The sequence below is a fragment of the Pseudooceanicola aestuarii genome, assembly GCF_010614805.1.
GTDB classification, from domain to species: domain Bacteria; phylum Pseudomonadota; class Alphaproteobacteria; order Rhodobacterales; family Rhodobacteraceae; genus Pseudooceanicola; species Pseudooceanicola aestuarii.
Genome location: NZ_JAAFZC010000004.1, coordinates 113,795 through 171,465, shown reverse-complemented (window position 1 = coordinate 171,465; position 57,671 = coordinate 113,795). Strand labels below are relative to the sequence as shown.

The 57,671-nt window shown below is 64.3% G+C and carries 49 protein-coding genes (2 of these 49 running past the window's edge); 19 read left to right on the top strand and 30 right to left on the bottom strand.

What is annotated here, in order from left to right; translation table 11 throughout:
* From G5A46_RS19815 to repA, 3 genes are all read right to left on the bottom strand, one after another.
* Positions 1–1,012 carry the 5' portion of a helix-turn-helix domain-containing protein gene (locus tag G5A46_RS19815; protein ID WP_163851932.1) on the bottom strand. It extends 263 nt beyond the left edge of the window, so the window shows 1,012 of its 1,275 coding nt (coding positions 1–1,012); the start codon lies at positions 1,010–1,012; its stop codon lies off the left edge, out of view.
* A gap of 233 nt (positions 1,013–1,245) precedes the next feature.
* On the bottom strand, positions 1,246–2,202 hold the full coding sequence (repB, locus tag G5A46_RS18245) for a plasmid partitioning protein RepB (RefSeq protein ID WP_163851930.1): 957 nt from the start codon (positions 2,200–2,202) through the stop codon (positions 1,246–1,248).
* A complete protein-coding gene (repA, locus tag G5A46_RS18240; protein WP_163851928.1) occupies positions 2,192–3,394 on the bottom strand; it encodes a plasmid partitioning protein RepA in 1,203 nt (400 codons plus the stop codon). The genes repB and repA overlap by 11 nt, the downstream gene beginning before the upstream one ends.
* 599 nt (positions 3,395–3,993) lie before the next feature.
* Here repA and G5A46_RS18235 point away from each other — a divergent pair.
* Positions 3,994–5,943: a TonB-dependent receptor plug domain-containing protein gene (locus G5A46_RS18235; protein ID WP_163851926.1), complete on the top strand. Its 1,950-nt coding sequence runs from the start codon at positions 3,994–3,996 to the stop codon at positions 5,941–5,943.
* A gap of 142 nt (positions 5,944–6,085) precedes the next feature.
* Here the strand turns inward: G5A46_RS18235 and G5A46_RS18230 are convergent, their stop codons facing one another.
* Together G5A46_RS18230 and G5A46_RS18225 are read right to left on the bottom strand one after the other, a co-directional pair.
* Positions 6,086–6,550: a MarR family winged helix-turn-helix transcriptional regulator gene (locus tag G5A46_RS18230; RefSeq protein ID WP_239521083.1), complete on the bottom strand. Its 465-nt coding sequence runs from the start codon at positions 6,548–6,550 to the stop codon at positions 6,086–6,088.
* A gap of 101 nt (positions 6,551–6,651) precedes the next feature.
* Entirely contained in the window at positions 6,652–7,530 is an 879-nt protein-coding gene (locus tag G5A46_RS18225) for a LysR family transcriptional regulator (RefSeq protein WP_163851925.1), read from the bottom strand.
* A 111-nt stretch (positions 7,531–7,641) separates the two neighbouring features.
* Here G5A46_RS18225 and cuyA point away from each other — a divergent pair, with 111 nt between their 5' ends.
* From cuyA to hisD, 3 genes are read left to right on the top strand one after another with little or no spacing between them, the layout of a single operon-like run.
* The gene (gene cuyA / locus G5A46_RS18220; RefSeq protein ID WP_163851967.1) at positions 7,642–8,664 is read left to right on the top strand and encodes a D-cysteate sulfo-lyase; all 1,023 of its coding nucleotides are present in this window, start codon (positions 7,642–7,644) and stop codon (positions 8,662–8,664) included.
* Between the two features lie 28 nt (positions 8,665–8,692).
* On the top strand, positions 8,693–9,415 hold the full coding sequence (gene cuyB, locus G5A46_RS18215; protein WP_163851923.1) for a cysteate racemase: 723 nt from the start codon (positions 8,693–8,695) through the stop codon (positions 9,413–9,415).
* 13 nt (positions 9,416–9,428) lie between these two features.
* Positions 9,429–10,703, top strand: coding sequence for a histidinol dehydrogenase (gene hisD / locus G5A46_RS18210; protein WP_163851922.1), 1,275 nt, complete (start codon positions 9,429–9,431; stop codon positions 10,701–10,703).
* Positions 10,704–10,891: 188 nt separating this feature from the next.
* Here hisD and G5A46_RS18205 read toward each other — a convergent pair whose 3' ends face one another.
* The 6 genes from G5A46_RS18205 to G5A46_RS18180 form a co-directional block, all read right to left on the bottom strand.
* Entirely contained in the window at positions 10,892–11,875 is a 984-nt protein-coding gene (locus tag G5A46_RS18205; protein ID WP_163851920.1) for an ABC transporter ATP-binding protein, read from the bottom strand.
* Entirely contained in the window at positions 11,872–12,864 is a 993-nt protein-coding gene (locus G5A46_RS18200; RefSeq protein WP_163851918.1) for an ABC transporter ATP-binding protein, read from the bottom strand. The genes G5A46_RS18205 and G5A46_RS18200 overlap by 4 nt, the downstream gene beginning before the upstream one ends.
* A 2-nt stretch (positions 12,865–12,866) precedes the next feature.
* On the bottom strand, positions 12,867–13,784 hold the full coding sequence (locus G5A46_RS18195) for an ABC transporter permease (protein ID WP_204318805.1): 918 nt from the start codon (positions 13,782–13,784) through the stop codon (positions 12,867–12,869).
* Entirely contained in the window at positions 13,781–14,722 is a 942-nt protein-coding gene (locus G5A46_RS18190; RefSeq protein ID WP_163851917.1) for an ABC transporter permease, read from the bottom strand. The genes G5A46_RS18195 and G5A46_RS18190 overlap by 4 nt, the downstream gene beginning before the upstream one ends.
* A 78-nt stretch (positions 14,723–14,800) precedes the next feature.
* Positions 14,801–16,378, bottom strand: a complete 1,578-nt coding sequence (locus G5A46_RS18185; RefSeq protein WP_204318804.1) for an ABC transporter substrate-binding protein — start codon at positions 16,376–16,378, stop codon at positions 14,801–14,803.
* A gap of 45 nt (positions 16,379–16,423) precedes the next feature.
* Positions 16,424–17,944: a M81 family metallopeptidase gene (locus tag G5A46_RS18180; protein WP_163851915.1), complete on the bottom strand. Its 1,521-nt coding sequence runs from the start codon at positions 17,942–17,944 to the stop codon at positions 16,424–16,426.
* Between the two features lie 452 nt (positions 17,945–18,396).
* Between G5A46_RS18180 and G5A46_RS18175 the strand changes: the two genes are divergently transcribed.
* Complete coding sequence (locus tag G5A46_RS18175; RefSeq protein WP_163851913.1) at positions 18,397–18,852, top strand: type III secretion system chaperone; 456 nt, start codon at positions 18,397–18,399, stop codon at positions 18,850–18,852.
* Between the two features lie 60 nt (positions 18,853–18,912).
* Positions 18,913–20,148, top strand: a complete 1,236-nt coding sequence (locus tag G5A46_RS18170; RefSeq protein WP_204318803.1) for a hypothetical protein — start codon at positions 18,913–18,915, stop codon at positions 20,146–20,148.
* A 168-nt stretch (positions 20,149–20,316) separates the two neighbouring features.
* Here G5A46_RS18170 and G5A46_RS18165 read toward each other — a convergent pair whose 3' ends face one another.
* Positions 20,317–21,237, bottom strand: coding sequence for a LysR substrate-binding domain-containing protein (locus G5A46_RS18165; RefSeq protein ID WP_163851911.1), 921 nt, complete (start codon positions 21,235–21,237; stop codon positions 20,317–20,319).
* A gap of 315 nt (positions 21,238–21,552) precedes the next feature.
* Between G5A46_RS18165 and G5A46_RS18160 the strand changes: the two genes are divergently transcribed.
* The 3 genes from G5A46_RS18160 (at position 21,553) to G5A46_RS18150 (ending at position 24,544) form a co-directional block, all read left to right on the top strand.
* Positions 21,553–22,509, top strand: coding sequence for a Bug family tripartite tricarboxylate transporter substrate binding protein (locus tag G5A46_RS18160; protein ID WP_163851910.1), 957 nt, complete (start codon positions 21,553–21,555; stop codon positions 22,507–22,509).
* A 97-nt stretch (positions 22,510–22,606) separates the two neighbouring features.
* Positions 22,607–23,050 (top strand): tripartite tricarboxylate transporter TctB family protein, encoded by a 444-nt coding sequence (locus G5A46_RS18155; RefSeq protein WP_163851909.1) that lies wholly within the window; start codon positions 22,607–22,609, stop codon positions 23,048–23,050.
* Between the two features lie 12 nt (positions 23,051–23,062).
* Complete coding sequence (locus G5A46_RS18150; protein WP_163851907.1) at positions 23,063–24,544, top strand: tripartite tricarboxylate transporter permease; 1,482 nt, start codon at positions 23,063–23,065, stop codon at positions 24,542–24,544.
* A 203-nt stretch (positions 24,545–24,747) separates the two neighbouring features.
* Here G5A46_RS18150 and G5A46_RS18145 read toward each other — a convergent pair whose 3' ends face one another.
* The 9 genes from G5A46_RS18145 to G5A46_RS18105 all read right to left on the bottom strand — a co-directional run bounded on the left by G5A46_RS18145 (position 24,748) and on the right by G5A46_RS18105 (position 35,998).
* Entirely contained in the window at positions 24,748–26,115 is a 1,368-nt protein-coding gene (locus tag G5A46_RS18145) for an acetyl-CoA carboxylase biotin carboxylase subunit (RefSeq protein WP_163851905.1), read from the bottom strand.
* 90 nt (positions 26,116–26,205) lie between these two features.
* Positions 26,206–26,427, bottom strand: a complete 222-nt coding sequence (locus tag G5A46_RS18140) for a biotin/lipoyl-binding carrier protein (RefSeq protein ID WP_163851903.1) — start codon at positions 26,425–26,427, stop codon at positions 26,206–26,208.
* 21 nt (positions 26,428–26,448) lie between these two features.
* Positions 26,449–28,059 carry an acyl-CoA carboxylase subunit beta gene (locus G5A46_RS18135; RefSeq protein ID WP_163851901.1) on the bottom strand — a complete coding sequence of 537 codons (1,611 nt, stop codon included), beginning with the start codon at positions 28,057–28,059 and terminating at the stop codon, positions 26,449–26,451.
* 58 nt (positions 28,060–28,117) lie between these two features.
* Positions 28,118–29,287 carry a CaiB/BaiF CoA transferase family protein gene (locus G5A46_RS18130; protein WP_163851899.1) on the bottom strand — a complete coding sequence of 390 codons (1,170 nt, stop codon included), beginning with the start codon at positions 29,285–29,287 and terminating at the stop codon, positions 28,118–28,120.
* Positions 29,288–29,307: 20 nt separating this feature from the next.
* Positions 29,308–30,873 carry an acyl-CoA carboxylase subunit beta gene (locus G5A46_RS18125; RefSeq protein WP_204318802.1) on the bottom strand — a complete coding sequence of 522 codons (1,566 nt, stop codon included), beginning with the start codon at positions 30,871–30,873 and terminating at the stop codon, positions 29,308–29,310.
* A gap of 611 nt (positions 30,874–31,484) precedes the next feature.
* Complete coding sequence (locus G5A46_RS18120; protein WP_163851898.1) at positions 31,485–32,630, bottom strand: epoxide hydrolase family protein; 1,146 nt, start codon at positions 32,628–32,630, stop codon at positions 31,485–31,487.
* A gap of 80 nt (positions 32,631–32,710) precedes the next feature.
* On the bottom strand, positions 32,711–33,862 hold the full coding sequence (locus tag G5A46_RS18115; RefSeq protein ID WP_163851896.1) for a C4-dicarboxylate TRAP transporter substrate-binding protein: 1,152 nt from the start codon (positions 33,860–33,862) through the stop codon (positions 32,711–32,713).
* Positions 33,863–33,989: 127 nt separating this feature from the next.
* Positions 33,990–35,129, bottom strand: a complete 1,140-nt coding sequence (locus tag G5A46_RS18110) for a C4-dicarboxylate TRAP transporter substrate-binding protein (protein WP_163851895.1) — start codon at positions 35,127–35,129, stop codon at positions 33,990–33,992.
* A gap of 110 nt (positions 35,130–35,239) precedes the next feature.
* Positions 35,240–35,998, bottom strand: a complete 759-nt coding sequence (locus G5A46_RS18105) for an IclR family transcriptional regulator domain-containing protein (RefSeq protein ID WP_163851893.1) — start codon at positions 35,996–35,998, stop codon at positions 35,240–35,242.
* Positions 35,999–36,111: 113 nt separating this feature from the next.
* Here G5A46_RS18105 and G5A46_RS18100 point away from each other — a divergent pair, with 113 nt between their 5' ends.
* Positions 36,112–36,831: a 3-oxoacid CoA-transferase subunit A gene (locus G5A46_RS18100; RefSeq protein ID WP_163851891.1), complete on the top strand. Its 720-nt coding sequence runs from the start codon at positions 36,112–36,114 to the stop codon at positions 36,829–36,831.
* The gene (locus G5A46_RS18095) at positions 36,828–37,514 is read left to right on the top strand and encodes a 3-oxoacid CoA-transferase subunit B (protein ID WP_163851889.1); all 687 of its coding nucleotides are present in this window, start codon (positions 36,828–36,830) and stop codon (positions 37,512–37,514) included. The genes G5A46_RS18100 and G5A46_RS18095 overlap by 4 nt, the downstream gene beginning before the upstream one ends.
* Positions 37,515–37,592: 78 nt before the next feature.
* Here G5A46_RS18095 and G5A46_RS18090 read toward each other — a convergent pair whose 3' ends face one another.
* The gene (locus tag G5A46_RS18090; protein ID WP_163851887.1) at positions 37,593–39,029 is read right to left on the bottom strand and encodes an NAD-dependent succinate-semialdehyde dehydrogenase; all 1,437 of its coding nucleotides are present in this window, start codon (positions 39,027–39,029) and stop codon (positions 37,593–37,595) included.
* A gap of 253 nt (positions 39,030–39,282) precedes the next feature.
* On the opposite strand from G5A46_RS18090, the gene G5A46_RS18085 reads away from it, so the two are divergent.
* A complete protein-coding gene (locus G5A46_RS18085) occupies positions 39,283–40,242 on the top strand; it encodes a LysR substrate-binding domain-containing protein (protein WP_163851885.1) in 960 nt (319 codons plus the stop codon).
* 14 nt (positions 40,243–40,256) lie between these two features.
* Here the strand turns inward: G5A46_RS18085 and G5A46_RS18080 are convergent, their stop codons facing one another.
* The 3 genes from G5A46_RS18080 to G5A46_RS18070 form a co-directional block, all read right to left on the bottom strand.
* Positions 40,257–40,835 (bottom strand): carboxymuconolactone decarboxylase family protein, encoded by a 579-nt coding sequence (locus tag G5A46_RS18080; protein WP_163851883.1) that lies wholly within the window; start codon positions 40,833–40,835, stop codon positions 40,257–40,259.
* 28 nt (positions 40,836–40,863) lie between these two features.
* Entirely contained in the window at positions 40,864–41,382 is a 519-nt protein-coding gene (locus G5A46_RS18075; protein WP_163851881.1) for a TRAP transporter small permease, read from the bottom strand.
* A gap of 131 nt (positions 41,383–41,513) precedes the next feature.
* A complete protein-coding gene (locus G5A46_RS18070; RefSeq protein ID WP_163851879.1) occupies positions 41,514–42,662 on the bottom strand; it encodes a C4-dicarboxylate TRAP transporter substrate-binding protein in 1,149 nt (382 codons plus the stop codon).
* Positions 42,663–43,109: 447 nt separating this feature from the next.
* Between G5A46_RS18070 and G5A46_RS18065 the strand changes: the two genes are divergently transcribed.
* The 7 genes from G5A46_RS18065 (at position 43,110) to G5A46_RS18035 (ending at position 52,239) form a co-directional block, all read left to right on the top strand.
* Positions 43,110–44,417, top strand: coding sequence for a TRAP transporter large permease (locus G5A46_RS18065; protein WP_163851878.1), 1,308 nt, complete (start codon positions 43,110–43,112; stop codon positions 44,415–44,417).
* Positions 44,418–44,489: 72 nt separating this feature from the next.
* Positions 44,490–46,082: a flavin-containing monooxygenase gene (locus G5A46_RS18060; RefSeq protein ID WP_163851876.1), complete on the top strand. Its 1,593-nt coding sequence runs from the start codon at positions 44,490–44,492 to the stop codon at positions 46,080–46,082.
* A 107-nt stretch (positions 46,083–46,189) separates the two neighbouring features.
* On the top strand, positions 46,190–47,875 hold the full coding sequence (locus tag G5A46_RS18055) for a flavin-containing monooxygenase (RefSeq protein ID WP_163851874.1): 1,686 nt from the start codon (positions 46,190–46,192) through the stop codon (positions 47,873–47,875).
* 52 nt (positions 47,876–47,927) lie between these two features.
* Positions 47,928–48,728, top strand: coding sequence for an SDR family NAD(P)-dependent oxidoreductase (locus G5A46_RS18050; RefSeq protein ID WP_163851873.1), 801 nt, complete (start codon positions 47,928–47,930; stop codon positions 48,726–48,728).
* Between the two features lie 24 nt (positions 48,729–48,752).
* The gene (locus G5A46_RS18045; protein WP_163851871.1) at positions 48,753–49,499 is read left to right on the top strand and encodes an SDR family NAD(P)-dependent oxidoreductase; all 747 of its coding nucleotides are present in this window, start codon (positions 48,753–48,755) and stop codon (positions 49,497–49,499) included.
* A gap of 61 nt (positions 49,500–49,560) precedes the next feature.
* Complete coding sequence (locus tag G5A46_RS18040; protein ID WP_163851870.1) at positions 49,561–51,180, top strand: GMC family oxidoreductase; 1,620 nt, start codon at positions 49,561–49,563, stop codon at positions 51,178–51,180.
* 84 nt (positions 51,181–51,264) lie between these two features.
* Positions 51,265–52,239, top strand: coding sequence for an alpha/beta hydrolase (locus G5A46_RS18035; RefSeq protein ID WP_163851867.1), 975 nt, complete (start codon positions 51,265–51,267; stop codon positions 52,237–52,239).
* A 95-nt stretch (positions 52,240–52,334) separates the two neighbouring features.
* Here G5A46_RS18035 and G5A46_RS18030 read toward each other — a convergent pair whose 3' ends face one another.
* The 5 genes in view from G5A46_RS18030 to G5A46_RS18010 are tightly spaced (each overlapping or abutting the next) and all read right to left on the bottom strand, a layout consistent with a single transcriptional unit that may run on beyond the window.
* Positions 52,335–52,937 carry a 2-dehydro-3-deoxy-6-phosphogalactonate aldolase gene (locus G5A46_RS18030; RefSeq protein ID WP_163851866.1) on the bottom strand — a complete coding sequence of 201 codons (603 nt, stop codon included), beginning with the start codon at positions 52,935–52,937 and terminating at the stop codon, positions 52,335–52,337.
* Positions 52,934–54,415 carry a xylulokinase gene (locus tag G5A46_RS18025; protein WP_163851863.1) on the bottom strand — a complete coding sequence of 494 codons (1,482 nt, stop codon included), beginning with the start codon at positions 54,413–54,415 and terminating at the stop codon, positions 52,934–52,936. The genes G5A46_RS18030 and G5A46_RS18025 overlap by 4 nt, the downstream gene beginning before the upstream one ends.
* Entirely contained in the window at positions 54,412–55,386 is a 975-nt protein-coding gene (locus G5A46_RS18020) for an ABC transporter permease (protein ID WP_163851862.1), read from the bottom strand. Before G5A46_RS18020 ends, G5A46_RS18025 begins: the two co-directional genes overlap by 4 nt.
* Positions 55,383–56,366: an ABC transporter permease gene (locus tag G5A46_RS18015; RefSeq protein ID WP_163851860.1), complete on the bottom strand. Its 984-nt coding sequence runs from the start codon at positions 56,364–56,366 to the stop codon at positions 55,383–55,385. The genes G5A46_RS18020 and G5A46_RS18015 overlap by 4 nt, the downstream gene beginning before the upstream one ends.
* A protein-coding gene (locus tag G5A46_RS18010; RefSeq protein WP_163851858.1) for a sugar ABC transporter ATP-binding protein crosses the window boundary here: on the bottom strand, positions 56,363–57,671 show its 3' portion. The gene runs 203 nt beyond the window's last position; the window shows 1,309 of its 1,512 coding nt (coding positions 204–1,512); the start codon falls outside the window, past its right edge; it ends in the stop codon at positions 56,363–56,365. Before G5A46_RS18010 ends, G5A46_RS18015 begins: the two co-directional genes overlap by 4 nt.

Below are 57,671 nucleotides of genomic sequence, written 5' to 3'. Positions count from 1 at the left end.
CGGCGCCAATCCGGGCGACACATTGACCAAGAAGCGTTGCCCCAATTCTGAGCATCTGACCAAAGTCGTGGATCACCCGGTGCAGGTCATGCAAATCCTTCGGAACCTCGGGAAAGAAGCTTCGCAGAATGGGAAGCGTGTCCCACAGGAAAGCAGGGCTGACTGGTTGGTCATTGCGATAAAGTTTTTTTGTATCAGGTTTTTCAGGTTCTTTGTGCCGGACGTTTTGTCCGTCTGTGGCGGTCATCTGTCCGGTTTGATTGGGAAGTTCCGGCGTATCTTTGGCCGCGGTCTCGGGGCTTTGCGGCGCGCTGTACAGGATTTCCCTGAGGCGGTTCAGGATCGCGCGGGCCTGGGGCAGGGTGGTCGTTGCGCGGCGCATGATGTTGCGGGTGTCCTCGACGAACTGGTTGACCTCTGATCCGAGGGTCAGAGCCAGACATTGTGCCCGCAGTTTCAGGATACAGGCCCGTAACCCGCGCAGTTCGTCCGCTTGGGCGCGGCGCTGAACTGCGAGAGCTTTCAACTCCTGCGCGCGGAGCAGCAAGGGCGTCAAGTCGATCCCGAAGGCGCCGACGACCTTTCCTCCACGGTACAGCGGGAAGCGTTTGCCATTCGCACTGTCGCGGCGTCGGATCAGCCCGGCGTCCTCCAACCGTTCCAGATGGCGGCGCAATTGCCGATCAGTGATGCCCTTGGCGCGGAAACACAGGGTGTCATTCGCGGCAAAGACAGTCAGCAACACCTGGGGCGTGATAGGGGCGTCACCGGAGCCGCGCGGATCCTTGCAGGGCAGGCAGCTGAGCAGCGCGTCGACCACCACGACAGAGGCCGGACGCAAACCCAGGTCGCGCGCGACTATATTGACCGCGGCCATCAGATCGCGGCGCGTGATCGGCTGGAACCACGGCTGTTGGTCAAGCGATCCCATTCCCGGAAAGCTGACGCTCGCCGAAGTCGCGCAGCTATCCTGCGCATCGGCCACAGCGGCCGTTACGTTTTCGTGTTTCATCCAATTTCAGACGGCAAAAAGGAACCGTTCACCGAAATGGTGTTGCAGGAGTTTCTCTTTGGGGGTACCAATGAAGTGCTAGTAAATCGGGACCCTCTGGAGTGCTTCACCGCCTTCGGGGGGTTTCTTTTTGTCCTGGTGTCTGCCTCCTGCTGCTCGTTTCGCCAACATGCAGGGTTGGCCATGGCCAACCCCGACATTCCGTATCTCTGCCTCTGGCCCCTGATCGCTGCTCAGGAACCTTGTTTTTTCCAATCGTGATAAAGGGTTTCCAACTTCTCGGAGATAAAACCGATGAACCCTTCCTCGTCCTTGTCCGCCACCTCGATCGTCAATCGTTTGCCACGGGCGCGAAAGATGACGGGCCGGTCGGGCGCCGGCGCCTCCACGACAGGGGAGGGCGGACCATTCCCTTGGCGCGATTCGAATTGCTGCAATGCGGCAAGGAGCGCGGCCAATTTCTCCGCCGGGTTGCCGCTCTCGGGGATCAAGGCGATCAATTCGGTTTCCGGCGGCGCGGTTTCGGCGTTGATCAGGCGTCGCAGTTCCAGCCAGGGCCGGCGACCGGCGTCATGGGCGGCGCCGATGGCGTAGATCACCGGGTCCGGAACGTCGCGGGCGACGTTGATCAGCTTGCTGAGCGTACCCTTGTCCACGGCCAGGACATCGCCGATTTCGGCCCGGGTAAAGCCCTGTTCCTCAAGCTTCACGGCGAAAATCGCCTGTTCGATGAAACTGCGTTCCAGCCGGGCGGAGTTTTCAAGCGCTTGAGAGACCAGGGCCTCCCGCTGGTCCATCTCCTTGATATAGGCGCGGACCTTGATGCCCAGGATCCGACAGGCGGCAATGCGGCGGCGGCCATAGACGACCTCGTACCGCGGTCCCGCGCCGCGCCGGTAGCGCAGCAGGGCGGGCAATTGCTGGCCCGAGCTGCGGATCGATTCCACCAGGTCATCCAGACCGACGGCCACGTCGAACCTGTCCGCGATCTCGGATTCGGCGATCTCGCTGACGTCGATCTCCTGCGCCGATTGGGCCGAGACCTGGGACAGCACGTCCGACATGCTCTTGAGAGAGCGCGGCCGGCTGTCGTCGGACGCCGGTGCCGGGGCAGGGGGCTGATCGGGCGGTGTGTCGGCCGGGCGGGATCCCATCTGCGCCAGGCTCTTGGCCAGAAGGTCACGTTTCATCATCGCCTCCCCTGTTCCACGCGGTCTGAATCATCTTCTCGATATCATTGGAAAATCCGATGACGGATTCCAGTGCCCGGTCATAGGTCTTGCGGTTTTTCGTGCTCGCCAGGTCGACTTCGAAAATGGTTTTCTGCGACAGCCCCGCCTCGCTCACCGCCGAGGATTTCACGAAGGGAGAGGGGACAACCGAATCGCCCAGCAGCTGCCTGATCCATTCCGCCAGGTCCTGCTGGGTGCTGATCGCGGTGTCGAACCGGGTCAGCAAATAGGCGAAATTGTCATAGGCGCCGATCCCGCCATTGGCGTGCAGCACCTCCAGGATGCCCGACGCCATGGTCAGGAACTGACTGGCAGAGGCCAGGTCCACCCGCTCGGGAATGATCGTCATCAGCAAGGAGGTCGAGGCACAGACCGCCGACATGGTCAAATAGCCCAGCTGTGGCGGGCAATCGACCAGGACGATGTCATAATCATCCTCGACCTGGCGCAGCGGTTCGCGGATCCGATTGAAGAACACCGGTTGCTCGCCACGGCTGAGCGCGGTCGGCGTTTCCGTCTCGAACTCCGACAGCATGATGCCACCGGGCACCAGGTCAAGGTTGGGGAAATAGGTCTTGCGCAACACATCGGTGATGGGCACGCGGGTGCTGTCGCCGTCGTTGTAGCGGATCGCATCGTAGAGCGTCCCACCCTGGCGGAAATCGATCTCGGGTTGATAGCCGAAGAACGTGGTGAGGGAGGCCTGTGGATCCGCGTCGATCAGCAGCACGCGATAGCCGCGCAGCGCCAGGCGCATCCCCAGTGTGACCGTCGTGGTCGTCTTGCTGGACCCGCCCTTGAAATTCACCGTGGACCAGATCTGCAACTTGTCCCCCGCCCGGCGGCCGGGCAGGAACTGGTAGGGATCCTTGGCGTTCTGGGCCAGAATCCGACGGACCTCCAGGATGTTTTCCCCGGTATAGAGACGCTTGTTTCCCGGCCCCTGCTCGACCTCGGGCAGACGGCCGTCGAAATGCGCCTTGCGCAGGTAGCCGTCGCTGACGCGCAGCAGTTCCGCGACCTCGGCGGTACTGAAACTGCGCAGCGATTTCTGCTCCTTGGGGGCAAGGAACAGCTTGGACATATGCTCCAACGCTTCGGAAAGCCGATCGGCATCTGCCTTGAGCTTGTCATGCAACACGGGATGCATCTGGGTCCGCCTGTGTTTGTCCGCCAGTCTCAACCGTTCCGTTCCGCGTTACCGGGGTGGCCGTGTCTGCTCTTTGCCCTCAGAAACGCGCGGTCAGGATTTATCATTGTTTTCGCGTTACAGATATGACGCCGAAATCTTTGGATCTCAAGAAAAAATGTACGCCGGCGGCTTGTATCGCGAAACGTTCGACCCACCAGATCAGGGACCAACCCCTGCAAGTAGTGTCTATGCCCAAAGGTAACGCCCTGAAATAGAGACTGAAAACAGGCTCTGAACCGGGCAGGGCGGGGGTGAGGCCCAAAATCGCCTGTACGCCCCTCTCAGTAACGCGGCGCCCCGGCGCGGTGCGGGATTTCATCCTGATAGACGGGGCGGGTGATTCTGGAAACCTGTGCGCCGTGCGGACGTCACACCGGCGCCCCGCCGCGATTTGGCGTTACCGATGCGGCAGCCCCCGGGCCTGGCTCCGGGTCGGTTCGCCCCCTGACACCGCATTCATGCACTTGCATATCAGCGACCGATACCCTACCCACTTGCGCGATAGCCAGGCCACCTGTCGCCAAGCCGAGACCATTGTCATTCACTTGGGGACAGTCATGACCACGCATCGCGGCGCCGCGCGCCATCTCCTTTCCTGCACCGCAATCGGTCTCGTATTCGGGACCGCCCCTGTGTCCGCGCAAGAGGGCGGACCCGTCTACAGCCTGGACCCGATCGAGGTGGAGCAGCGCGACATTTTCTTTGGCGCCGCCGACCGGGCGACCACCATGTATGTCGCCGATTACGAGCTGGAGCGCGCCCGCACCGGTGACATGAAGGATGTTTTCGCGGGGATCTCCTCGGTCTCCGTGGGCGGTGCGCTGCCGTTGACGCAGAAGATCTTTCTGAATGGCGTGGACATGCTGAACCTTGGCGTGACGATCGACGAGGCGCCGCAGAACAACCGGGCGTTTCACCACGTCACCGCCAATGCCATCGATCCCGGCCTGCTGAAACAGGTTCGCGCCGATGCGACCGTGGCGCCCGCCGATGCCGGGCCCTATGCGCTGGCCGGTTCAGTCGTGTTCGAAACGGTGGATGCCGAGGATATCCTGCTGGGCCGCGACTTCGGCGGTAACGTCCGGCTGAGCTACAGCGACAACGGAAGCACCGGCCAGGCGGCGGTCACGCTGGCCGGGCGCCAGGGCGATTTCACCTGGCTGGGCTATGGCAAGGTCGCGCAGGGCGACGATTACGAGAACGGCGCCGGCGCCGTGATGCCCGGCACCTCGGCCAATTTGGAAAGCTACCTGGGGAAACTGGCCTACGAGAACGCCGACGGGCACCGGATCGAGCTTTCGGCGCTGCGCCTGCGGGATGACGAATTGCGCCAGTTCCGGGCCAATTTCGGCGGGCTGGGCGGCGTGAACACCAACCTGCGCGTCTATGACACCACCCGCCAAAGCTATTCGTTGAGCTACGAGAACACGCAGGCGCAGGGCCTGTGGGATCCCAAGATCAGCCTGGGCTATTCCGAAAGCGAAGTGATCGTCCCCGACCCCTATGACAGCAACGGCCGCTCTGGCACGACGTCTTTGACGCTGGAGAACCGGTTTCACCTGAACGGCAGCGACACGGTCACCGCCGGTCTGGATCTGCAAGAGCGGTTCGGCGAATATCTCAGCCCGCTTTACGGGACGGACATGCGCGAATCCTCGGATAATATCGGCCTGTTCGCGCAGGCACGGATGACGCCGGCTGACCGCTGGCGCCTGTCCTTCGGGGCGCGCTACGATCACCAGGTGTTCACCGGAACAGACGGGACGGAGCTGACGAATTCCGGCTTCTCCGGCAATGCCTCCGCCATCTATGACGTGACCGACAGTTTTGCCCTGCGCGGCGGCGTGTCATCGGTCTTTGGCGGGATCGATATCGAGGACAATTACACCTACGAGGCGCGCGTGCCCTGGGTCTACGGCGGTTTGCAGGCCTCGCGGGCACAGAATGCCACCCTGGGCTTTGACTGGACGATGGGCGCGCTGACCCTGGGCGGCGAAGTCTTCGTCACCCGGATCGACGATGCCCGCAGCGCCGATGCCAATTTCGATTTCGAAAGCCGGGGCTACAATCTGGGCGCGACCTATGATTGGGCCAGCGGGTTCGCGCGGTTTACTCTGTCGCACAGTGACGTGACGGTGAACGGTTCAGATGCCGCCGGTTACGAGGCGCTCGACTTCGGCGCGCCGCTGGGCACCGTCATGGCACTGGAGATCGAGCAGGAGACCGGTGTGCGCGGCCTGACCGTCGGCGGCGGGTTGGACGTGGCGCTGGATTACGACATGCCGGCCAGCGCCGGAGCGACGGACCTGGACGGCTACGAGGTGGTGAACCTTTTCGTGGAATACGTGCCGCCCTCGATGCAGAACCTGACCCTGCGCGCCGAGGTAGGCAACCTGTTCGACCGCAACTATGCCGACCGCGCGACCTACGGTGGCGAATACAGCAGCGTCGACACGTTGAACGAGCCGGGGCGCACCATCACCCTGGTTGCCGTCTCCCGGTTCTGACGGGCGGCCCCTGCATCCCACCCTCCTGCACCCCCTCGGGGGCGGAAGGGGGTGGGCGCCAAGGCGCGGAGGGGGGGGCCTGTTTCGATGCCAGCCGTCAACCGCCGGCGTGGGGCCTGGCAGGGCCGCGCCGGCGGTCGGTTCACGGGTATAGGCGGATCAGGTAGCCGGCCAGCGCATAGGCTTCTTCAACGGACAGGCGGGGGCCGATTTCGGCCTGGATAGCCGCCTGGTAGATCGGCCAGATCCGGGCGTGAATCCCTTCGCCATCCGGGGTCAGCGCGAGCCTCTTGCCACGTCCCGGGCCGGGCAGGGGGGTGCTGGTGATCCAGCCGCGCCCCTCCAGCCGGGCAGCATGGCGCGACAGGGCGTATTGGGGGGTGAACAGGCGGTGCTCCAGTTCGGCCATGGGCAGGCCATGGGGCCCGGCGCGTTCCAGTTCCAACATGATTTCATACCAGATCGGGTCGCCGATATCGTGCTGACGTAGCGCGCGGGCGATACGGGGGCCCATGCTGCGGTGCAGGCGCAGCAGGTTGAACCAGACCCGGTTGGCGCCCATCGTCGGATCATCATCGCCCTGGAAGGGAGGCGGGGGTGTCTGCATCTGGTCCGCCATCCTGGCCTGCCTCGCGCTGCGTTGTTCCGCTTTACCGCGCTGGACCGACAGGCGCCAGCGCGGCAGGGGAGGGGTGCGCGAAACTTCTCCTAGCCGCCGGAGAGCAACGCCCAGATCCGAGTCTCCGCCTCTGATTTGCGGCCGATCAGCCGGGTGGCGGTGGTGGCGACCCGTGGCGTCGGCAGGATATCGGAGAAGACCGTCAGGGGCGCGCGCGCGGGCAGGGTATGCAGCACGGAGGCGGGAATCCACGCGATCCCCACCCCGGTCGTCGCGATCTGCATGGCGGCAACGGTCAGGGCTGTCTCTACCTTGATGTCGATGTCGAACCGGTCGTGGATCTCGGGCATCACCTCCGTTTCCAGCAACCGGCCCAGAAAGACATCGGTGGGATAGCCGATCAGCGGCAATTTCCCCGCTGCCAGTTGGTCCCGCAGCCCGGCGGCCCCGACAGGCACCAGGTCTTCGCGCGACATCACCAGCTCCTCCGCGTATTCCTCTGCCGGACGAGAGAGTTCGGCGAGGGATTTGTAGGTCACCACCACGTCCGCCTCCTTGGTGATCAGCATCCCCCAGCATTCCGACCGGTTGGCCGAGCGCAGGCGGATCTTGTAGCCCAGCTGCGCCAGCCGTTCGGAAATCAGCTGGGGCATTACCGCCGTGGTGATCGCGTGCTGACTGGCAATGACGATACGGCTGCTGACCTGGCGTTCCGCCTTGCGCAGATCGACGACCAGCCCCTTCAGATCGGCGGACAGGGCGCGCAGGCGGTCTTCCTGTTCGATCAGGGTTTCTGTGGGGCGGGCGGGTTTGCGGCTGCGGTCCATGAGCTCGACGCCCAGGTATTCCTCGATGCTGCGCACCCGCCGGGAAAAGGCGGGCTGTGTCAGATAGCGCCGCGCCGCGGCCTCGTTCAGAGATTCGCTTTCGAAGATCGCGACGATATCCTCCAACCATTCCAGCTTCATCCGGCCCGCTCCTATTATGCAACTCTCGCATGATAGGTCCGAAACTTGGCATTTGAGAACAGGAAATCCTTCATGCAATCTGCCATCAAACGCGACGTCGGAGGATCTACTATGCATTTCGCGCGATTTGACCGCATTCGTCTGGCCCACCTGCCAACGCCCCTGGAACCGATGGATCGCCTGTCCGAAGTCCTGGGCGGTCCGCGCCTGTGGATCAAGCGCGACGATTGCACCGGCATGTCCTCGGGCGGGAACAAGACGCGGAAGCTGGAATTCCTGATGGGCGAGGCGCTGGCGCAGAATGCCGATGTGATCATCACGCAGGGCGCCACGCAATCCAACCATGTCCGCCAGACCGCCGCATTCTGCGCCCGACTGGGGTTGGAGTGTCACGCCATCCTGGAAGACCGCACCGGCTCCAACGATCCCGACTACCGGTTGAACGGCAATGTCCTGCTGGATGCGCTTCATGGCACCACGCTGGAGCATGTTGCCGCCAATACCGACATGGTGGCCGCCTGCGAGGCCGCCGCGGACGCCCTGCGCGCCAAGGGCAAGCAGCCCTACATCATCCCCGGTGGCGGATCGAACGCGGTCGGCGCGCTCGGCTATGCCAATTGTGCGCTGGAACTGCTGGGCCAGGCCAATGACATGGGGCTGAAGATCGACCGGTTGGTCACAGCGACCGGATCGGCAGGCACACAGGCCGGGCTGATCACCGGTCTGCGGGCGTTGAACGCGGGTATTCCGCTGCTGGGCATCGGCGTGCGCGCCCCCAGGGAAAAGCAGGAGGCCAACGTTTTTGCCCTGGCGCAGGCAACGGCCGAGAAATTGGGCTGCTCCGGTGTGGTTGCGCGGGAGGATGTCGTTGCCAATACCGACTACGTGGGCGAGGGTTACGGCATCCCCAACGCGGGCACGATCGAGGCGATCGAGATGTTTGCCCGCACCGAAGGGCTGCTTCTGGATCCGGTCTATTCCGGCAAGGGCGCGGCCGGTCTGATCGATCTGGTGCGGAAAAACGCCTTCGACGGGGCAGAGAACATCGTGTTCCTTCATACCGGCGGCTCTGCGGGGCTGTTCGGCTACCGAAGCACATTCGAGGAACCGCAGCTGGAAACGCTGACGGCCTGAAACGCGACCCACAGGGGAGAGACGGCAGATGCCCGGCGTGATCGGAATTATCGGTGGCATGGGACCGGAGGCGACGATCCTGATGATGTCGCGCCTGTTGGCGGGCACACCGGCGCGGGACGATGCCGATCACATCCCCGTTCTGGTGGACAGCAACACCCGGGTGCCGTCGCGCATCGCCCATCTGATCGAGGGGACCGGCGCGGATCCGACGCCGGTTCTGGTCTCGATGGCGCAGGGGTTGGAGGCCGGGGGCGCGTCTTTCCTGGCCATGCCCTGCAACACCGCCCATAGCTATTTCGCCGCGATCGCCGGGGCCGTTGCGGTGCCGGTTCTGAACATGGTGGAGCTGACGGCCGCGGCTGTGGTGGATCTCCATCCCACTGGTCCGGTGGGGATTTTGGCCTCCCCCGCGGTGGAGCGGACGGGGATTTTTGCCACCGCCTTCGCCGCCCATGGGCGGGAGGTGATCTACCCCGCCGACCGCGACGCCATTCTGACGGCCATCCGCGCGGTCAAGGCCGGGCGCGCGGCAGAGGCCATGCCCCGTCTGACACAGGCCGCCGCAGAGCTGGCCCGGCAGGGCGCGTCCGTCGCGGTGATCGGCTGTTCGGAATTTTCCATCGTGGCGCCGCAACTCACCACTCCGCCACTTGCGCTGATCGACAGCCTGGACGTGTTGGTCGGTGCCTGCATCGCCCGCGCGACCACAGCCCCGCATCCCGCCAGTCAACAGGACCTCAACCGTTAGGCAACGTTCGCAGATGACCATTCAATATCTCAAATCCTCGGTCCCTCATGCGCCGGAACAGAAGATCGAGCTGCGCGATCGCGTGACGGAGATCCTGCTGGCCATCGAAAAGGGCGGAGAGCCCGCCGCCCTGAAGTTCGCCCGCGAGTTCGATCGTTGGGACGGCGATGTCGTGGTGACGCCGCAAGAGATCGCGGACGCAACCGCACGGCTGGAACCCTCGGTGCGGGCCGATATCGACTTTGCCCACGAGAATATCCGCCGCTTTGCCGATGCGCAGCGTGCGACCCTGACGGATATGGAGGTGGAGATGGCGCCGGGCTTCTTCGCCGGGCAGAAATCCATCCCTGTGCTGGGTGCGGGATGCTACGCGCCGGGCGGACGGTTCAGCCACGTGGCTTCGGCGCTGATGACGATCACCACCGCCAAGGCGGCCGGTGTGGATTTCGTCGCCGCCAGCTCTCCGCCGCGTGGAGAGACCGGGATTTCGGACGAGATGGCCTATGCCATGAACCTGGCCGGGGCGGACAGCATCCTGCGGATGGGCGGGGTGCAGGCGGTGGCCTCCATGGCCTTCGGCTATTTCGGCATGCCGCGCGTGGACGTTCTGGCCGGCCCCGGTAATGCCTGGGTGGCGGAGGCCAAGCGGCAGCTGTTCGGGCGTGTCGGCATCGACATGGTGGCCGGCCCGACCGACAGTCTGATCATCGCCGACGGCACCGCCAGTGCCGAGGTCGTCGCCTGGGACATGGTCGGCCAGATGGAACATGGCGCCGACAGCCCCGTCTGGCTGGTCACCGATGACAAGACCCTGGCCCAAGGCGTGCTGTCCATCGTCCCCGACCTGATCGCCACCCTGCCGGAGGCCAACGCCGGATCCGCCCGTGCCGCGTGGGACAACCTGTCGGAGATCATCCTGTGCACCACGCGTGAGGAGATGGCCGCCACCGCCGATCAATACGCGCCCGAACATCTGCATGTGCAGGCCGCCGATCTGGATTGGTGGCTGGCGCGGCTCAAGGCCTACGGGTCATTGTTTCTGGGGGCAGAGACGACGGTGGCCTTCGGGGACAAGGCATCGGGGCCGAACCATGTGCTGCCGACCTCTGGCGCGGCGCGCTATACCGGCGGGCTGTCGGTGCACAAGTTCCTGAAGACGGTGACCTGGCAACGCTCCACTGCCGAGGCCGCGCGCCGGGTGGCCGAAGTCACCGCCCGGATTTCCCGGCTGGAGGGGATGGAAGCCCATGCCCGCACCGCCGATATCCGCCTGTCCCCCCGGGACTGATCCGCAGGAACCGGCACCGCCGTCCGTTCCGCCTGGGCGCCCGCCTCCGGTCTCCGGTCTCCGGTGTTCGGGCGCCGCGATCCGCCCCCCGTGGGCCGTACCATCCCGCCCCGCGACGAAAAAACCGCAGGTGCCGATGCCCGGCGCCTGCGGTTTTCCGTGCCGCCCCCGCTGCGGGGGAGGGGGTGTCAGACCTGCTCCGCGAAATGGCAGGCGCTGAGGTGACCGGGTGCCATTTCTCGCAGGGCAGGCGTTTCGGCAGCGCAGCGATCCGTTGCCATGGGACAGCGGGTGCGGAAATAACAGCCACTGGGCGGATCTATCGGGCTGGGAACGTCGCCGGTCAACACGACGCGGTCGCGCTCGGCTTCCGGGTCGGGCAGGGGGACGGCGGACAAGAGGGCGCGGGTGTAGGGATGGCGGGGATGCGTGAACATCGCCTCCCGATCCGCGATTTCCATGATGCGGCCCAGATACATGACGGCGATGCGATCGCTCATGTGTTCCACAACCGCCAGGTCATGGGAAATGAACAGCAGCGACAGGCCCAGGTCTTTCTGAAGGTCCATCAGCAGGTTGATGATTTGTGCCTGCACAGACACGTCCAATGCCGATACCGCCTCGTCGCAGATGATGATGTCCGGCTCCGAGGCCAGGGCGCGGGCGATACAGATCCGTTGTCGCTGCCCGCCGGAAAACTGATGCGGCATCCGGGCCATCGACTCGCGCGGCAGGCCGACCTTCTCCAGCAGATCGCCGACACGCTGGCGGCGGTCTTCCCGGCTGCGGGCCATGTCATGGCTGCGCAAGGGTTCGGCGATCAGCTCTTCCACGCTCATACGGGGATTGAGACTGGAAAACGGATCCTGAAAGACGACATTCATCCGCTTGCGCACCGGTTTCAGCTGGGCGCGGCTCAGCCCGTCGATGCGCGTGCCTTCCAGCGTGATTTCGCCCTCCGTCAGGGGGATCAACTGGGCGAGACATTTGCCGACTGTGGATTTGCCGCACCCGGATTCCCCCACCAGCGACAGGGTTTCCCCCTTGGAGATGTGAAAGCTGATGTCGCTGACCGCGTGCACGGCCTTGGACGACCGGAAGAACAGGCCGCCATCGATGGGAAAGCGCTTTACCAGATTGCGGACTTCGATCAGATGCGGGGCGTCGGTCATGCGGCTGTGGCCTCTCTTGGGGCGAAATGGCAGGCGGCCAGATGGCCCGGCGCCTTGGCTTCCAATGCCGGATCGATCCGGCGGCAGACGTCCTGCGCCAGGGGGCAGCGGTCGGCAAAGGCACAGCCTTGCAGCGCCTTCGACAGATCGGGCACACGGCCGGGGATCTCTGCCAGACGGGTCGCCCCGCCGACGGCCAGCGATGATCCCAGCTTGGGCACTGCGTTCAGCAGGCCCTGCGTATAGGGATGGCGCGGATTGCGGAACAGATCACCGACGCGGGCCTCTTCGACCTTGCGACCGGCGTACATCACCAGAACGCGTTCGGCGAATTCGGCCACCACGCCCAGATCATGGGTGATCAGCATCACGGCCGATCCGACCTTTTCGCGAAGATTCTGCATCAGATCCAGGATCTGCGCCTGGATCGTCACGTCCAGCGCGGTGGTCGGTTCATCCGCGACCAGCAGCGCGGGGTTGCAGGCCAGGGCGATGGCGATCATCGCGCGCTGGCGCATGCCGCCGGACAATTGGTGCGGATATTCGTCCACCCGCCGTTCGGGCGAGGGGATGCCCACCAGGCGCAGCATCTCGATCGCGCGGTCGCGCGCCTCGGCCCGGCTGGCCCGTTCATGCAGGCGGACGGATTCGCCGATCTGCTGGCCGATGGTGAACACCGGGTTGAGCGAGGTCATCGGCTCCTGGAAGATCATCCCGATCTCGGACCCGCGCAGACGGCGCATCTGGCGTTCCGAGGTCTTCAGAAGATCCTTGCCGCGAAAGTTGATCTCCCCCGCGATCTTGCCCGGAGGGGTGGGCAACAGGCCCAGGATGGACATCGAGGTGACGGATTTCCCGCAGCCGGATTCCCCGACCACGGCCAGCGCCTCGCCGGCATTGATGTCAAAGGACAGGCCGTCCACGGCGCGGTTGACGCCGGTCGCGGTGCGGAAATGGATCTGAAGATCCTTCACGTTCAGCAGGGTCATGATTACACCTGTTTCGCCAGCCGGGGATCGACCGCGTCGCGCAGCCCGTCGCCCAGCAGATTGACGGCCAGCACCGTGACCGACAGGAAGATCGCCGGGAAGAACACGATGGAGGGTTTGACCTGCCACAGGGCGCGCCCCTCGGCCATGATGTTGCCCCAGGACGGGATGGAGGAGGGCATCCCCGCCCCGATGAAACTCAGGATCGCCTCGGTGATCATGGCGGAGGCGCAGATATAGGTGGCCTGCACTGTCAGCGGCGCCAGCGTGTTGGGCATGATATGCTTGCGGATGATCCCGAAGGTGGAGGTGCCGCAGGCGGTGCCGGCCTCCACGTAGGGCTGTTCGCGGGCCGACAGCACGACCGACCGGGTCAGCCGGGCGACGCGCGGGATCTCGGCGATGGTGATGGCCACGATGACGTTGAACACCGATCCGCCGCGCATCAGCGTCATCAGGGCGATGGCCAGCAGGATCGCGGGGATCGACATCAAGCCGTCCATCACCCGCATCACGATGTTGTCGGCCCACCGCAGGAAGCCCGACAGCAGCCCGATCGCCAGTCCCACCGCCGAAGCGCAGAGCGCCACGCCGACGCCCACGATCAGGGACACCCGTGCCCCGTAGACAGTGCGGGAGAAGATGTCGCGGCCCAGCATGTCGGTGCCGAACCAGGCCTCGGCCGAGGGCGGGCGCACCCGCATCGCGGGGTTCAGCGCGGCTGGATCGCTGGTGGCGATCAGCGGGGCGAACAATGCCATCAGGGCGACCAGCGCCAGCAGGATCAGCCCGATCCACAGGGTCGGATGTTCCATCAGCAGCGCCATCCGACGGCTGCGTTGCGGCGGCGGCGTCAGGATTTGCGGCCGCAGGGGGGCGGCGGCGAAATCCGCGTCGGTCTGGGGGGCAGGAGAGGTCAATAGCGGATCCTCGGGTCAATCAGGGTGTAGCTGAGGTCGATCAGCAGGTTGATGATCACGTAGACGAAGCTGAAGATCAGGATGATCGCCTGGATGACCGGGTAGTCGCGGCGCAGAATGGAATCGACGGTCAATCGGCCCAGACCGGGCAGGGCAAAGACCGTCTCGATCACCACGGCGCCCGAAATCATCAGCGCGATCCCCAGCCCCACGACGGTGACGATGGGCACCAGCGCGTTGCGCAGGGCGTGGATGAACAGGACCGTATGGCCCGCCGCGCCCTTGGCACGGGCGGTGCGGATGTAATCCTGTTGCAGGATTTCCAGCATCGTCGCCCGCGTGATCCGCGCAATCAGCGCGACATAGACGCCGGACAGCGTGGCGGCGGGAAGGATCAGCCCGCGCAGCCAGGGCCAGAGGCCCTCGGCGATGGGCGTATAGCCCTGTACCGGCAGCCAGCCCAGTTGCAGCGCCAGCACCCAGGCCAGCACGTAGCCGACAACGAAGACCGGTACGGAAAATCCCAGAACCGCGAACAGCATGATCGCCCGGTCCAGCAGCGACCCGCGTTTCCACGCCGCCAGAACGCCCATGGGGATGGCGATGATCAGCGCCATGGTCAGTGTCACCACCATCAGTGACACTGTCGGTTCGACGCGGTGGAGGATCATCTTGGTCACCGGTTCACGGGTGAAGATGGAGGTCCCGAAATCGCCCTGGAAGATCCCGCCCGCCCATTCGACGAAGCGGACGGGAAAGCTGCGGTCGAGGCCCAGCTGGCTGCGGATGTTCTCGATATCCTCCTGGGTGGCCTGATCTCCGGCCAGGATCGCGGCGGGATCGCCGGGGGCCAGGTAGAGCAGGCTGAAAACGAAGATCATGACGAACAGCACGACCGGTACGGTCGAGAGGATGCGTCGCAGGATATAGGCGCTCATGCGGTGGGGGTTCCCGAACGGTGGTGGTGGGCGCCCCGACGTCGGGGGCGCCCCTGGTCACGTATCAGCAGCCGGCGGTCACGCGCGGTCGACGTTCCAGAACAGGCTGACGGAAGCCTGAAGCAGACCCTTGAGGTTGGTGCGCACGGCGCCGTCCTGGAAGGTCTGGCCCAGCGGCACGGTGGGCACCTGGTCCAGGGCGCGGGCGTGGGCCTTGTCGAACAGCTGCTGCGCCTCCTCATCGGACCCGGCCGACAGCCAGTCGGCGACTGTCTGCTCCATCTCGTCATCCTGGAACCAGCCCCACCAGCCCTTTTCGCCCAAACCACGGGTGGTGGCGTTGGTGGCCGGGTTGTCGATGGAGATGGCGGGCCAGTTGGTATGCGCGATGCTCCACCCGCCGTTGTCCACCGGTTCTTTCGAGACGCGGCGCTGCACCACGGTGCCCCAGTCGGTGTCCTGCAGATCGACGTTCATGCCGATCTTCTTCAGGATATCGGCGGTGATCAGCCCGTGCGGGTGGATCGAGGCAATATCGGTCGGGTTCAGGATCACCACCCGTTCGCCATTGTATCCCGCCGCTTTCAGCGCCTCTTTCGCGCCCTCCAGGTCGAGGGAGTTGATCAGCCCTTCGCCCAACTCGTTCACCCCCGGCAACCCGCAGGGGAAGGACGCCAGGCATTCGGAGCGGTTCGCCTCGGCCGCGGTGACCGCCTGCATGTAGGGGGTCTGGTCGATGGCCTTCATCACGGCGCGGCGCACCTCGACATTGTCGAACGGGGCTTGCAGGTGGTTGAAGCGCATCACGGAGACCAGGCCAAAGGGATCCTGCCGGAACAGGTCCACGTCCGGATGGGCCTCCATGATCGGCGCCAGGTCGGGCAGCACGCCCGCGACCCAATCCACTTCGCCCGCCTGGATCGCGGCGGCAGAGGTCGCGGGATCGGGGATCACCTGCCAGATCAGCCGGTCGAAATTCACGATCTTCCCGCCGGACGTCCATGCGGCGGCTTCGTCGCGCGGCACGTAACCCTCGAATTTCTCGTAGACCATTCGGTCGCCCGAGACATATTCATCCGCCACGAACCGGAACGGGCCCGAGCCGACCATCTCGGTCACCTGTTCGGAAATGTCGGTCTTGGCCAGCCGTTCGGGCATGATCATCGCGGGCGACGAATGCGGCTTGCCGATCGCGTGCAGCAGTCGGCCGAAGGGGCGCGTCAGCTTGATCACGATGGTCTTGTCATCCTTGGCGGAGAAACTTTCGGTCGCCGCGCCAAGTGCCTGGCCGAACCCGTCGCGCTTGGACCAGCGATCCAGACTTGCGGCGCAATCCTGCGCGCGCACCGGTTCGCCATCGTGGAACATCAGCCCGTCGCGCAGGGTGATTTCCCAGGTCAGCCCGTCGTCGGAAACGGTGTGCCCTGCGGCCATCTGGGGCACCGGCTGAAGGTTCGCATCCATCCCGTAGAGCGTATCAAACACGCAGTAGCCATGCGTGATGGACACGGCGGCGGGGGTGAAGATCGGGTCCAGAACCGTCAGGTTCGAGCTTGGAACGTAGCGCAGAACCTTGGTCTTGTTCTGCGCAAGAGAGGGCAGCGACAGCAGCGGAGAAGCCGCGGCGGCACCCAGAAGCGTACGTCTGGTAATCATGATAAAGTCCTTCCTGCTGGAACGTCGGGTTTTATGGTCTTGTTGTTATTGTTCAGGGTCGTCTTGGGTGCGTCCGGGCGCGGGGGCCGGGGCGGGTGGTTCCATGTCGTCGGCGGGCCAGTACGGGCGCTGGCGGTGCGCCCAATCCACGTCTTGCAGTCGCAGCGGCGCGCCGCCCGGCCCGTGCAGGGCGATGTGACGCACACCCGGTCCCAGCAGCTTGCGATAATTCATCAGGTTCTTGAAGGATGCGATCTTGCAGGTCGTGATGTCGATCCCGGCAGCGGCGTAATGTTCGTCCATATGTTCGTAGAATGGCAGGCTGCCGACCAGAATGCGAATCCCGCCATGGCGCAACACTGCCGTCGGTCCGGTAGAGGTCGTGGCCCCTGCCGCAGGCCCGCCGGAATAGGTGAAGGCCCCGTCGCACAGCCGCTCCACCGTGGCGCGCACGGCGCATGGGCTGAACCAGCGGTCATCTTCCTTGGCACCGATCCGGAAATCGGCCTCCGCGCCTTCGCCCAGCTCCGTTGCGCGGGCGACGGTCTCGGCATCCACGATGAAAAGTGCGGCCTCGGTTTCGGATGAAATGTCCAGCAATGCGGCCAGCAGCGCGGGGCTGTCACCCTGCGCGCCCGCGCCCATGGAATCGGGCGCGTCGATGATCAGGGTCCGGTCCGGACGTGCGATGGCCGCCCGAACCGCCTCCGCCGGGGTCACTGCGGGCAATTCGAAATCGCGGCGCCGGGTCCACATGGCGTCCAGGACCGTCTGTGCGGCGGCGCTGGCCGCTGGCGCGTCGCCATCGGTGATGGCCAGCCCGGTGATGCCGACATCGGCCATGTCCAGCCAGGGCTGCACCGGGAAATAGCTGACCGACAGGGCGCGGCCCTCCGCCTCGATCCCGCGGGCCACGGCGGCGACCTGCGCCATCGGCTCGTCTCCCAGCGTGGCGCCGCCCAGCACGGGGACGATGGCGTTGTACTTGGCGATACGGGTGACCGGCGCGATCTCGCCGCGCATGGCGCGCACCAGCAGCCCGGCGGCACAGGCCCCGGTGCGATAGGCATCGACATGCGGATAGGTTTCATAGCCGACGATGATCTGTGCCATGTCGGCCATGCGCTGCGTCACATGCGCGTGCAGGTCCAGGCTGACCGCAATGGGGATCGACGCATCGCCCAGCCGGTCGCGGACGGCGGCGATCACCCCGCCTTCGGGATCCTTTTCGGTGGCGCAGATCATCGCACCGTGCAGAGACAGGTAGACCCCGTCCAGCGGCAGGGCAGCCGTGATGCCGTCGGCGATGGTTTGCACGACTTCGTCGAAATAGGCATCATCGACATGCCCGCCCGAGACACAGCGCGACATGTAGATCGGTACGACCTCGGCGCCTGCCTCCGTCAGGGTGTCGATGCCGCCGGTGATGGCCAGCTGCTTGCCCCGCGCGACCTGCGGGATTTCCGCTCCTTGGAAAATGCCGAACCGGGCGAAATCCGTCTTCCGCGCCACGCGCAGGGACAGGCTGTTCCCCTCGAATTCAAAACTGGCGATCGCGACTTTCATGGAACTTCCCCTGCCTTGGCACCCGTGGCCCAAAGATTTCAACGTGTTCGCCATGCCATATGGCGCGAACACATGCCTTCTGCATCTTAGGTAAAATTCTTGCAGCAGGGGGCACTGATTTCAAATGCGAATTGGTGTCAGCAATATGCAGGATGAGCATATTCGGGGGCTATGCCCTAATTTTCTGCGTGGCAGACAACGCGTCATGCCGGGTGTGTCGCGGGCAGGTCCGTTGATTCATCAGGAGTCAGATCCATGAACCGGCAAAGCAAGTATCATTCGTCATAAAAAAATAGTGCTTTTGCATGTAAATACATGAATATGGATGGGTCGCTGGGGGCACGTCCGAGGCGCGGGGCCAGAGCCCAATGCGCAGGTAAGGGGGCTCCTGCGGGGCACGCAGGCGCAAGATCTCACATCACTTCAACGTTTATGTGTCGAAGGAAACTGAAATGGACTTCAACGACCTCATGATGGCGTTCGGGCAACAGATCGGAATTCTGGAACTGGGCCAGACCGACGACGGGATCACGCTGGAGATTGCCGACCGGACTGTCGTGCTACGCCACGAGCCGCCCGGCGGCCGCGTCACGATTATCGCCGATGTCGCGGCCTATCCCCGTGCGCATCAGGCGGCGCTGGCGCCTGCGCTGCTGGAACTGAACTTCGCCTCTGCGTTGGTGGGAGGGCATAGTCTGGCCGCCGACCCGTCGGAGGAACGGTGCTTTTGCGTGGTCAGCTTGCTTCTGGACGGGCTGAGTGTCGATACGCTCGATGCCGAAATTGCCCGTCTTGTGACCAAGGCCGGCATTGCCGCCGATCTGATCGAACGTCGCATCGCGATACTGAGCGAAGCCCCCGGCGACGTCGCGGCTGCGGGTCTCGGCGATTTTGCCGTGCGCGTCTGATCCATCGATCCCGGGAAAGGAATGACCATGCCAAGTAACGTGACATCAGGTATCCGCGCCATGGCGGATCTGACCCAATTGGACAAGGCGATGAACAAGGGCGATTCGTCCGATTTCGTCAAACTCAAGGGGCAGGGCGACGATCAGAAGTTCAAACTGGGCTTTTCCACGCTGACCGGTGCGATCAAGTATCGCAATCTCAGTGCTGACCAGAAGGCCGCGCAAAACGCCACTGTTCGCAATACCGTGGTCGACAAGATGACAGGCGGCGCGCGGGATCTGGTGCGCTTGTCCGTGCTCGCCGCGCGTCAGGATCTGCACAACACCTACAGGAGCGCTGGTGGCGACACGGCGCTTGACGCATTTCTGGGTGGTGTCGGCGGTGACGGCGCGCTTGGCGCGCTCGAAGACAAGGTCATGGCCAAGGTCGCGCGCTATCTGGATGGCAAAGGTGACTTCGAGGCGGGCAAGCGGATCACCGTGGGTGATATTGATGTCCGCCTGAACAAGGTCGAAGCTTATATCAACCGGTCCATTGCCAAGTTCGCCGGAAATGACATGAGGCCAGCCTTCGTGCGGGGGGCCGACGACAATTGCTTTGCCAAGTTTGGCCTCCGGTTTCCGGATCTCCGGGCGACCGCAAGCACCTTGCAGATTCTGGAACCCGTTCCCCGGCTCTTGGATCTTCTGGACAAAGCAGACGACACTCAGTTTCTGAGGCCCACAAAAAAGGGTCTGGATCCGATCAAGTTTCACACCGCAGAGACAGCGAAACAGATCGCAGGCGATGGTACAAACAAGGTTCGGGATAAACTGGGATCTCCCTTGTTTGAAGTGGTGGCCGTGCTGACGGGTGCGGCTGAAAAGTTGGTGAAGACGCCGGTTAACCAGATCGTCGCGGCGGCGCAGAACTGGGACGCGTACGAAGCTTCGGCATTCCGAGACACGTTTCCGGCGGGTGAAGATGTAACCAGGTTCGCGGATCTGGCGTCAGACAGGATGAAGGATCGGGTGGACGCCCGGTGCGTCGAACTCTTCGGTTCGGCAGTGCTTGAGGATTTCTACGAGTTGCCCGACGACGCATTCAATGCATTGTCCAGCAATTTCACAGTCGGAAATTTCAAGACGTTGCTCAGCGAGATCGAGGTGATGTCACAGGAGGTCATCCAGGAGATCTACGAAACGGAGATTGAACCGTTGCTGAGGGATGTCGCCACTCCGCCGATACCCCCGCAGGCCCCCATCGGCCAGAGTGCGGTCCAGCAATTGATCCAAATGTTCGAGGCTGCGACCTAGGGCCAGACCTGCCTGGCAACAATACGCCCCGGCGCGGATCGGGGCGTGTTGGTGCCGGCCAAGCGGGCAAGCATCGGCAGACACGCGCTCAGGGCCCCGCGCCCCTAGAACCTGCCCGTCCGGGCCATCCGGCGAGGGTCTGGAGCACTACTCCGGGGGCGGGGCACATCATGCGAAAAAGTGGTCGCGCTCGGCGAAAAAACCTTCGGCATGGGTTTGCAGGGCTTCGGCGAACTCCTCGGCCAGGCGCGAGGGCGGGCGGTGGATCGGCAGCACCATGCCGAAACTGTAGGGGATCACCGGGCGAAAGGGGCGGATCACGATGGCCGATTTCTCGAACCCGGCAGCGGTGAAGGGGTCGATCACCGAGGTGCCCAACCCGCGCGAGACCATCTGACAGATGGAAGCGGCGGATTGCGTTTCGATCACCATGCCGCGCCGTTCGATCCCCAGCGTGTCAAAGGCCTTGTCGACGCGGATGCGAAGAACGGTGTCGGGCACGATGGACAGGAAATCCTCGTGCTGGAGATCGCGCGCCTCGATCACTTTTCTGTCGGACAGGGCGTGGCCCACGGGCAGGATGCACACCCCCTGCGCGCGGGCCAGCATCCGTGACCGGGAGGCGGGATATTCCACCGGCAGGGTCAGCAACGCGATATCGAACAGCTGGCTTTCCAGCCATTTGGTCATCTCACGCTTGACCACGATCCGGACGGAGATGCGGACATCGGGGTGGCTCTGGCGAAAGGACTGGATGACCTCCGGCAGGAAACTCTGCCCCATGGGCATGGAGGTCACGATCCGCAGGTGCCCGCCCCCGACCAGCCGCACATTGCGCAGCACGTTGGCCATGTGGTCGACGCCGTTATAGAATTCCTTGACCTCGTGGTAGAGATCCTCGGCCTCGGCAGTGGCGTAAAGACGCCCGTTCTCGCGGATGAACAGCAGGAAGTCGATCTGTTCCTCCAGGTTCTTGATCGACCTGCTGACCGCCGGTTGCGAGATGTTCAGGACCGACGCCGCCTCGTTGGTGGAGCCGGTCTGCATCACGGCGCGAAAGGCATCGAGCTGCTTCAGATTGATCTGCATGGTCGGTCCTCCTGACGCTCCTCCTGACGGCCCCCATGGCGGAGTCCGGGGCGGGGAGCCTATAACAGGGGCGCATTTGATGATGACATAATTGTATTTGATCGTATAGGTGGGGCGTTCCAGTATCATTGCGTGTCCCGGCGTCAGGGAGGAGGCGGGGCACGATGACAGGACCGCCATGGCGGGCCGATAGCCTTACTCCCTCCCGAACAAATGCAGCACCGGGCCATGGCGTCCGGGCGCGGCGAAGTCGGCCATGGCGGCTGCGGGATCAACCTGCATCGCCCGATTTCGCGGATCCAAGTGGAGGTTCCAATGAAACGTACTTTTCTGGCGCTGGCCGGCACGGCCCTGCTGGGCCTGTCTGCCGCAAACGTGGCCCTGGCCGCGGATTACCCGTCCCGGACGATCGAGATGATCGTGCCCTTCGGCCCAGGCGGCAGCACCGATACCTCGGCCCGGCTGTTTGCCTCGGTCCTTGGGAACTACCTGCCCAATTCGCCCGACGTGGTGGTGGTGAACAAGCCCGGCGGCGCGACGACCATCGGTATGTCGGCGGTCCAGAACGCGGACCCGGACGGATATACCATCGGCCTGACATCGAACAGCCCGGTGACCATCCAGCCGCATTTTCCCACGGCCGATTACAGCTACGACAGCTTCGAGCCGGTGATCAAGCTGGTGAACATTCCCCAAGTCCTGCTGGTGCGCAAGGATGCGCAATGGGAGGATTTCGACCAATGGCTGGCCTGGGTGAAGGACAATCCGAACGAATTCGTCTATTCCACGCCGGGCAATGGCTCCATCTCCGATCTGTCGATGGCGGTGCTGAACGAAAGCGCCGGTGTCCAGACCCGTGCCATTCCGTATGAAAGCGGCGGCAAGGCGATGGCGGCGATGCTGGGTGGCAACGTCAACGCCGTGGCGACGTTTCAGGGCAACGCGGACGAAAGCCAGACCAAGGTTCTGGTGAATTTCTCCAGCGAACGCAGCCAGAAACATCCCGACGTGCCGACCCTGCGCGACGCCGGTGTCGATGCCCACAAGAACGCCTATATCGGCATCGTCGCCCCCAAGGGCACGGATGCGGCCATCGTGCAGACGCTGCATGACGCGTTCCGGAAGGCCCTTGAAGATCCCAAGGTGGTGGAAGCCCTGGGCAAGCAGGCATTCGACATTTCCTACGGAAGTAGCGAAGATTACGCCCGGACGATCAAGGACGATTTCGACCAGAACGGCGAGTTGCTGCGCCGCGCCGGCCTGATCGAGTGATCTGAAACCGCGCGTCCGGGGCAGGGAGGCCCCGCGGCGCGCGGTTTTCCCGGAGGCCTGCGGGCACTCCGGCTGCGAGAGGAGGCGCAGGACCAAGATGAGCTACAGGACGTCAACCTATGTCACCCTGGCCCTGCTGCTGATACTGGCCGTGGCCTATGGCTGGCAGGCCCTGTCCTTCCAGGACATGCGCAACCGCAACGCCGTCGGGCCGGGCTATTTCCCGATCATCCTGTCCGTCGCCTTGGCCGTTCTGTGCGTGATCGCCGCCGTTCAGGCCCGTGCCCGCGCCGACAGGCGGATCGACATTCCCAATCGCGGGCTGATCCTGGCCACGCTGGGGGCCTCCGGGGCCTTTCTGCTGGCCTGGGCGAAACTGGGCGGGTTCTATGCCGCCACCTTCGTTTTCGCGCTGGCGCTTTTTGGGCTGTACACGCCGGATCGCAGGGCGCGCACGCTGCTGTCGCGGGTTGCGCTGGCAGGGGTGGTGACGCTGTTCGTCTATCTGCTGTTCGGGCTGCTTATTCAGGTCCGGTTCTAGGAAACGTCCCAGATGTCCATTCTTGATTTCGATTTCGCCGCGCTGTTCCAGCTGTCCAACCTCACCGGCATCCTGATCGGCACCTTTGTCGGTTTGCTGATCGGTGCCCTGCCGGGGTTGGGCGCCACGGTGGCCATCGTGATGCTGTTGCCCTTCACCTACGGGATGGAGCCGCTGGCCTCCATCCTGATGCTGGTCGCGGCCTATCAGGCGGCGGAATACGGCGGCTCCATTTCCTCTATCGTGCTGGGAATTCCGGGCACGCCGGCGGCGGCGGCGACGCTGCTGGATGGCAATGCGATGGCCAAGGCGTCCTCTCCGGGCAAGGCGCTGTCCTATTCGCTGGCCGCCTCCACCATCGGGGGGCTGTTCGGCGCGCTGCTTCTGCTGCTGCTGTCGGTCCCGCTGTCGGTGCTGGCGCTGAAGATGTCGGACCCGGAATATTTCCTGATCGGGGTGCTGGGGCTGCTGGCCGTGGCGGGCCTCAGCTCCGACGACCTGGTCAAAAGCCTGATTTCCGTGGTGCTGGGTCTGATGGCGGGCACCGTGGGGATCGACGTGATTTCCAGCGTGCAGCGCTACACCCTGGGCACGCCCGAACTGCTGGACGGGTTGAACATGGTGGCGATCCTGGTGGGGATCTTCGCGATTTCCGAGGTGCTGAAGATGGTCAGCGAGGATCTGCGCAAGGTCTATGTCACCGATACCGGCGGGCTGAGCACACGGATCACCCTGCGCGAATTGCGCAAGGTCGTCCGCGCGATGAGCATCGGTTCCGTGCTGGGCGCGATCATCGGTGTGTTTCCGGGGATGGGCGCGGGCACGTCTGCCTGGTTTTCCTACAGCCTGGCGAAACGAAGCTCCCCCCGGCCGGAAAGCTTCGGCACCGGCAACCCCGAAGGCATCGCCGCCCCCGAGGCGGCCAACAATGCCACCGTGGGAGGGGCGCTGCTGCCGCTGATCACGCTGGGCATTCCCGGTTCGGCCTCTACGGCGATCATCCTTGGCGCCTTCATCATCCACGGAATTCAGCCGGGGCCGTCGATCTTCACCAACGAGCCGCAGCTGACCTTTGGTATCTTCTACGGGCTGCTGCTGGCGACCATCGCCATGTTCATCGCCGGCAAAGTGCTGACGCCCGCCTTTGCCCGTGTGCTGACCACGCCGAATGCCATTCTGGTGCCGATCATTCTGATCCTCGCGTTGATCGGGGTCTATACGTCGCATGCGCTGATGTTCGACCTGTGGATCGCGTTGGGCTTTGGCGTGATCTTCTTCATCCTGCGGAAGCTCGACTTCTCCGCCCCGGCCTTCATCCTGGCCTTCGTCCTGTCCCCGATCATCGAGGAAAGCCTGCGCCGTGCGCTGCTGATCTCCAACGGTAGCTACACGATGTTTGTCACCCGGGGCTATTCACTGGGGCTGCTTCTGATCATCGCGGCGCTGGTGGCCTATAGCCTATACGCGATGCTGCGCCGTCGTCCCAAGGGATAGGCGCACAGACATATGGCAGGCAAATGCGGCGGCCTCTGTCCGAGGTGATGCGGGAGGCCGAGAGGTCGGGCTTATCGGTCAAATGGTGGGACTGGTCGTGCGGATGCCCGAAGATCGTTCTGACATGCGACAGCAGCCAGGACCCGACCGGGCACTTCCGAATGGCAGTGCCTCGGGGCAGGGGAGGCCCCGCCCCGAACCACTTACAGCATCTGTTGCAACGGGCGGCCCTTCCACATCACGTCGCGCACATACCGCGTGTGGATACGCGCGGCGCCAAAGACGGGGTCATCCATAAGTTCGAGCAGAAAGGGGATCGTGGTGGGCACGCCCTCGATCTCATAGGCGGCCAGCGCCTGCTTCATCGCCTCGATCGCCGCCGTGCGGGTCGGGGCTATGACGATGACCTTGGCCAGCATGGAATCGTATTGCGCGGGCAGGGTGTGCCCTTGTTCCAGATGGCTGTCGATCCGCAGGCCCGGTGCCGTGGGCGCGGCATAGCTGGTGATCGTGCCGGGGCGCGGCATGAAGCCCTTGGCCGGGTCTTCGGCGTTCACGCGGCATTCGATGGCATGGCCGGTGATGGTGATGTCTTCCTGCCGCCAGGACAGGGGCTGCCCCTCCGCCACGGCGATCTGTTCGGCGACCAGATCCAGGCCGGTCACGGCCTCCGTTACCGGGTGTTCGACCTGGATGCGGGTGTTCATCTCGATGAAGTAGAAATCCCCGGTGGTCATGTCGACGACGAATTCCACCGTGCCCGCGTTGCGATAGCCCACGGCGCGGGCCAGCCCCAAGGCGGCCTCCCGGATCTCTGCCACGAGGTCGGCGGCCAGCCCGGCGGCGGGGGCTTCCTCTACCAGTTTCTGGTGCCGCCGCTGGGTCGAGCAATCGCGCTCCCCCAGATGAACGAACCGGGTGCCGTCGCCGAAAATCTGCACCTCGATATGGCGGACCTTTTCCAGATAGCGTTCCAGATACATCGCACCGCTGCCAAAGGCGGCTTCCGCCTCGCGCGCCGCCCCTTCGTACGCGCGGGCAAAGCTGCCGGCATCGGGAACGATCCGCATGCCACGCCCACCGCCCCCGGCTGCGGCCTTGATCAGCAGCGGAAAGCCGATGCGATCCGCCAGCGCGGCGCCGTCCTCGGCGCTGACCGGACCTTCGGATCCGGGGATGACCGGCACGCCCGCCCCCTGCGCGATGCGCCGGGCGGTGGCCTTGTCGCCCATGCGGCGGATGATGTCCGCCTGCGGGCCGATGAAGGTGATGCCGGCCGCTTCGCAATCCGCTGCGAAATCGGCATTCTCCGACAGGAAGCCGTAACCGGGGTGGATCGCATCGCACCCGGCCTCCTGCGCGGCGGCGATGACCCGTGCGGCATTGCCGTAGCTGTAGGCAACCGCAGCGGCCCCCAGGAGGATGGTGTGGTCCGAAGACCGCACGGGCAGGCTGTCGGCATCGGCCTCCGAATAGGCCTGAACCCATGCCAGATTGCGGGCGCGGCAGGCGGCCTGGATGCGCAGGGCGATTTCACCCCGGTTGGCAATCAGGATACGGCGAAAACTCATTCTCTTCTCTCCCTTCAGGCAGGCACGACGCCACCGGCACACCGCATCCCGAAGAACGCGGCGCGACGATGGCGCGGGGGGTGGTTCGGATCAGGCGGTCAGGATGACGGCGACGTCGCCTTCGTTCAGGATGTCGCCTTCCTTGACCTTGATCTGCTTGATCACGCCGTCATCCGAGGACATCAGCGGGATCTCCATTTTCATGGATTCCAGGATCAGCAGCGTGTCGCCTTCGGCCACGTTGTCCCCTTCCTTTGCCACGATTTTCCAGACATTTCCGGTCAGTTCGGATTCGATGTTGATATCGGCCATGGGGCTGTGCCCTCCTTCGGTTTATCGCATGGTGCGGCGTTTCGGCCCCGTCTGCCGGGTGGTCAGGGCATGGGCATCGGCCACCCAGTCGCACAGCAGGCTGCGCGTCTCCCGCGGGGCGATGATGTCCACGATCCCGAACTTCTCGGCCGTGCGGAACGGCGAGGCGAGGCGGTGGTAATAGGCCTCCAGCTCCTCGCGGAAGGCATCGGGATCCTCGGCGGCGGTGATGTCCTTCTTGTAGGCGGCGGCAACGCCGCCCTCGATCGGGATGGAGCCCCAGCGGGCCGAGGGCCAGGCGAACCGGTAGTTCAGCGACCGGCCTTCGGGTCCATGCTTGGGACCATGCGCCCCGCCGCCCACGCCAAAAGCGCGGCGGATGATGATCGAACACCAGGGCACGCTGACCTGCTCCAGTGCGCCCAGAAGGCCGATGGCGGCGGACATGGTGCCGGCGGTCTCGGCCTCCAGCCCGGTCATCACGCCGGGCTGATCGACGAAATTGACCACCGGCAGATGAAAGCTGTCGCAGATATCTACGAAGCGGGCCATTTTCTGCGCCGCCTGAAGGGTCAGCGCCCCGCCCTTGACCACCGGATCATTGGCGATGATGCCGACCGCATGGCCGTTCAGACGGGCATAGCCGGTGATGACCGATCCGCCGAACCGCCGTGACACTTCGAAGAAGCTGCCCTGATCGACGATCCGGTTCAGGATCGCGCGGGGATCGTAGACCTTGCGCCGGTCGCGGGGAATGGCGTCGTCCAGCTCCGGATCCGCGCGTTCGGGATCGTCGTCACTCGCAATGCGGTCCGGCGTCTCCCAGATATTGGGCGGCATGAAGGACAGGAACCGTTTCACCTGCTCAAACGCGTCCTGTTCGTCGCGCGCCTCGTTCATCACGACGCCGGATCGCGTGTGGACGCGGGACCCGCCGAGCGCCTCCTTGGTGACGTCCTGACCCAGCCCCTGTTTGACCACCGGGGGACCGCCGGCAAAGACGAAGCCCTGGTCTTTTACCATGACCGAGAAATGGGAGATCCCGACCTTGATCGCGCCCAACCCGGCGCAGGCACCGAGCGCCATGCCGACCACCGGCACCTTCCCCAGCAGGGAAATGGAGGGCCAGCGGGCATAGCCGGGGAGCTTCGTCGCCTGCTGCTGTTCCAGCAGCTTGACCGACCCGCCGGCAGTATCCACCAACCGCACCAGCGGCATTTCGTATTCATGGGCGATCCGTTCCGCATAGACCCATTTATCCGACACGGTGGATTCCGACGACCCGGCGCGGATGGTAAAATCATCGCCGGAGATCACGACCTTGCGCCCGTTCACCCGGCCATAGCCGACCACGGAATTGGAGGGGGTGAAATCCTCCATCCGCCCGTGTTCGTCATAGCGGCCCTTGCCGGTCAGCTTTCCCAGTTCGCGAAAGCTGCCCGCGTCGGACAGGACGTCGATCCGTTCGCGCACTGTCAGCTTGTCCCGGCCATGCTGGAAGGCCACCGCTTCGGCGCCGCCCAGCTCCTCCGCGCGGGCGCGGCGGAATTGCAGTTCTTCCATCTCGGGCGCCCAGCCGGTTTCGGGGGAATCTGCCGTCTTCGGGCTCTGCCGGGGTGTCTTGGTCGTCATGTTCGGTCCTTCCTGCGGCGGGGTTCGGCCCCGCGGCTGTCCGTGCCGCGCGGCGGCGTCACAGGTCGTCGTTGTGCTGGCCCAGCAGCGGCGGCGGATTGGTCTTCCAGGTCCGGTAGGCAGAGAACCGAAACGGGTTGTTGATCGTGCGGATGGTGCCGGACTTTGGGTGCGTCAGCTGCAATTCCATCTCGCGGGCGCGGAAGTGATCATCGTCCAGAACATCGGCCAGCGTATTGATCGGGGCGGCAGGAACACCGATCCGGTTGAAGGCCTCCACCCAGTGGTCGGACGCCTGGCTGTCCAGCACCGGGGTCAGGATCTCGCGCAGCGCGATGCGGTTCTTGATCCGTGTCTCGTTGGAGACAAAGCGTGGATCTTCGGCCAACCCGTCGACGCCGATCACTTCGCAGAACCGGGGCCACAGCGTATCGCTGCCGCCCATGATCTGGATGTACTTGCCATCGGCGCAGACATAGCTGCCGGTCGGGCTGCGGCCCGGATTTTCCGATCCCGCACGGCCCGGAACGCGGCCAACGGCCATGTATTCGGCGGCATTGGTGGAATAGAGGCTCAGCAGCGCGTCGGACATCGACAGGTCGATGAAATTGCCCTTGCCGGTCTTTTCCCGCGCATAAAGCGACGTCAGGATCGACGAAAACGCATACATCGCCCCGGACAGATCCGCGAACATCAGGCCCGCGCGGGCAGGGGGGCCATCCGGCTCGCCGGTGATGGACATGACCCCCGCCACCGCCTGGATGATGGAATCGTAGGCCCGCCGATCGCGATAGGGGCCGGTCTGGCCGTAGCCGGAGATGGAGCAGTAGATCAGCCCCGGATTGATCTTGCGCAGGCTGTCGTAATCCAGCCCCAGCTTCTTCATCGTGCCGGGGGTGAAGTTCTCGACCACCACGTCGGCCTCCCGGATCAGCGCCTCCAGCCGGGGCCGCTGGTCGGGGTCTTTCAGGTTTACCTCGATGCTCCGCTTGTTGCGGTTCATCGGATAGAAATAATCCTCGTCCTCCGGGGTGCGGCCGGGATAGCTGCGCATCCGCCGATTTTCGTCACCACGATCCGGGCGCTCGATCTTGACCACGTCTGCGCCCAGATCGGCGAGCAACATGGTGCAATAGGGGCCGGACAGGACATGGGTGAAATCCACCACCCTGATGCCGTCCAGCGGATAATCCTGCGGCGCGGTGCCGTCGTTCTGGTTCTGTTGCATGATACTTCCTCGCGGCCCGATCAGAAGGCAGTCGGCCAGTTGCGCAGGTGGTGCTGGCCGATACCGCCCCGCAGCCCGTCGTTGTAGATGTCCAGCATTTCGGCCAGGTGCGCCCGCGTGCCGCGCGGGTCGATCACCGCCCGCGCGCCGTTCACCGCCCCCAGATCATAGGCGGAGGTGTCGCGGCTCATCTCGGCCAGCTTGTCGGAATAGCCGTCGTCCCCCGGGGCCAGCCCGTGCACCACAGACACGCCGGAGCGCGGATCCATGAAGCTGACTTCGGCGGTCCACCAGGCGGCGACCTCGTCGGCATTGTTGCTGCCGCCCATGTTGCGCACGGCAAGACCATAGCTCTTGCGCATGATGACCGAGAACTTGGGCACCGTGACCAGCGCCAGCGCGTTCAGCCAGTTCATCACCTTGCCCGGCATCTTCTTGCGCTCTGCCTCCACCCCGATGAGAAAGCCGGGCTGATCCACCAGGAACACCAGCGGGATGTTGTAGCTGTCGCAATGCACGAGGAAGGAGATCGCCTTGTCGCAGGCTTCGGCATCGATGGCGCCGCCCTTGTGGATCGGGTTGTTGGCCATGATGCCAACGCTGCGCCCGTCGATCCGCGCCAATCCGGTGACCAGCGACTTTGCAAATCGGGCCTTCAGCTCGAACAGGCTGTCGCGATCGACGATGCGGCGGATCACCTGCTTGACGTCATAGACCTGGCCGGGCCCTTCGGGGATGACGTCCAGCAGATCATCGGCCTGCGTTTCTGATCCCTCCGGCACCGCGACCCTTGGCGGGGCCTCGTTCGCGTGGCTGGGCAGATAGGACAGGTAGCTGCGGATGGCGGTCAGGGCTTCGGCATCCGTGTCCACGGCCAGATCGGCCAGCCCGGTGACTTCGGTATGCAGGCGCCAGCCGCCGAGATCCTCGAATTCGACCTTCTGGCGCGTCGCCATCGAAATCAGCCGTGGGCTGGATACCGCCAGGCAGGCGCCCTTGCGCATCACCATGAAATCCGACATCGCCGAATACCAGGTGGCGGAACCAAAGCAATGGCCCAGTACAGCCGCCGCCCAGGGGTTGTCGCGCAGGCGCATGTACTGGGCGGGGTTGTTGTTCACGCCGATGATGTTCTTGGCGCCCATGATGTCGGGCATCCGTGCGCCGGTGGATTCCCCCAGGAACACGACCGGAAAGCCGTTGCGCCCGGCGACCTTCTTCACATGCTCCATCTTGTTGGTGTTGACCGGGCTGCTGGACGCGCCCTTGACGGTGAAATCGTTGGAGATCACGGCCACCCGGCGTGTGTCTATCCGGCCAAAACCCGCGACCTTGCCATCCGCTGGCGTACGGTCTGCGTCCTGCGGTTGCATGGAGGTGTTGAACAACCCGCTTTCCGTGAAGGTTCCGGTATCCAGCAGGGTGTCGATCCGCTCCCGCGCGTTCATGTGCCCTTCTGCGCGGCGCTTATCCAGCTTGGCGGGTCCGCCCATTGACAGGGCCTGTTCGGTGCGGCGGGTGTGGTCCGCGATGTGGTCGCGGAATTTCCCGGCCTTGCCCGGTTGCGGATCGGCTGTATCGGTCACGATGTCTCCTCCCTGGAAACCGACGGCGCGGGCCGGAATGTCCCGACGATGGCGTGGCGTCGGCAGGGCCCGGCGGCACTGCGCCAATGGCCCGTCTTTCCCTAGGGATAGGAACGGAGAGGCTATGCGGTCAAATAAAATGAAATGATCAAGCTATGCGCAAAGCGTATAGGAAGCCCAGTCAGATCCCCTCCGACCGACGCGCAATTCGCGGGGTGTTTTCCTTGAACACCATTTGCAGGCGGTGCAGGTTTTTCGGCGCGCGCGCCTTTCATGGCAGAGGCGAGCGTTCCCGAGCGGGCTCGACCGTTGCCGCGTATCGCGGGGCACAGGACCGGGCGGCTGCTGGTCAACCTCGTTCCGACCGGGGTGAAGGTGGCGGACAGCTCGGCTCACGGCGGCGCTGTCCCGCCTTCGGCAATGCCGGCGGAACCTGCGTTGGAACCCTGTCGATCCGCCGGTTCCCGCGCCCGGTCTGCCACCTGGATGTGCCGGAGGATCTGGTGCCTCCAGATCTGCGGTGATCAAGGGCGGATAGCCACCCCGCCGCCCCCGTGGCCGCCATCGGCTGCGGACGCCTTGGCCCGGTTGCGGTGGCGGTCACGGGGCGTTCAGCATTGCGCGCCGAAGAACGCCGTGATTTCGCGGGCAAAGATTTCCGGCTGTTCGAAGGCAGCGAAATGGCCGCCGCGTTCGCAATTGTTCCAATAGGTGATGTTGGAGAATGACTTGTCCGCCCAGTGGCGCGGGGATTGGATGATCTCCGCCGGGAACACCGACACCCCCGCCGGCAGCGTGACGGGGCCGGTGTCGTCCAGGATCGGCTTGCCGAAGCTTTCCCAATACAGCCGGGCGGAGGAGGTTGCCGAGTTGGACAGCCAGTAGATCATGATGTTGTCCAACAGCTCATCCCGCGCGATCGCATTTTCGGGCAGGCCGTCGCAATCGGACCAGCGCCAGAATTTTTCCAGGATCCAGGCCGCCTGACCGACGGGCGAATCCGCCAGCGCATAGCCCAGGGTTTGCGGCCGGGTCGCCTGTTGTTTGGCATAGCCGGAATCCCAGTCCTGATAGGCTTGCGCCTGTTGCAATGCGCGCCGGGTCGCCGGGTCGGTGGACTGGCTGTCCTCGGGGCCGGGCATCGCGCGGACCATGTTCACATGCACCGCCGTGCAGGCGCCCAGGTTCTGCGCGGCGATGCAGGTGGCGATCACCGATCCCCAATCGCCGCCCTGCACACCGTAGTGTCCGTAGCCCAGCCCGCGCATCAGCGCATCCATCTGCGCCGCGATCCGATGCGCGCCGAACCCGGGGCTGCGCGGTTTGTCGGAAAATCCGAAGCCTGGCAGCGAGGGTACGACGACGTGAAACGCATCCTCCGCCCGGCCGCCATGGGCCACGGGGTCGACCAGACGAGGGATCACGCGACGGAATTCCACGAAGGATCCGGGCCAACCATGCAGCAGCAGCAGCGGTCGCGCCTCGGGATGGGCAGAGCGCGCATGCACGAAATGCAGGCCCAGGCCCTCGACCTCCGCCCGCCAGTGCGGCAGCGCGTTCAGCGCCCTTTCGCGCGCGCGCCAGTCGTAATTCCGCGCCCAATGGGCCGTGAACTCTTGCAGGTAGGCCAGCGGCGTGCCCTGCGACCAATCCGTGACAACCTGCGGGTCGGGCCATCTGGTCCGGGTCAGCCGGTCGCGCAGATCGGCAAGGTCGGCATCGGTGGCGTGGATCTGGAAGGGCGTCGGCTGAAGCATCTGGCATCTCGAATTCAAAGGCAGCGGGATGGGCCGGCGCGGGTGAACGCGCCGGCCCGAAGGATGGCGGGGCCGGCGGATCAGTTCTGCGCCAGGCCGTATGACGCCGGGTCCATCCTGGAGAAAAGCTCCTCCCAATAGACCTGCGTCAGGGCGTCCTGATCATCGGCGATATCGGCGGTCAGGTCTTTCCATTTCTCCACCAGGGCGCTGACTTCCGCGATCTTGGCGGTGGCATTCTCGACGCCGTAGAACTCGGTGAACTGCTGTTCGATCACCGCGCGATCCGCCTGCACAAAGGCATCCGTCGCAGCCAACAGATCTTCTGTCGGCTCCACCAGCGTGACGCCGATATCGTCCGCGCCAGTGACATTGACCGCCGAGACCCGATGCAGTCCGAGGGTCATTTCCGCCTGCATCCGCGCCGCGCCGCGCAGCATGACGGCGCGCTGTTCGGTGGTCAGGCCCTGCCAGACGCCGGTGTTGAAATTGCTGGTGCCGGTGCCGGAAAAGACCCCGCCCGGCACGTTCAGGGTGGTGTATTCCGCAACTTCCGCCAGGGCCTGGTTGGTCAGGTCGCTGGCCGGTGCCATGGTGCAGTCGATGACGCCCTGGCTCAGCCCTTCGTACTGATCCTGTGCGGGAAGGGTCACGGAGATCGCGCCGAAATGTTCCGCCCAGCGGGTGTAGTTTCCACCCGAGGACCGCACCTTGGCGCCCTTGAGGTCCGCGACATCTGCGATGGGCCGGGTGCACAGCAAGTTGTAGGGCGCGCTGGAAACGCTGCCCAGATAGACCTGCCCCTGGTCCTGGAACTCGGCCAGGCAGTCGGGGCAGCCCAGCACGTATTCCGTCATCGCGCCGGCCATGGCGGCGCCGGGAACGTCCACGCGCCGCCCGGTGGTGGAGAACATCGACAGGTTGGCGGCCAGGTTCGTCTCGGAATATTCCGCCGGGAAATAGCCGGTGGTGACAAAGCCCAGATCGGCGAGCCCGTCACGGATGCCGGCCGGCGTTTCCTTGAGGCTCAGCAGTGACATGGAGTAGACCTTGACCTTCAGGTCGCTGTTTTCGGCGATGAAGTCCGCAAAGGATTGGTAGGCGAGGTAGGTCGAATGCTTGGTCCCCACCCCAAGCGAGGCCTTGAGCGTTTCAGCCTGTGCGGTCTGCCCGACGAAGGCCAGTTGCAGCGCGCAAAGCGTCAGCGCGGTCTTTCCGAATGTGAGTTTCATGCAAATCTCTTCCCGTGTTGAATGATCCGGGGTGCGGCGTGGCATGGGCGCATCCCCTTGCGGCCTGCCGCCGCGCCTCCTCCGGGCGGCGACAGGCCGGGTTGTCTGCCGAGGGCGGTCGGGCCGCTCAGTCCAGCCCGTAGGCTTCCGGGTCGATCTTTGCGAAGATCTCGTCCCAGTAGACCTGTTCCAGTGCCGCGGGATCCATGGCGTGATCGGCGGTCAGGCCCTTCCATTTTTCCACCAGCGCGCTGAGCGTGGCGATCTTCGTCTCCACCTCGGCGACCCCGTAATCGCGGCTGAACTGGGCGCCGATCACGGCCAGGTCGTCTGCCACGAACGCATCGGTAGAGGCGACCAGCGCCGCGTCCGGGGACAGGATCTCGACTTCGGCAGCCGGGGCGGCTGCGAGGTCTTTCTGCGCCAGGTTGAAATAGCCAAGCGTCATTTCCGCCTGCATCCGCGCCGCGCCGCGCAGGACCACGCGACGTTGCTCGGCGGTGAGATCGCGCCAGACATCGGTGTTGAAATTGCTGGTCGCCACCCCGGCAAAGGCCCCACCGGGAACGCCCGGCGTGACATGGGTGACGACATCGAACAGCGAATGGTCGGACAGGTCGCTGACCGAGGCCATGTGACAATCGATGACCCCCTGGCTGAGCGCCTCGTAAGTGTCGCTGGCAGGCATGGAGACGGCGATCGCGCCGTGATGTTCTGCCCAGCGGGAGTAGTTTCCGCCGGGGGACCGCAGCTTCAGCCCCTTCAGATCGTCAAGGGTGGTGACGGGCTGCGTGCACAGCAGGTCGTAGCCATGGCTGGACACGCTGCCCAGGTAAACCTGGTTTTGGGTCTTGTACTCGGCCAGGCAATCGGGACAGTTGAAAATGAACTCCGTCATTGCGCCGGCCATGGCCGCTCCCGGGCTTTGTACCTTGGTGCCGGAGGTCGACAGCATCGACAGGTTCGCCGCCAGGACCGTTTCGGCATATTCGGCCGGGTAGTAGACCGGCACGACAAAACCCAGATCGGCCAGCCCGTCGCGGATGCCCGGCGCGGTTTCCTTCATGCTGAGAAGCGACATCGAGAAGACCTTGATCTTCAGGTCGGAATTCTGTGCGATATAGTCGGCGAACCCCTCGTAGGCGATGTAGGAGGAGCTTTTCGGCCCCATGCCGACCGCCGCGTTCAGCGTCTGCGCCTGCACGGGGCCGGCGCCCGCCACGGGCAGCGACAGTGCCATCGTCGCAAGTAAAGAAGTCAGTTTCATACGATTCCTCCCAATCGAGTGTTCCAGCTGCGCGGGATGATCGACGGGATTAATTGTTATGCATAATGAAAATACGTGCCCGAATGCGTCCTGAAAGTTATATGACAGCTTCAGGCCAGGATGCGGCGCAATCCGGTCTGCACCCGGCGCAGCGCGGGCAGGCATATGTCGATCCGGGGCTGCGGATCCTGCCCGGTGGCGAGAAACCCGGTGTTGATCGCGGCAACGACGCGATCCTGCTTGTTCAGGACGGGCACCGACAATGACCAGAGACCGATCGCCGCCTCCTGGTTGACAAAGGCGTACCCGTCGCGCCGCACGGTGGCGATCCGGTCCAGGATCTCCTCCGGGTCCGTCAGGCTGTAGGTCGTCTGCGGCGACAGGTCGGCGGCGAGCACGGTGGCGCGGGCCTCCTCCTCCGGGAGGCCGGCCAGCAGGACGCGCCCCATCGCGGTACAATGCGCAGGCAGACGCGATCCGACCATCAGACCCGTGGACATGATCCGCTGTTGCGCCGCGCGGGCGACAAACACGATCTCGCCCTCGTCCAGGATGGCCGAGGAACAGGATTGTCCCAGCAGATCCGACATCTGGTCCAGCCAGGGCTGCACGATCCGGGGCAGGGGCAGGCTGGCCAGCGCCCCGCTGCCCAGCCGCAGCACCCGCGGCGTCAGGGTAAAGAACTTGCCGTCGAATTCGGCGTATCCCTGTTCGGTCAGCGTCAGCAGGCAGCGCCGCGCCGTGCTGCGATCCAGACCGGTGGCCAGGGCCACGTCCTTGATCGCCAGTCGCGGGGCATCGGCGGTGAAACATTCGAGAACGGCAAGCCCCTTGGCAAAGGAAGCGATGGTGTCGGTCTTGTTCAACATGCGGTTACGGTTATTCGGCATCCGAACAAATATCAATTGGCGAACGGAATTCCTTGCTTTCGCGGGGTCCGCGATCAATTCAGACAGGAATCCGGTTCTGAATGGGGGGAGATATGGACAAGACAATCGACGATATCCGCGACTGCGTTGCGCAGATCGGGGACGGGGCCACCGTGATGATCGGCGGTTTCGGCGGCGCCGGCTCGCCGGTGGAGCTGATCCACGCGCTGATCGACCACGGCCCACGCGGGTTGACCGTGATCAACAACAACGCCGGCACCGGGCGGGTCGGCATCGCGGCGCTGATCGCGGAGGGCATCGTGGACAAGATGATCTGCACCTTTCCCCGGTCCTCCGATCCCAAGGCGTTCACAGACCGGTACCTGGCCGGCAAGATCGAACTGGAACTGGTGCCGCAGGGCACCCTGGCCGAGCGGATCCGCGCCGGCGGGTCGGGCATCCCGGCCTTTTACACGCCCACCGCATTCGGGACCGAGTTGGCAGAGGGCAAACCCACCGCCGAATTCGAAGGCCGCACCTATGTGCAGGAACGCTGGCTGAAGGCCGATTTCGCCCTGATCAAGGCCGAGACCGCCGATACGATGGGCAACCTGACCTATCGCATGACCGCGCGCAACTTCGGCCCGCTGATGGCCATGGCCGCGACCCGCACCATCGCGCAGGTCCGGCAGATCGTCCCGGCCGGCGGGATCGACCCGGAACATGTCATCACGCCGGGCATCTTCGTGAACGAGATCGTCCAGGTGCCCGACCCCCAGCAGGAAGAAGACCTGATCCGTCAGGGCGCGATCTACCCGGAGGTATCCGCATGACCTTGCAACTGGACCGGATCAAGCTGACCAACGACCAGATCGCCTGGCGTGCCGCGCAGGACATCGCGGATGGCGCCTATGTCAATCTCGGGATCGGCTTCCCGGAGAAGATCGCCCGCTTTCAACCCGAAGGGCGGGACGTGATCTTTCACACCGAGAACGGGGTCACCGGTTTCGGTGCCGCCCCGGCGGAAGGGCAGGAAGACTGGGATCTGGTGAACGCCGGCAAGAAAGCCATCACCACCAAGCCCGGCGCCGCCTTCTTCCATCATGCCGACAGTTTCGCCATGGTGCGGGGCGGCCACCTGGACCTGGCGGTTCTGGGTGCGTTCCAGGTGGCCGAAAACGGCGACCTGGCGAATTGGTCCACAGGCAAGGGCGCCGTGCCCGCGGTGGGCGGGGCCATGGACCTGGTGCAAAGCGCCAAACGGGTGGCGGTGGTGACCGATCACGTGACCAAGACCGGCGCGCCGAAACTGGTGGATCGCTGCACCATGCCCCTGACCGGGGTGGGCTGCATCACGCGGGTCTATACCTCGCTGGCCGTGATCGATGTCGTGGATGGCCGGTTCGTGCTGCGCGAGAAGCTGCCAGCTTTGTCATTCGACGACCTTCAGTCTGTGACCGGGGCGACGCTGAACGTTACCGATCCGGTGGCGGATCTGGCGGTGCCCGCGCTGTAATCCCGAACGGCACGGACGAAAAAAGGCGGCGACCCCCATGGGCCGCCGCCTTTCGCCTTCCGGGGGGAGCGGCCCGCCTCAGCCGATTTCAGACCGGTGGGAGACATTCTTGACCACCGTGTAATGGCTCAGCCCCTCGGCGCCGCCCTCCCGGCCCAGCCCGCTGGATTTCACGCCGCCGAACGGGGTTTCGGGCAACGAGGTGTCGAAGGTGTTCAGCGACAATTGCCCGACCTCGATTCCGTCGACCATGCGGTCAAGATTGGTGGCCTTGTGGCTGAACCCATAGGCGGCCAGCCCGAAATCCACGCTGTTGGCCTTGGCGATGCCGTCGTCCAGGCTGGACATGGTGTTCAGGATCGCAATCGGACCAAAGGGTTCCTCCTGCATGATCCGGGCGGTGTCGGGGACGTTGGCCAGCACCGTGGGTTCGAAGAAATAGCCTTTGTTGCCATGGCGCTTGCCGCCCAGCTTCAGCTCCGCCCCCTGTTGCACGGCGTCCTCCACCAGGGCCGACATTGCCTCCAGCCGCCGGTCGTGGACCAAAGGCCCCATTTCCGTCGCCGCATCGAAGCCGCTGCCGACGCGGGTGGCGCGGGCGCGGTCCAGGAAACTGTCGCAGAACTGGTCATACAGCGGTTCGGCCACGTAGAACCGGGTCGGCGAGGTACAGACCTGCCCGGAATTGCGATACTTCCGCGCCGCGCCCATCTGGCCCATCTGTGCCGGGTCCACATCGTCGCAGACCAGAACCGGCGCATGTCCGCCCAGCTCCATGATCACCGGTGTCATGTGTTGCGCGGCCAATGTGCCCAAATGGCCGCCCACGGCGGTGGAGCCGGTAAAGGTGACCAGCCGGATCGCGGTCTGCGGGATAAGGTAGCCCGAGATTTCCGGCGCGTCGCCATAGAGCAGGGACAGCACCCCGTCCGGCAGGCCCGCGTCCTGGAACACGCGCGCGACGTGATAGGCGCCGGAGGGCGTGTCCTCTGGCGCCTTGAGAATGATCGAACATCCCGCCGCCAGCCCGGAAGCCACCTTGCGCACCGCGGTGCTGATCGGAAAATTCCAGGTGGAGAAGGCGGCGACCGGGCCGATGGGCTGGCGCAGGACGGTGTTGCGGTAGCCAGCCGTGCCCTCGATCACCCGGCCGTATTGGCGCAGGCTTTCGGCGGCGTCCCATTCCATGATCATGGCGCCGCGCAGCGCCTCCTGCTTGCTGGCTGCCAGCGGCTTGCCCATGTCCAGCGTGTTGGCATGGGCGATCTCGTCGGCCCGGTCGCGCATCAGCGCGGCGGCGCGCATCAGAACCGCCGCGCGCTCCTTGGCCGGGGTGCGGCTCCAGATCCTGAAGCCGGTCTCGGCGGCCTCCAGCGCGTCGTCCAGATCGGTGCGGCGGGCCATGGGCGTGGTGCCGATGACGGTTTCGTCTTCGGGGTTGAGCACGGGGATCGTGTCGGCGGTCTGGCGCCACTGTCCGTTGATGAATAGCGAAAGTTGCGGATAATCCGGCATGGGTCAACCTCTTGGAACGGGATGAATTTGCCCGGACTATCTAGGCGCGGCCCGTCGCCAGCAATTGATATGGTGTAGCGCGAAAATAACCCTGGGTTATGGAAGCCGGTGAAGGAGCCAGATTTCCCGTTCAAACAGTGGGGGTCGGTACAAGTGTTCCTTCGGTCTTGTCGGGGCGCTTGACAGGGCGGTGACGGGATGTCTTGTTATGCATGCTATCTGTTTTCATGATTTTCGGTCGGAAAAGTAATATATGGTCGCGCAACGCATAAAAATTCGTCACCTGCGCTGCTTCATGGCCGTGTTTCGGGCCGGCGGGATCGGGGCGGCGGCAGATGCGCTGGCGCTGAGCCAGCCCGCCGTCACCAAGACGGTGAAGGAGCTGGAAAGCATCATCGGTACCCGGCTGATCGAACGCGGGCGGGGCGGGGCCAAGTTGACCATCCAGGGGGAATTGTTCATGCCCCGCGCCGCCGCCTGCCTGCTGGAACTGGAACGCGCGGTGGAAAGTGTCACGGCGGCGCATTCGCGGATGGAATGGCATGTGCATGTCGGCTCCATGCCGTCCTGCGAGGCGGGGATGCTGCCCGCCGCCGTCCGCCATGTTCAGCGCGAAGTTCCGGCCGCCGTGGTCAAGATATCCACCGGGTCGGTGAAATACCTGATGCAGCAGCTTCTGGCGGATGAGGTCGATCTGGTGGTCGGTCACATGCCCGCGTTGGAAGAGATGTTCGGGCTGACCTTCGAACATCTCTACGTGGAACCGTTCATCTTCGTCGTCCGCTCGGGCCATCCTTTGGCGCGGGCGCGGCCTTGCGACGTGTCGCTGATCAGCAAGTTCGAGATGATCCTTCCCGAGAACAGCCCCAGCGACAATGCCCATGTTGCCCGGCTGATCGCGTCGATCGGGATGGATGACAACATCACCGACCGGATTGTCGCGCTGGCGCCGACCTTCATCCGGTCCTTTCTTCTGGGGTCCAACGCGATATCCGTGGTCCCCGAAAGCGTCTTCGCCCGCGAGCTGGCGTCCGGAGAGCTGACGCAGCTGGCCATCGACACCTCCCACAGCGTCAGCCCGGTCGGCATCCTGCGCAAGGAAAACGCCGAGTACAAACCCGGAATCGAGGTGATGATCAGCGCCATCCAGACCGCCGCGCGTCACCGCCAGGACCCGGACCGTTGGGCCACGCCGGAGGAGCGGGGAGACTAGATGCGGCGGGGCGGTCAGACGCCGGTGCCGGCTGATCCGGTGTCTTCGTCAAAGGGAATGTCGCGGCCTTCTGGGACAGGCATGTCAAAGGCGTTCAGCGTCACCGCCACCAGCCCATAGTACCCGATCAACGCCACCAGATCGACAACCCCGTCCTGGCCCAGCAGCCGCACGGCGCGCGCATGCAGCGCATCGGTGATCCGGTTGGTGCGCAACAGTTGATCGGTGTAATCATGCACCAGCACGGCAGCCGGATCATCCAGTTGCGGATCCGCGCCGGCGCGGATTGCCCGGATCGCGTCGTCTGGCAGGCCGGCTCGGGCGGCGATGGGGGCGTGAATGGCCCATTCCGCCTGGGCCCGCCAATGCCGGGCGACCACCAGGATCGCCAGTTCCGACAACAGCTGCGACAGAGAGCTGTCATAGCGGCAATAGGCCCCCAGGGCCTGCGCCCGATGCGCCAGTTCGGGATTGCGCAGCCAGGCCGGGAATGGCCCGCCGGCCCCGCCCCGCCGGGCGACGATATCGGCGTGAATATCCCGTTGCCGGGGGGTGAACCCGGCAGGATCCAGGGGGGGCAGGCGGTCTGTCACGGGGATGGCCTTTCTTCGGGGCACGGGGTTAGACGGTGGGGACTTCGCCCAGGCCGCTGCGCGCGCCGGTCGCGTAGAGACCCCAGCGGTACACCACGACCAGCGTCATCAGTCCGCAGCCCACGGGCAGCAGGAAATAGGACGGCCATGTGATCACCTTGATCTGCTGTTCGACCATGAAGGTGCCCGCCGCGTAGGAGGTCATCGCCTCTTTGCCGGTCTGATAGGCCAGCAGCCCGAACACCACGGCGGAAAGAAGATAGGTCCAGGAATAAAGGTGCCTCTGGACATGCCGGGGCAGGAATTCGGTTACGACTTCCACGGTGATATGGCCATTGCGCGTCTCGACAAAGGCCAACGGGATGAAGGCCACGAAAACCATGTAATAGTTCGAAACCAACGCGATGGTGCCGGGCAGAGGCTGGTTGAACAGCAACTTGCCGGCGACATCGGCGGTGATCTGCGTCATCATCAGGATGATCGCGACCATGCCGGTCCAGGTGATGACCTTGACCACGACAGCCAGAATGCGACCGATTAGATACATAAGAGAGGTCTCCACCCCGTGAGGGCCGGTGCAGGGGGCGCCCCGCTGCCCGGCCTGTTTCGGTTCGGGCCGCAGTCCGCCCCGATATCGGAAGGGGCGGGCTGCGGCGGGCCATCCGGTCGGGATGGCGCTCAGTTCATGCCGAAGCTGGCTCTGTCCAGCTTGGAATATGTCTCGTCCCAATAGACCTGGGCCAGGGCATCGACATCGCCATCGGCAGCGTCGACCAGCCCTTTCCATTTCTCCACCAGTTCCGTGATCCGGGCGATTTTGGCACCCGTGTTCTGAACGCCGTAGTCATCGGTGAATTGCTGTTCGATGACCGCCATGTCGTCCTGGACAAAGGCGTTCGTCGCCGCGACAAGATCCTCGGACGGATCCAGAAGGGTCACGCCGCGTTCTGCGGCCGTACCCGCATCGGCGTCGGACAGATCCTGGTAGCCCAGCGTCATGTCGGCCTGCATCCGGGCCATCCCCTTGAGGATGACTTCGCGCTGTTCTGCTGTCAGTCCGCGCCAGACATCTGCGTTGAAATTGGCCGTCGCCGCACCGGAGAAGACCCCGCCGGGCACCTGGGTGGTGACGTATTTGGCGACATCGGCCAGCGAATTGTTGGTCAACTCGCTCATCGCGGCCATGGTGCAGTCGATCACCCCCTGGCTGAGCGCCTCGTATTGCTCGTTCCCGGACAGAGAAACGGAGATGGCGCCGAACCGCTCCGCCCAGCGGGAAAAGTTGGGAGAGCCGGAGCGGAGCTTCTTGCCTTTCAGGTCATCGACGGATTGCACCGGCGTGTTGCACAGCATGACGTAGGACGCACTGGCCATGCTGCCCAGGAAAACCTGCCCCTGCGCGGAATATTCCGCGATGCAGTCGGGGCATTCCAGGATGTATTCCGTCATCGCCCCGGTCATGACCGCGCCCGGCGCGCCGACCTGGCGTCCGGCGGTGGACAACATCGACAGATTGGCGACCAGGTTGCTTTCGGAAAATTCGGCCGGGTAGTAGACCGGCAGGACAAAGCCCAGATCGGCCATGCCGTCGCGCAGCCCGGGCGAAGTTTCCTTCATGCTCAGCAGTGACATCGAGAAGACCTTGATCTTCAGATCCGAATGTTCGGCGACGTAATCGGCAAAGCGTTCATAGCTGAGCACGGTGGAATTCTTCGGCGGCAGCCCGACGGCGGCGTTCAGGGTTTCGGCGGCCAGCCGGGGGGCATCAAACGTGGCCGTCAGGGCGACGGCGACCGCGGATGCGTGCAGCAGGGGGTGTAGTCTCATGCGATTCCTCCTCAATCGATGAACGACATTCCGGTGATGGTCTCTTGAATGTTTCGTTATGCATAATGAATACTCATCCAATTTTCATTACAAAAAGTGATGCAAGGCCAACTTCGCCCGCCTGACCCGGCCCCATCTGCGGTAGGCCAAGGAAAACGCGAAGCCCCAGGTGCCGTGCCCGCAGCATGCCACGCAGGGGGGTGGCGCCTTTGCTGCCCGGACATATTACTTATTGTGTATGAAAATTGGCATATTTTCATTATTCATTACAAAACATCTAGGTAATCTACACAGCAAGACCGCTGAACGCTCTGGGAGGAGTCAGGATGAAGACGCGCACATCGTCAATGGAAACAACACCTTGTTGGACAAGGTTGGCCCATGCCGCCCTGTGCCGGGCCGAACTGACGGCCCTTTCTCTTTGATCCCCTGGGCGGAGTAGCTTTGATGACGGATATCCAAATCGGCTTTGCCGGGATCGGCCTGCTGTTGACCCTCATCGCCATGCGCGTGCCGATCGGCGTTGCGTTGATCGGCGTGTCCTTCGGCGGGATCTGGATCCTGGTGGGAGAGCGCGCGGCGTTCGGTTCATTGGGGATCATCCCCTATTCGATGACCGCGACCTGGCAGCTGAGTTCTGTTCCGATGTTCCTGTTGATGGGGTTCTTCTGTTTCCACGCGGGACTGACAAAGGGATTGTTCGATGCGGCGCGGGTCTGGCTGTCGGCCTTGCCCGGCGGACTGGCCATCGCGTCGATCTTCGGCGCAGCGGGCTTTGCGGCGGTCACCGGATCCTCGGTCGCCTGTGCGGCGGCCATGGGGCGGATCGCGGTCCCGGAAATGCTGCGCCAGAAATATGACGTCAGCCTGGCCACGGGCACCGTGGCGGCGGCGGGCACCATCGGCGCGCTGATACCGCCCAGCATCCTGATGATCATGTACGGCATCATCGCCGAAGTCCCGATCAACCAGCTGTTCCTGGGCGGCATCGGCGCCGGGCTGCTGACAGCCTTTGGTTATGTCACGGTGGTGATGGTGCGCGCCACGCTGAACCCGGCGCTGGCCCCCCGACTGGAAGAACGGGCATCCATGGCGGACCGGCTGCGTGCGCTGCGCGAGATCTGGCCCGTGCTGCTGCTGGTGTTCGGCGTGTTTGGCGGTCTGTTCGGCGGCTTCTTCACCCCGACGGAAGCAGGCGCAGTGGGCGCGTTCATGTCGATGGCCATTGCCGCGCTGAAGCGGACGTTGACCCTGACCAATTTCCGCGCTGCCCTGATGGAGACGCTGCTGACCTCGGGCGCGCTGTTCATCATTGCCGTGGGCGCTAGCCTGCTGACCCGGTTCCTGGCGTTCAGCGGGGCGGGCGATTACCTTTCGGAATTCGTCGTGGCGATGGGCGCCAATGAAATCATCCTGCTGATCGGGATCTCGCTGATCTACCTGGTGCTGGGCATGTTCCTGGAACCGCTGGGCGCAATGCTGCTGACCCTGCCGATCCTGCTGCCGATCATCGAATCCACGGATTATTCCCTGGTCTGGTTCGGTGTCGTTCTGACCAAGTTTCTGGAAATCGGCATGATCACACCGCCGATCGGATTGAATGTCTTCGTGATCAAGGGCGTTGTGGGCGATGTCGCCTCTACCTCGACGATCTTTCGCGGAATCTTGTGGTTCCTGTTGGCGGATCTCGTCGTGGTCACGCTGTTGATCGTTTTCCCGGATATCGCGTTGTTCCTGCCCCGGGTGCTGGGCTGACCGCTGATTGTCGGGACTTGAAAAAGGCTTGGCGGTCATTGGATCGCAAGCTCGTAAAGAGGAGAATGTGCAATGAGCAAAAAAGATTTTGATGTCATTGTCGTGGGAGCAGGATTTGCGGGAATGTATACCCTGTATCGCCTGCGCAAGATGGGCCTGACGGCCAAGGCGTTCGAAACGGGCAGTGACGTTGGTGGAACCTGGTATTGGAACCGTTATCCCGGCGCGCGCGTCGATGTAGAAAGTATGCAATACTCCTATCAATTCGATAACGCGTTGCAACAGGAATGGGAATGGTCACAACGCTATTCGCCCCAGCCCGAAATCTTGCGCTATGCCCGCCATGTTGCCGAACGCTATGATCTGCGAAGGGATATTCAGTTCAACACCCGTGTGACCTCGGCCCATTTCGAAGATGCGGCAGGCATCTGGGCGGTGACCACAGATGATGGCAAGACGACGCGCGCGGATTTCTTTGTCACGGCAGTGGGCTGTTTGTCATCTTTCAACAAACCCGACATTCCAGGCCTGGACGATTTCAAGGGCAATACCTATTTTACCGGTTCCTGGCCGCATGAGCCGGTTGATTTCACGGGCCAGGAGGTCGCGGTTATCGGAACCGGATCCACTGCGATGCAATCCAGCCCGGAAATCGCGAAGCAGGCGAAGAACGTCACCCTGTTCCAGCGCACCCCAAACTATTCGATTCCTTCGCATAATGGCCCCCAGGATCCGGAGTATGTCGCCTATGTGAAGGCGAATTATCCGCGCCTGCGAGCCGAAGCGAAACAGGTTTACGGCGGCGTTCTGGACGACTTTGGGGAACGCGAAGGGAAATCCACTCCGCCAGAGGTGATGGAGAAGGAATTGCAGCGCCGGTGGGAACGCGGGGGACTGACTTTCCTGGGGGGCTACACAGATTCCATGTATGATAAGGCCACCAACGAATTCGCCGCCGAATTCGTTCGCAAGAAGATCCGATCCATCGTGAAGGATCCCGAAACCGCCGAGCTTCTGTGCCCGACGAACGAGATCGGGGTAAAACGTATCTGCGTGGACACTGGATATTTCCAGATCTTCAATCGCGACAATGTGCATCTGAAAGATATCCGTAACACCCCGATCGACAGGATCGTGCAAAATGGCATCCAGCGGGGCGGCGTGGTTCAGGAGTTCGACAGCATCGTCTATGCAACGGGTTTCGACGCCTTTACAGGTAGCTACTTGCGGATGGATATCCGTGGTCGCGACGGCGTGGCGTTGAAGGATCATTGGGAGGCCGGGCCGCGCAATTACATCGGAATGGCCATTACCGGGTTCCCGAACATGTTCACCGTGACGGGGCCGCTTAGCCCCAGCGTATTCACCAATATGCTGCCTTCGATCGAAATGTCGGTGGAATGGATCACCGACGCTATTGGCCATGTGCGGGATCGCGATTGCGAATTGATCGAGGCAACACCCGAGGCAGAAGACGAATGGGTCCGCCATTGCGACGAAGTTGCCCGGCCCAGCCTGCGCTATCACGCCGATTGCTGGTACCTGGGATCAAATATCCCCGGAAAACCGCGCGTGTTCATGCCCTATAACGCCGGGCTGCCCGCCTATGCCCGGAAATGTGATGAGGTCGTGGCGAACGATTACAAGGGTTTCGCCATGTCCTGACCGGACACCAATTCGAAGATTGCATTCAGTGCTGGCCGTTTGCGCCGCCAGCACAATGGCCGAACTCGGCCCCTGGAAATCCACCTCCGGCTATTTGGAGAGACAGAATGAACACTCAACAAGGGCCGCACGACAACGCCCCGGCCACCGAACCCAGACCTTATGACGCCATCATCATCGGCGCGGGGATGTCGGGAATGTACCAACTTCACCGCCTAAAGGAACTCGGCCTGAATGCGCTGGTGCTTGAAGCCGGGACCGGTGTCGGGGGAACCTGGTATTGGAACAAGTATCCAGGTGCCCGGTTCGATTCCGAAAGCTGGTCCTACGGCTATTCCTTTTCCGAAGAAGTATTGAAGGAATGGAGTTGGTCGGAAAATTTTGCCGGCCAACCGGAGATCGAACGCTATTGCAATTTTGTCGCCGACAAGATGGACCTGAAACCGCATATCCGGTTCAATTCGCGGGTGGCTGCATCACATTATCAGGACGTCGACAAAACTTGGCGCACGGAACTGACCGACGGCACTGTCTTCCACAGCCGGTACCTGATCACCGGGGTGGGGCTTCTCTCCGCGCCCACGATGCCGAAATTCGAAGGGGTCGATGATTTCGAGGGAACCTGGTGCCATACCGGATTGTGGCCGAAATCCGGGATTGATTTCGCCAACAAGCGCGTCGCCGTCATCGGTACCGGCGCCAGCGGTATTCAGGCTATTCAGGAAATCGCCAAATCCGCCAGCCAGCTGACCGTGTTTCAGCGTCGCCCCAACTGGTGCACTCCCTTGCACAATGCGCCCATCGACGCGGCGGAAATGGAGGACATTCGAAGCCGCTACCCCGAGATATTCGCCCATTGCAAGCGTACGGCGGCCTGTTTCATCCATACCCATGACCCGCGCAGTACCCTGGAAGTATCGGAAGAGGAGCGAAATGAATTTTGGGAATACCTCTACAATACTCCTGGTTTCGGTATTTGGCAGGGCAACTTTCACGACATCCACACCAATCGGGAGGCCAACAGCCTGATCTCCGATTTTATTGCCGACAAGATCCGCCAGCGCGTCGACGATCCAAAGGTTGCCGAAATGCTGATCCCCAAGGATCACGGCTTTGGCACCCGTCGCGTTCCGCAGGAGACCGGATATTTCGAATGTTTCAACCAGGCGAATGTGGAGCTGGTCGGCGTGCTGGACACGCCCATCGAACGGATCACGCCCAAAGGCATCCGCACAACCGAACGGGACTACGAATTCGACGTGATCATCTATGCGACCGGGTTCGACGCGATAACCGGCAGCTTTGACCGGATCGACATCCGGGGCAGCGGTGGCCGGACACTTCGCGAGGAATGGTCGTCGGGGCCGACGACCTTCATCGGCATGATGGTCAAGGATTTCCCCAACATGTTCATGGTGATGGGGCCGCACGGCGCGCTTGGCAACCAGCCCCGTTCGATCGAACACAATGTCGACTGGATCGCCCGGACCATCGGCACGATGGAGGATCGGGGCCTGGCCACCGTACGCCCCCGACCCGAGGCGGTTGCCGAATGGCACGCCTTTGTCGCGCAAAAGGCCATCGGGTTGCTGACCAACGAGGTCGATTCCTGGATGACCGGCGTCAATCTGAACGTGAAGGGCAAGGAAAAGCGCGGGCTGGTCCGCTACAGCGGCTCCGCACCGGATTATCGTGCGCGTTGCGAGGCGGTGATTACCGGGGGTTTCCGCGAACTGGCCTTCGACCCGCCGCTGGACGACGCGCGCGATGCCGCCGCGCAGGCCGCACAATGAGGGGGGCCGCACCCACAGGCCCCGCCCCTATTCCAACATCAGGAGCAATCGCATGAGGCTAGAGGACAAGACCGCCATCGTTATCGGGGCGGGCCAATCGCCCGGGGAAACCATCGGCAACGGCCGGGCCACCTGCCTGTTGTTCGGACGCGAAGGCGCCCGCGTCATGTGTGTGGACCGTGATCTGGCCAGCGCCGAGGAAACCGCAGAACAGGTGCGCGCCGAAGGCGGCACAGCCATCGCCTACCGGGCTGATGTGCTTGTGGAAGCACAGCTGGCCGACATGGCCGCCGCCTGCATGGCTGAATGGGGCCGGATCGACGTGCTGCATTACAATGTCGGCATCGGGACCGCTGGGGGCGATTCCGAATTGCCGGGCATTACCGAAGAAGGCTTCGACCGCGTGATGGCAGTGAACCTGCGCGGCAACATCATGGCCTGCAAGCATGTCGTGCCGATCATGCGGGCGCAGAAAAGTGGCTCGATCATCAATATCGCCTCGCTTGCCGCGATCGAAAAGAATCCGATGGTCACCTACAAGACCAGCAAGGCGGCAATGGTCGCCTTTACCGAACAGCTGGCGATCACCAATGCGGCCTATGGGGTGCGGGCGAATGCGGTCTTGCCAGGGCTGATGGACACGCCCATGGCCATCGACATGCGCGCGCCGCTGCTGGGCACCACCCGCGCGGAAATGGAAACGGCGCGCAACGCCCGTGTGCCGCTGCGCAACAAGATGGGGACCGCCTGGGATGTGGCACATGCGGCGGTGTATCTGGCGTCGGACGAATCCGGCTTTGTCACCGGGATTTCCTTGCGCGTCGATGGTGGGGCGGGCGTGAATGTTGGCTGACACGATGGCAAGGGGGAGACGGGCATGAACCTGGCGGACAAGGTCGTTCTGGTGACGGGGGGCGGACAGGGGATCGGCGCCGCAGTGGTGCGCCGTTTCGTGGCCGAAGGGGCCATCGTGGGCATCGGCGATGTCGACACCCCGGCGGCACAGGCCCTGGCGGCCGAGTTGTCCGCCACTGGCGGTCGGGCCGCGGCCCACGATCTGGACGTCACCCGGACCGGCGATTGGGACCGGGTGGTGCAGGCCATGACGCGCGCCCACGGCGGGGTCGACATACTGGTGAACAATGCCGGGATCCTTGACATGTCGCCGCTGGAGGAGCTCAGCGAAGCAGCCTGGGATCTGACCATGGCGATCAACGCCAAGGGCCCATTCCTGGGCACCCGCGCGGTCATGGCCAGCATGCGCGGCCGGGGTGGTGGCGCCATCGTCAACCTGTCCTCCATGGCGGGAATCAGTGGCGGGCGCTCGGCGCAATATGCGGCGTCCAAGGGGGCGGTACGGCTGATGACGAAATCGGTCGCCCTGATCGGTGCGCCGGACAACATCCGTTGCAATTCCGTCCATCCCGGCATGGTGGAGACGGCGATGGCGCAGGCCGCCGTGGCCCGCCCCGGATCGCGGGAGGATCGATTGGCGCGCTTGCCGCTGGGCCGGTTCGCCGACCCCTCCGAGATCGCGAATGTCGTCGTTTTCCTGGCCTCTGACCAGGCGTCGTTCATGACCGGGACCGAAGTGCATGTCGACGGCGGGGCGTTGATCGCCTGACCGTCCGTGTCCGGCAGGTGGTTGCCGGATCTGGCTTCATTCTTTTCAGGATATTCCGCTGATGCGTTACGATTACATTATTGCCGGTGCCGGCTCGGCCGGATGCGTCCTGGCCAACCGCCTGTCCGCCGATCCCGCGACGCGGGTGCTGCTGCTGGAGGCCGGCCCCGAGGACCGCAACATCTGGCTGAAGATCCCGCTGGGCTTCGGCAAGGTACTGACCAATCCCCGTCTCAACTGGTGTTTCGAAAGCGAGGCCGAGCCGCACGCCCATGACCGGCGCGAATTTCTGCCGCGGGGCAAGGTGCTGGGCGGGTCCAGCTCCATCAACGGGATGATCTACATGCGCGGCCAGCGCAGCGATTACGACATGTGGGCCCAGATGGGATGTTCCGGCTGGTCCTATGACGACGTGTTGCCCTATTTCCGCAAGTCCGAGGACAACACGCGCGGCAGCGATCCCTTTCACGGCACCGGCGGCCCGCTGACAGTGTCGGACCAGTCCGAGATCACGCCGATCAGCCGCGCCATGATCGCGGCGGGGCAGGACATGGGCCTGCCGTTCAATCGCGATTTCAACGGCGCCGCGCAGGACGGGATCGGCCTGGCGCAGGTGACCATGCGGCGTGGCCGGCGGGCCAGCACGGCGGAGGCGTTCCTGAAACCGGCGCGGTCGCGGCCCAATCTGGATGTGCAGACCCGCGCCCAGGTGGCACGGGTGATGTTCACCGGCAAACGCGCCAGCGGCATCCGCTATCTTCAGGGTGGCAGGACGGTGGAGGCCCAGGCCGGCGCCGCCGTCATCCTGTGCGGGGGGGTCTACGGTTCGCCGCAGATGCTGGAGCTGTCGGGCATCGGCGATGCCGACCGGCTGCGCGATCTGGGCGTTGCGGTGGTGCACCACCTGCCCGGCGTCGGCGAGGGATTGCAGGATCACCAGGTGTTCCGCCTGCGCTGGCGGTTGAAAGGCAGGCCCGGCACGTTCAACGAACGCACGCGCGGTCTGCGCGCGCTGGCCGAGGGGATGCGCTATGTCACCACCGGGCGCGGGGTGCTGGCCAGCCCGACCAATCCCGTCAACGCATTCTTCCGCACCCGCCCGGACCTGGCCACCCCGGATGCGCATTTGCAGGTGTTTCCGGGCACCTATGCCTCCATGCAGGACCGGCGGCTGGACGATCATCCGGGCATCACGCTGGGTCCGACGCTGCTGCGCCCCGAAAGTCGTGGCTCTGTCCATGCCCGCAGCGCGGATCCACGCGATGCGCCGGCGATTCGCACCAATATCCTGGGCACCACCGCCGATTGCCACGCTGCGGTGCGCGCGATGAAATTCGCCCGCGCGCTGATGCAGACCGCGCCGATTCAGCCGTTCTTTCATTCGGAGATGCTGCCCGGTGCCGAAGTGCGAACCGACGCGGAATTCGAAGCCTTCGCCCGCGAGACGGGGGGCAGCAATTTCCACGCCGGCGGCTCCTGCCGGATGGGGCCGGCCGGAGACGCCATGGCTGTCGTCGATCCGCGCCTGCGGGTGCGCGGGGTGGAAGGGCTGCTGGTGGTCGATGCCTCCGTGATGCCGCAGCTGGTCAGCGGCAACACCAACGCCCCCACCATCATGATCGCCGAAAAGGCCGCCGACATGTTGTTGCAGAACGCAAGGGACAGCAGCAACGCCGCCTGAGTCGTGGCCGAAGGCACCCCTTGATCCGTGGCGCCGAACCGGCGATCCCGGTGCCACAGCCCCGATCCGAAAAGGACAGAGACCATGCCCGATGATCTTCACCCCCAGGTTCGTGCCCTGCTGGACGGCCTTGCCGCCCTGAACTTGCAAAAGGTCCAGGACATGGAAGTCGCCGCCGCCCGCGCCCAGGCGGAGGCCCAGGCCGCCGCCCGGCGGCAGGTCTACTCGGCGCCGGAGATGGCCGAGGTACAGGAGACCTCCACCGGGCCGGGGTTCGGCCATGTACCGGTGCGGATCTACCGTCCCACGCAGGCCGAGGCCGCGCCGGTGATCGTCTATTACCACGGCGGCGGTCACGTCATTTGCAGCCTCGACACCCATGACCTGCTGGCGCGCCACCTGGCGCAGGCAACCGGCTGCACGCTGGTTTCCGTCGATTACCGGATGGGGCCGGAGCATCCGTTCCCCGCCGCCGTACACGACAGTTTCGATGCTGCCCGCTGGGTGGCCGCGCAGGCGCGGGCGCTGCGGGTCGATGCCGATCGGCTGGTGGTCTGCGGCGACAGCGCGGGCGGGAACCTGGCAGCGGTGGTCGCCCTGATGGCGCAGGACGCGTCAGATTTCGCGGTGGCGGCGCAGGTTCTGATCTACCCGGTGACGGATTATCGTGGCGGCACCGCGTCGTCGCGCACCTATGCCAAGGGTTATGGCGCGCTGGAAGACGATACCATGACCTGGTTCATGGAGCGCTACCTGCCCGATCCGGCGCGCCGCGACGACTGGCGCGCTTGTCCCCGCAACGCGGTGCTGACGTCGGATCTGCCCCCCGCGCTGATCGTCACTGCCGAATGCGACGTGCTGCGCGACGACGGCTTTGACTACGCCAACCAGCTGCGCACAGCCGGTGTGCCGGTGCGATATGTGGAATACGCGGGTATGATCCACGGCTTTGTCGGCCTGCTGGGTCTGGTGGATGATGCCGCCGCCGCCCATGAGACAATCGCCACCTTCCTGAGCGAGACATGGGCGTCGCGGGAAGGGGCGGAACCGGGAGCGTGAGGGTTCGACACACCCGGCCCATCGGACCGCGTTGCCCTGTTGGTGCGAGGTCCGTCCATCGCGGGCCTGACGATCCGGTCCCGGATGCGCGGCATTCACGCGGTGCGGCCGGTCAGGTCCAGCGTGGCGACCCGTTCGCGGGTGTCGGCGGCCGTGTCACCGACCTGGAACAGGGCAGAGCCGATTCCGACGCCCTGGGCTCCGGCGGCGACCCAATCGGGGATGTTGCGCGCCGTTACGCCACCCACCGCATATAGACGCGTACCCACCGGCAGGACGGCCTTCATCGCGGCGAGTCCGCGCGGGCCGATGATCTCGCCCGGAAACAGTTTCAGCGCATCGGCACCAGCGCCGAGGGCGCTAAAGGCCTCGCTTGGGGTCATCACGCCGGGAAAGCTGGCGAGCCCCAGGGTCACGGTGCGCGCGATGACCGACACGTTGACATTGGGCGAAACGATCAACTTGCCGCCGCAATCGCGCACCCGGTCCACGTCTTCGGGCCGCAGGACGGTACCCGCACCAAAGCGCGCCCGGCTGCCATGCGCCGTCACCGCCGCTTCGATGGAGCGGAACGGATCGGGTGAGTTCAACGGCACTTCGATGGTGTGGATGCCTGCGTCGATCAACACGTCACAGATCGGTACGATGGTCTCGGGGGTGACGCCGCGGAGAATGGCGACGATGTCGGGGGGTGTCATGGGGCGATCTCCTGAGTGGCACGGGCCAGGAACCGCGCATGGCGCCGGCCGTGAAATGCGTGGTGGACGGGGTCGGGCGCATAGGTGCGCACAGGGCGCACGGCCCGGGCGATGAACCCGTTCAGGGCCTCGGCAGGGGGCAGGTCCGTCTGCGTGCCGGCAAAGGCCAGCAAGGCGGCCCCCACGGCAGAAGTGTCGCCATGGGCCAGGACCTCTACCGGGCGGCCGGTCACGTCGGCGATGGACTGGCACCAGATCGGCGACCGGGCGCCGCCTTCGGCCAGCCGAACCTGCTTGATCTCCAGCCCGGCCCCGGCAAAGGCCTCCAGCGAGGCACGGACTGCATGAGCCACGCCGGTCTGCACGGCGCGCACCAGATGGCCGGGCCCCTGGGTCAGATCCAGACCCGACAAAACCGCCCGCGCGGGGTGGTTCCAGGGCGTCCCGGCCCCGGCGAGAAACGGCAGGAACATGGCTTCGACCGCAAGGGGATCGACGTTGGCGGCGGCGGATTCCAGCGTGTCGAAGTCGGGACGATCCCCGCCAAGGGCAAAGATATCGCGCAGCCATTCCATCGACAGCGCCCCGGCGGGCACCAGGCCCAGCCACAATTCGCGATCCGGAGTGACGTGGCCGGACCGCCACATGCCCCGCACCTCGGTCACCGGGGGGCGGGGACTGGCCGCGACGACATGTCCTGCCGTGCCCAGCGTGACGGCCACCGTACCGGGGGCATAGGCTCCGCAGCCGACCGCCAGCGCACCGGTGTCGCCGGCGCCCAGCACCACGGGCACCCCTTCCGGCAAACCGAACCGCGCGGCGGCCGTTGCGGTGACCGGGCCCAGCAGGTCGGTTGCCGTGCCGATGGGTGACAATTGCGCCGGTGTGACACCGGCCCAATCGCACAGCGCCGCGTCCCAGTGGCTGCCGGCGAAATCCATCAGCAAGGTGCCTGAGGCCTCGTTCCGCTCGGTACGTGGAACGCCTGTGAGGATCAGGCCGATCCAATCCTTGACCTGCATCACACGTGTGGCGGGGCGGGGGTCATGACTGGCCAGCCACCGCAGCTTGGGCGCCACCGCAATGCCATTGGCGCGGTTGCCGGTCACCGCATAGAGACCATTGCCAAAGGTCGCGTCGAGGGCATTGGTCTCCTCCTCGGCGCGTTGGTCCAGCCAGGTGAGAGCCGACCCAGCCGGCGCTCCGGAGGCGTCGCAGCGCACGATCCCGTTCAATTGACCCGACAGGCCGATGGCGGAAACCCGTGCCAGCCGAACCCGCGTGGCGAGCGTGGCGATGACCTCCGCGAGGGCGCGCAGCCAGTCGGCCGGATCTTGTTCGGCGCGATGCGGTCCGGGCCGGTGGGTGGGGTAGGGCGCGGCGGCCTCCCCCGCCAGATCGCCGCGCGGTGACAGGGCCACGACCTTGACCGATGAGGTGCCGAAATCGATCCCGAGGGCCAGCGCATCGTCGTTCATCCTGCGCGGCTGCTTTTCTGGTAGATGATGGCGGCGGCGGCGATCACGAGGCCCTGCACCACCAGTTTCCCTGCTTCGTTGATACCGAAGACGGTCAGCAGATTCAGGATCATGACCAGCAGCATGGTGCCCAGCACCGTGCCCACAGCGCCGCCCGCGCCGCCGCCGAAGACCGCGCCGCCCAGGATGACCGCCGCGATGGAGCTCAGGACGTAGTCCGCGCCCAGCCCCAGCGATCCGACGCCGATCAGCCCCGACAGCAGCAGCCCGCCGAGGGCCGCAAAGCCCCCCGACAGGACATGAGAAATCAATAGCGTCCGATTGACCGGGATGCCGTTGTAGCCCGCCGCCGACGGGTTGTCTCCGGCAGCCATGATGAACCGGCCCAGGATCAGCTTGCGAAAGATGACCCAGCACAGGATCGCCGCGGCAAACCAGAACAGGCCGGACACGGGGAACATGTCGATCCGTCCGCGGCCCAGGTACTTGATCGTGGCGCTCATCGCGTTGCCCGGCGCGCCCCCGGACACAAGGAAACCGATGCCGGTCACCACGGCGGCGGTGCCCAGGGTCACGACCACGGCCGATGCCCGCAGCGCGGAGATCAGGATACCGTTGACGAGCCCGACCAATAGCCCTGCCAGCAGAGCCGCAGCGATTGGCAGCGCCGCGGGCGCACCCAGGAACATCCGGTCGGAGACCAGGATATTGACCAGCGCGATCACCGCGCCGACCGACAGGTCCAGCGATCGGTTTGCCACCGTGAAGGTCTGGCCCAGAGCGACGATGCCAAGCGGCGCTGCCTGGCGCAACAGGATCATGAGGAAGGGCAGGGACAGGAATTGTGGCTGGGTAAAGGCTGCCAGGACCAGTACCGCGATCAGGCCCCAGAAGGCGGGTGGCCATCCGGCGATCACGCGCAGGATGCGGCGGCGGCGCGGCAAGGCTGAGGTCTGGGGCACAGCGTTCATAGTCCGACCTCCTTGCGACGGAACAGGCTGACGGAGACGATCAGCATCGTGCCCTTCACCACATGTTGGTAGAACGGAGAGATCCCGGCCAGATTCATGCCGTTGTTCAGCAACCCGATGATCCCGACCCCGAAGACGGTGCCGATGGGTCCGCCGATCCCGCCCGATAGCAGCGTCCCGCCAAGCGCGGCGCCCAGCACGCTGTCCAACCCGAGAGCGGCCCCGACATTGGGATCCGACGACGCGAGCCGGGCCGTCAGGTACAGCCCGGCGATGGCCGCGCAGGTGGCGGAGATGACATAGGTTCCGATGCGGATCCGTGTCGCCGGCAGACCGGAAAGGCGGGCGGCGTCGGGGTTGGCCCCCACCGCGGAGAGCTGCCGGCCAAAGCCGGTGCCATGCATGAGGTAGATGGCCAGCCCGCCCATCAGGACGATCCAGAACAATCCGGGCGGCAGACCGAACACCGACCCTTGGACCATGGCCAGCAACGGCGCGGGCGCGCTGCCGCCGGGAACCGGCAGGATGGTCAGGGCGATGCCCTGCACGATGGAGGAGGTGGCCAATGTCATGATGATCGGATGCACCCCGATCTTCACGATGCCCCAACCGTTCACAAGCCCGACGGTCACGGCGGCGGCAAAGGCCAGCGGGATCGTTGCCGACCAATGCCAGGGCAGCGACAGGATGGCCGACGTCAGACTGATGACCGACCCCACGGACAGGTCGAACCCGGCGCCCAGCAATACGAAGGTCTGCCCCAGGGAGGCGATGAACAATGGCGGCAATTGGCCCAGCAGGTTGGACCAGTTGCGCTGTGTCAGGAAGCTGTCCGGCAATGTCGTCGCCAGCAGGATGAAAATCGCGCCGAAGGTCACGGCGGACAATGCCGCGCCACGCTGGCGATACCATCGGGCATCCAGCCGGAAACGGCTGGCAATGCCCGCACGCGGAGAGGGGGAAGAAGCGGGACCGCTCATGCCGGATGCTCCGTTTCCTTGGGGGCTGGTTGAGAAAGGGTGTCCTGGCCGGGGATGGCTGCGGCCAGAAGCGTCGCCTCCGTCGCATCGTTGGCGGCCATTTCGGAGGAAATGGCGCCTTCTCGCACCACCAGAATACGATCGCACAGGCCGATCAGTTCGGGCATCTCCCGCGAGGAGACAAAGACGGTTCCGCCCTTCTCGGCGAAATCACGCAGGCGCAGGTAGATCTCCCGCTTGGCACCGACATCGACGCCGCGTGTCGGTTCCTCGCACAGCAAGACCCTGGTGCCGGCGACCAGCCAGCGGCCCAGCACGACTTTCTGCTGATTGCCGCCCGACAATTGCATGACGTTCTGTTCCGGTGCTTCGGCCTTGACGGCCAGGCGGCGCATCACCTCGGTCACGGCGGCGCGGGGGCGGGCAAACCAGGTGCCAACGGAGCGCGGCGCGGCGCGGCCGGTTTCCATGTTGGCGAGGATCGACAATGAGGGGAACAGCCCGTCGTCCTTGCGGTTTTCCGGAACAAAACCGAGACCGCGAGCGATGCGCCGGCGGGCGTCGTGGCGTTCGACCTTCTCCGCCCCCAGGCGAAGCGTGCCACCGCGCGCTGGCACAAACCCGGCGAGAAGGCGCAAGATATCCTGCTGGCCCTGCCCCTCCAGACCTGAAAGGCCGACAATTTCCCCCGCCCTCAAGGATAGGGAGAGCGGCGTTGTGACATCGTCGCCGCGTAGCCCGTCGGCCTGTAACAGAACGTCGCCGGTGCGGGTGGCCCGGGGCGCGAAAAGCTCCTCCAGCGGGCGACCGACCATGCTTTCGACCACCGCGTCATGAGTGGTTTCGCGCGTCTTGAAGGTGGTGACATATTGTCCGTCCTTCATCACCGTGATCCGGTCGCAGATCGTGAAGATCTCCGGCATCCGGTGGGACACGTAGAAGACTGTCCGCCCCTCGCGGGCCAGTTGCCGGATCAGGTCGAACAGGGTTTCGACCTCCTGCGCGGCCAATGCGGCGGTGGGTTCGTCGAAGATGAAGACCCTGGCATCGGCAAGCACGCCCTTGGCAATTTCGACCATCTGCTGCTCTCCGACGCTGAGCGCGTCGACCACCCGTTCGGGGGGGACGTTCAACTTCAGCCGGGTCAGTACCTCCAGGCAGCGGATACGCTGCGCGCTGGTTGTCAGCCCGCGTTTGCCAAGAAACAGGTTTTCCTGCACCGACAGGTTGGGCAACAGGGAAAACTCCTGAAAGATGGTGGAGATACCCGCATCCTGGGCATCTCTCGGGGTGGCAAAGCTGACC

Bases quoted from the DNA above. Each gene is read 5' to 3' on its own strand.
- repB (WP_163851930.1), bottom strand. From the start codon at position 2,202: ATGAAACGTGACCTTCTGGCCAAGAGCCTGGCGCAGATGGGATCCCGC.
- repA (WP_163851928.1), bottom strand. From the start codon at position 3,394: ATGCATCCCGTGTTGCATGACAAGCTCAAGGCAGATGCCGATCGGCTT.
- G5A46_RS18235 (WP_163851926.1), top strand. From the start codon at position 3,994: ATGACCACGCATCGCGGCGCCGCGCGCCATCTCCTTTCCTGCACCGCA.
- G5A46_RS18230 (WP_239521083.1), bottom strand. From the start codon at position 6,550: ATGCAGACACCCCCGCCTCCCTTCCAGGGCGATGATGATCCGACGATG.
- G5A46_RS18225 (WP_163851925.1), bottom strand. From the start codon at position 7,530: ATGAAGCTGGAATGGTTGGAGGATATCGTCGCGATCTTCGAAAGCGAA.
- cuyA (WP_163851967.1), top strand. From the start codon at position 7,642: ATGCATTTCGCGCGATTTGACCGCATTCGTCTGGCCCACCTGCCAACG.
- cuyB (WP_163851923.1), top strand. From the start codon at position 8,693: ATGCCCGGCGTGATCGGAATTATCGGTGGCATGGGACCGGAGGCGACG.
- hisD (WP_163851922.1), top strand. From the start codon at position 9,429: ATGACCATTCAATATCTCAAATCCTCGGTCCCTCATGCGCCGGAACAG.
- G5A46_RS18205 (WP_163851920.1), bottom strand. From the start codon at position 11,875: ATGACCGACGCCCCGCATCTGATCGAAGTCCGCAATCTGGTAAAGCGC.
- G5A46_RS18200 (WP_163851918.1), bottom strand. From the start codon at position 12,864: ATGACCCTGCTGAACGTGAAGGATCTTCAGATCCATTTCCGCACCGCG.
- G5A46_RS18190 (WP_163851917.1), bottom strand. From the start codon at position 14,722: ATGAGCGCCTATATCCTGCGACGCATCCTCTCGACCGTACCGGTCGTG.
- G5A46_RS18185 (WP_204318804.1), bottom strand. From the start codon at position 16,378: ATGATTACCAGACGTACGCTTCTGGGTGCCGCCGCGGCTTCTCCGCTG.
- G5A46_RS18180 (WP_163851915.1), bottom strand. From the start codon at position 17,944: ATGAAAGTCGCGATCGCCAGTTTTGAATTCGAGGGGAACAGCCTGTCC.
- G5A46_RS18175 (WP_163851913.1), top strand. From the start codon at position 18,397: ATGGACTTCAACGACCTCATGATGGCGTTCGGGCAACAGATCGGAATT.
- G5A46_RS18170 (WP_204318803.1), top strand. From the start codon at position 18,913: ATGGCGGATCTGACCCAATTGGACAAGGCGATGAACAAGGGCGATTCG.
- G5A46_RS18165 (WP_163851911.1), bottom strand. From the start codon at position 21,237: ATGCAGATCAATCTGAAGCAGCTCGATGCCTTTCGCGCCGTGATGCAG.
- G5A46_RS18160 (WP_163851910.1), top strand. From the start codon at position 21,553: ATGAAACGTACTTTTCTGGCGCTGGCCGGCACGGCCCTGCTGGGCCTG.
- G5A46_RS18155 (WP_163851909.1), top strand. From the start codon at position 22,607: ATGAGCTACAGGACGTCAACCTATGTCACCCTGGCCCTGCTGCTGATA.
- G5A46_RS18150 (WP_163851907.1), top strand. From the start codon at position 23,063: ATGTCCATTCTTGATTTCGATTTCGCCGCGCTGTTCCAGCTGTCCAAC.
- G5A46_RS18145 (WP_163851905.1), bottom strand. From the start codon at position 26,115: ATGAGTTTTCGCCGTATCCTGATTGCCAACCGGGGTGAAATCGCCCTG.
- G5A46_RS18140 (WP_163851903.1), bottom strand. From the start codon at position 26,427: ATGGCCGATATCAACATCGAATCCGAACTGACCGGAAATGTCTGGAAA.
- G5A46_RS18135 (WP_163851901.1), bottom strand. From the start codon at position 28,059: ATGACGACCAAGACACCCCGGCAGAGCCCGAAGACGGCAGATTCCCCC.
- G5A46_RS18130 (WP_163851899.1), bottom strand. From the start codon at position 29,287: ATGCAACAGAACCAGAACGACGGCACCGCGCCGCAGGATTATCCGCTG.
- G5A46_RS18120 (WP_163851898.1), bottom strand. From the start codon at position 32,630: ATGCTTCAGCCGACGCCCTTCCAGATCCACGCCACCGATGCCGACCTT.
- G5A46_RS18115 (WP_163851896.1), bottom strand. From the start codon at position 33,862: ATGAAACTCACATTCGGAAAGACCGCGCTGACGCTTTGCGCGCTGCAA.
- G5A46_RS18110 (WP_163851895.1), bottom strand. From the start codon at position 35,129: ATGAAACTGACTTCTTTACTTGCGACGATGGCACTGTCGCTGCCCGTG.
- G5A46_RS18105 (WP_163851893.1), bottom strand. From the start codon at position 35,998: ATGTTGAACAAGACCGACACCATCGCTTCCTTTGCCAAGGGGCTTGCC.
- G5A46_RS18100 (WP_163851891.1), top strand. From the start codon at position 36,112: ATGGACAAGACAATCGACGATATCCGCGACTGCGTTGCGCAGATCGGG.
- G5A46_RS18095 (WP_163851889.1), top strand. From the start codon at position 36,828: ATGACCTTGCAACTGGACCGGATCAAGCTGACCAACGACCAGATCGCC.
- G5A46_RS18090 (WP_163851887.1), bottom strand. From the start codon at position 39,029: ATGCCGGATTATCCGCAACTTTCGCTATTCATCAACGGACAGTGGCGC.
- G5A46_RS18085 (WP_163851885.1), top strand. From the start codon at position 39,283: ATGGTCGCGCAACGCATAAAAATTCGTCACCTGCGCTGCTTCATGGCC.
- G5A46_RS18075 (WP_163851881.1), bottom strand. From the start codon at position 41,382: ATGTATCTAATCGGTCGCATTCTGGCTGTCGTGGTCAAGGTCATCACC.
- G5A46_RS18070 (WP_163851879.1), bottom strand. From the start codon at position 42,662: ATGAGACTACACCCCCTGCTGCACGCATCCGCGGTCGCCGTCGCCCTG.
- G5A46_RS18065 (WP_163851878.1), top strand. From the start codon at position 43,110: ATGACGGATATCCAAATCGGCTTTGCCGGGATCGGCCTGCTGTTGACC.
- G5A46_RS18060 (WP_163851876.1), top strand. From the start codon at position 44,490: ATGAGCAAAAAAGATTTTGATGTCATTGTCGTGGGAGCAGGATTTGCG.
- G5A46_RS18055 (WP_163851874.1), top strand. From the start codon at position 46,190: ATGAACACTCAACAAGGGCCGCACGACAACGCCCCGGCCACCGAACCC.
- G5A46_RS18050 (WP_163851873.1), top strand. From the start codon at position 47,928: ATGAGGCTAGAGGACAAGACCGCCATCGTTATCGGGGCGGGCCAATCG.
- G5A46_RS18045 (WP_163851871.1), top strand. From the start codon at position 48,753: ATGAACCTGGCGGACAAGGTCGTTCTGGTGACGGGGGGCGGACAGGGG.
- G5A46_RS18040 (WP_163851870.1), top strand. From the start codon at position 49,561: ATGCGTTACGATTACATTATTGCCGGTGCCGGCTCGGCCGGATGCGTC.
- G5A46_RS18035 (WP_163851867.1), top strand. From the start codon at position 51,265: ATGCCCGATGATCTTCACCCCCAGGTTCGTGCCCTGCTGGACGGCCTT.
- G5A46_RS18030 (WP_163851866.1), bottom strand. From the start codon at position 52,937: ATGACACCCCCCGACATCGTCGCCATTCTCCGCGGCGTCACCCCCGAG.
- G5A46_RS18025 (WP_163851863.1), bottom strand. From the start codon at position 54,415: ATGAACGACGATGCGCTGGCCCTCGGGATCGATTTCGGCACCTCATCG.
- G5A46_RS18020 (WP_163851862.1), bottom strand. From the start codon at position 55,386: ATGAACGCTGTGCCCCAGACCTCAGCCTTGCCGCGCCGCCGCCGCATC.
- G5A46_RS18015 (WP_163851860.1), bottom strand. From the start codon at position 56,366: ATGAGCGGTCCCGCTTCTTCCCCCTCTCCGCGTGCGGGCATTGCCAGC.